General features: G+C 37.9%; 52 protein-coding genes, 1 pseudogene and 1 riboswitch (1 of these 54 running past the window's edge). Of the genes and pseudogenes, 22 read left to right on the plus strand and 31 right to left on the minus strand.

The features are described from left to right. Positions 1 to 385: pseudogene (locus H4J57_RS13360) on the minus strand (transposase); the annotation flags it as partial. Positions 386 to 701: 316 nt separating this feature from the next. Here H4J57_RS13360 and H4J57_RS20115 point away from each other — a divergent pair. Next, the gene (locus H4J57_RS20115; protein WP_259366864.1) at positions 702 to 1,307 is read left to right on the plus strand and encodes a PEP-CTERM sorting domain-containing protein; all 606 of its coding nucleotides are present in this window, start codon (positions 702 to 704) and stop codon (positions 1,305 to 1,307) included. A 586-nt stretch (positions 1,308 to 1,893) separates the two neighbouring features. Here the strand turns inward: H4J57_RS20115 and H4J57_RS13370 are convergent. Together H4J57_RS13370 and rep are read right to left on the minus strand one after the other, a co-directional pair. Continuing rightward, complete coding sequence (locus H4J57_RS13370) at positions 1,894 to 2,154, minus strand: hypothetical protein (protein ID WP_182243299.1); 261 nt, start codon at positions 2,152 to 2,154, stop codon at positions 1,894 to 1,896. Positions 2,155 to 2,491: 337 nt separating this feature from the next. Then, positions 2,492 to 4,513, minus strand: a complete 2,022-nt coding sequence (gene rep, locus H4J57_RS13375) for a DNA helicase Rep (RefSeq protein ID WP_182243301.1) — start codon at positions 4,511 to 4,513, stop codon at positions 2,492 to 2,494. Positions 4,514 to 4,699: 186 nt separating this feature from the next. Here rep and ubiK point away from each other — a divergent pair, with 186 nt between their 5' ends. Beyond that, positions 4,700 to 4,948 carry a ubiquinone biosynthesis accessory factor UbiK gene (gene ubiK / locus H4J57_RS13380; protein WP_070375387.1) on the plus strand — a complete coding sequence of 83 codons (249 nt, stop codon included), beginning with the start codon at positions 4,700 to 4,702 and terminating at the stop codon, positions 4,946 to 4,948. Positions 4,949 to 5,008: 60 nt separating this feature from the next. On the opposite strand, the gene H4J57_RS13385 is transcribed toward ubiK, so the two are convergent. The 8 genes from H4J57_RS13385 to ilvG form a co-directional block, all read right to left on the minus strand. Then, a complete protein-coding gene (locus H4J57_RS13385) occupies positions 5,009 to 5,731 on the minus strand; it encodes a helix-turn-helix domain-containing protein (protein WP_182243303.1) in 723 nt (240 codons plus the stop codon). 209 nt (positions 5,732 to 5,940) lie between these two features. Next, on the minus strand, positions 5,941 to 6,711 hold the full coding sequence (locus tag H4J57_RS13390; protein ID WP_070375385.1) for a response regulator: 771 nt from the start codon (positions 6,709 to 6,711) through the stop codon (positions 5,941 to 5,943). A 235-nt stretch (positions 6,712 to 6,946) separates the two neighbouring features. Further along, positions 6,947 to 8,380: a DUF418 domain-containing protein gene (locus H4J57_RS20120; RefSeq protein ID WP_259364914.1), complete on the minus strand. Its 1,434-nt coding sequence runs from the start codon at positions 8,378 to 8,380 to the stop codon at positions 6,947 to 6,949. Between the two features lie 137 nt (positions 8,381 to 8,517). Next, entirely contained in the window at positions 8,518 to 10,089 is a 1,572-nt protein-coding gene (gene ilvA / locus H4J57_RS13400) for a threonine ammonia-lyase, biosynthetic (protein ID WP_182230325.1), read from the minus strand. A 35-nt stretch (positions 10,090 to 10,124) separates the two neighbouring features. After that, a complete protein-coding gene (gene ilvD / locus H4J57_RS13405) occupies positions 10,125 to 11,987 on the minus strand; it encodes a dihydroxy-acid dehydratase (RefSeq protein WP_070375383.1) in 1,863 nt (620 codons plus the stop codon). 236 nt (positions 11,988 to 12,223) lie between these two features. Further along, positions 12,224 to 13,150, minus strand: a complete 927-nt coding sequence (locus H4J57_RS13410) for a branched-chain amino acid transaminase (RefSeq protein ID WP_070375382.1) — start codon at positions 13,148 to 13,150, stop codon at positions 12,224 to 12,226. Positions 13,151 to 13,265: 115 nt separating this feature from the next. After that, entirely contained in the window at positions 13,266 to 13,511 is a 246-nt protein-coding gene (gene ilvM / locus H4J57_RS13415; RefSeq protein WP_070375381.1) for an acetolactate synthase 2 small subunit, read from the minus strand. A 1-nt stretch (position 13,512) separates the two neighbouring features. Further along, a complete protein-coding gene (gene ilvG / locus H4J57_RS13420) occupies positions 13,513 to 15,177 on the minus strand; it encodes an acetolactate synthase 2 catalytic subunit (protein WP_070377107.1) in 1,665 nt (554 codons plus the stop codon). Between the two features lie 501 nt (positions 15,178 to 15,678). On the opposite strand from ilvG, the gene H4J57_RS13425 reads away from it, so the two are divergent. Beyond that, positions 15,679 to 17,202, plus strand: a complete 1,524-nt coding sequence (locus H4J57_RS13425; RefSeq protein ID WP_182214590.1) for a YifB family Mg chelatase-like AAA ATPase — start codon at positions 15,679 to 15,681, stop codon at positions 17,200 to 17,202. A gap of 123 nt (positions 17,203 to 17,325) precedes the next feature. Here the strand turns inward: H4J57_RS13425 and ilvY are convergent, their stop codons facing one another. Beyond that, positions 17,326 to 18,204, minus strand: coding sequence for an HTH-type transcriptional activator IlvY (gene ilvY / locus H4J57_RS13430; RefSeq protein ID WP_070375379.1), 879 nt, complete (start codon positions 18,202 to 18,204; stop codon positions 17,326 to 17,328). 199 nt (positions 18,205 to 18,403) lie between these two features. Between ilvY and ilvC the strand changes: the two genes are divergently transcribed. From ilvC to H4J57_RS13445, 3 genes are all read left to right on the plus strand, one after another. Next, a complete protein-coding gene (gene ilvC / locus H4J57_RS13435; RefSeq protein ID WP_182230324.1) occupies positions 18,404 to 19,888 on the plus strand; it encodes a ketol-acid reductoisomerase in 1,485 nt (494 codons plus the stop codon). A gap of 129 nt (positions 19,889 to 20,017) precedes the next feature. After that, positions 20,018 to 20,335, plus strand: coding sequence for a pyrimidine/purine nucleoside phosphorylase (locus H4J57_RS13440; RefSeq protein ID WP_182230323.1), 318 nt, complete (start codon positions 20,018 to 20,020; stop codon positions 20,333 to 20,335). Positions 20,336 to 20,620: 285 nt separating this feature from the next. Next, complete coding sequence (locus tag H4J57_RS13445; RefSeq protein ID WP_182214593.1) at positions 20,621 to 21,016, plus strand: Fis family transcriptional regulator; 396 nt, start codon at positions 20,621 to 20,623, stop codon at positions 21,014 to 21,016. Between the two features lie 30 nt (positions 21,017 to 21,046). Here the strand turns inward: H4J57_RS13445 and proB are convergent, their stop codons facing one another. After that, positions 21,047 to 22,144 carry a glutamate 5-kinase gene (gene proB, locus H4J57_RS13450; protein WP_182243305.1) on the minus strand — a complete coding sequence of 366 codons (1,098 nt, stop codon included), beginning with the start codon at positions 22,142 to 22,144 and terminating at the stop codon, positions 21,047 to 21,049. A 420-nt stretch (positions 22,145 to 22,564) separates the two neighbouring features. On the opposite strand from proB, the gene H4J57_RS13455 reads away from it, so the two are divergent. Continuing rightward, a complete protein-coding gene (locus H4J57_RS13455) occupies positions 22,565 to 23,467 on the plus strand; it encodes an acyltransferase (protein WP_182214597.1) in 903 nt (300 codons plus the stop codon). A 26-nt stretch (positions 23,468 to 23,493) separates the two neighbouring features. Further along, positions 23,494 to 24,747 carry a mechanosensitive ion channel family protein gene (locus tag H4J57_RS13460; protein ID WP_182221368.1) on the plus strand — a complete coding sequence of 418 codons (1,254 nt, stop codon included), beginning with the start codon at positions 23,494 to 23,496 and terminating at the stop codon, positions 24,745 to 24,747. On the opposite strand, the gene tesB is transcribed toward H4J57_RS13460, so the two are convergent. Further along, positions 24,744 to 25,601 carry an acyl-CoA thioesterase II gene (gene tesB / locus H4J57_RS13465; protein ID WP_182217117.1) on the minus strand — a complete coding sequence of 286 codons (858 nt, stop codon included), beginning with the start codon at positions 25,599 to 25,601 and terminating at the stop codon, positions 24,744 to 24,746. The two genes, H4J57_RS13460 and tesB, sit on opposite strands and share 4 nt — an antisense overlap. A 152-nt stretch (positions 25,602 to 25,753) precedes the next feature. Here tesB and H4J57_RS13470 point away from each other — a divergent pair, with 152 nt between their 5' ends. Next, positions 25,754 to 26,008 (plus strand): hypothetical protein, encoded by a 255-nt coding sequence (locus H4J57_RS13470; protein WP_070375371.1) that lies wholly within the window; start codon positions 25,754 to 25,756, stop codon positions 26,006 to 26,008. Between the two features lie 66 nt (positions 26,009 to 26,074). Here the strand turns inward: H4J57_RS13470 and H4J57_RS13475 are convergent, their stop codons facing one another. Together H4J57_RS13475 and H4J57_RS13480 are read right to left on the minus strand one after the other, a co-directional pair. Further along, a complete protein-coding gene (locus H4J57_RS13475) occupies positions 26,075 to 26,560 on the minus strand; it encodes a hypothetical protein (protein WP_182217119.1) in 486 nt (161 codons plus the stop codon). Positions 26,561 to 26,592: 32 nt separating this feature from the next. Further along, on the minus strand, positions 26,593 to 28,425 hold the full coding sequence (locus H4J57_RS13480; RefSeq protein ID WP_182217120.1) for a hypothetical protein: 1,833 nt from the start codon (positions 28,423 to 28,425) through the stop codon (positions 26,593 to 26,595). 159 nt (positions 28,426 to 28,584) lie between these two features. After that, a riboswitch (cyclic di-GMP riboswitch) is annotated at positions 28,585 to 28,667 on the plus strand. 230 nt (positions 28,668 to 28,897) lie between these two features. Here H4J57_RS13480 and H4J57_RS13485 point away from each other — a divergent pair. Then, positions 28,898 to 29,899, plus strand: coding sequence for a GGDEF domain-containing protein (locus tag H4J57_RS13485; protein ID WP_182243307.1), 1,002 nt, complete (start codon positions 28,898 to 28,900; stop codon positions 29,897 to 29,899). 250 nt (positions 29,900 to 30,149) lie between these two features. After that, the gene (locus H4J57_RS13490) at positions 30,150 to 30,449 is read left to right on the plus strand and encodes a cytochrome c (protein WP_182217124.1); all 300 of its coding nucleotides are present in this window, start codon (positions 30,150 to 30,152) and stop codon (positions 30,447 to 30,449) included. 70 nt (positions 30,450 to 30,519) lie between these two features. On the opposite strand, the gene recQ is transcribed toward H4J57_RS13490, so the two are convergent. Further along, positions 30,520 to 32,331 (minus strand): DNA helicase RecQ, encoded by a 1,812-nt coding sequence (gene recQ / locus H4J57_RS13495; RefSeq protein WP_182217126.1) that lies wholly within the window; start codon positions 32,329 to 32,331, stop codon positions 30,520 to 30,522. 165 nt (positions 32,332 to 32,496) lie between these two features. Between recQ and H4J57_RS13500 the strand changes: the two genes are divergently transcribed. Both H4J57_RS13500 and rarD read left to right on the plus strand, forming a co-directional pair. Then, positions 32,497 to 32,964 (plus strand): thioesterase family protein, encoded by a 468-nt coding sequence (locus H4J57_RS13500; RefSeq protein WP_070375365.1) that lies wholly within the window; start codon positions 32,497 to 32,499, stop codon positions 32,962 to 32,964. A gap of 253 nt (positions 32,965 to 33,217) precedes the next feature. Beyond that, positions 33,218 to 34,141: an EamA family transporter RarD gene (rarD, locus tag H4J57_RS13505; RefSeq protein WP_182243309.1), complete on the plus strand. Its 924-nt coding sequence runs from the start codon at positions 33,218 to 33,220 to the stop codon at positions 34,139 to 34,141. 328 nt (positions 34,142 to 34,469) lie between these two features. Here rarD and H4J57_RS13510 read toward each other — a convergent pair whose 3' ends face one another. The 8 genes from H4J57_RS13510 to lptM all read right to left on the minus strand — a co-directional run bounded on the left by H4J57_RS13510 (position 34,470) and on the right by lptM (position 43,851). After that, positions 34,470 to 36,380, minus strand: coding sequence for a YfiR/HmsC family protein (locus H4J57_RS13510; RefSeq protein WP_182243311.1), 1,911 nt, complete (start codon positions 36,378 to 36,380; stop codon positions 34,470 to 34,472). A gap of 116 nt (positions 36,381 to 36,496) precedes the next feature. After that, entirely contained in the window at positions 36,497 to 37,750 is a 1,254-nt protein-coding gene (locus tag H4J57_RS13515; protein WP_182217131.1) for a diguanylate cyclase, read from the minus strand. A 62-nt stretch (positions 37,751 to 37,812) separates the two neighbouring features. Next, positions 37,813 to 39,987: a DNA helicase II gene (gene uvrD, locus H4J57_RS13520; protein WP_182217132.1), complete on the minus strand. Its 2,175-nt coding sequence runs from the start codon at positions 39,985 to 39,987 to the stop codon at positions 37,813 to 37,815. Positions 39,988 to 40,033: 46 nt separating this feature from the next. Next, the gene (locus tag H4J57_RS13525) at positions 40,034 to 40,795 is read right to left on the minus strand and encodes an HAD-IA family hydrolase (RefSeq protein WP_182217134.1); all 762 of its coding nucleotides are present in this window, start codon (positions 40,793 to 40,795) and stop codon (positions 40,034 to 40,036) included. 8 nt (positions 40,796 to 40,803) lie between these two features. Further along, positions 40,804 to 41,487, minus strand: a complete 684-nt coding sequence (locus H4J57_RS13530) for a DUF484 family protein (RefSeq protein ID WP_259364684.1) — start codon at positions 41,485 to 41,487, stop codon at positions 40,804 to 40,806. 48 nt (positions 41,488 to 41,535) lie between these two features. Then, complete coding sequence (dapF, locus tag H4J57_RS13535; protein WP_070375358.1) at positions 41,536 to 42,366, minus strand: diaminopimelate epimerase; 831 nt, start codon at positions 42,364 to 42,366, stop codon at positions 41,536 to 41,538. A 25-nt stretch (positions 42,367 to 42,391) separates the two neighbouring features. Further along, positions 42,392 to 43,642 carry a diaminopimelate decarboxylase gene (gene lysA, locus H4J57_RS13540; RefSeq protein WP_182217135.1) on the minus strand — a complete coding sequence of 417 codons (1,251 nt, stop codon included), beginning with the start codon at positions 43,640 to 43,642 and terminating at the stop codon, positions 42,392 to 42,394. A 2-nt stretch (positions 43,643 to 43,644) separates the two neighbouring features. Continuing rightward, the gene (lptM, locus tag H4J57_RS13545) at positions 43,645 to 43,851 is read right to left on the minus strand and encodes an LPS translocon maturation chaperone LptM (RefSeq protein ID WP_182217137.1); all 207 of its coding nucleotides are present in this window, start codon (positions 43,849 to 43,851) and stop codon (positions 43,645 to 43,647) included. A gap of 81 nt (positions 43,852 to 43,932) precedes the next feature. Between lptM and cyaY the strand changes: the two genes are divergently transcribed. Genes cyaY through H4J57_RS13580 form a run of 7 tightly spaced genes read left to right on the plus strand, consistent with a single transcriptional unit; the run spans position 43,933 to position 49,716 of the window. Continuing rightward, positions 43,933 to 44,253 carry an iron donor protein CyaY gene (cyaY, locus tag H4J57_RS13550; RefSeq protein ID WP_070375355.1) on the plus strand — a complete coding sequence of 107 codons (321 nt, stop codon included), beginning with the start codon at positions 43,933 to 43,935 and terminating at the stop codon, positions 44,251 to 44,253. A gap of 4 nt (positions 44,254 to 44,257) precedes the next feature. Next, on the plus strand, positions 44,258 to 45,193 hold the full coding sequence (gene hemC / locus H4J57_RS13555) for a hydroxymethylbilane synthase (RefSeq protein WP_182217138.1): 936 nt from the start codon (positions 44,258 to 44,260) through the stop codon (positions 45,191 to 45,193). After that, entirely contained in the window at positions 45,180 to 45,938 is a 759-nt protein-coding gene (locus H4J57_RS13560; RefSeq protein WP_182217140.1) for a uroporphyrinogen-III synthase, read from the plus strand. Before hemC ends, H4J57_RS13560 begins: the two co-directional genes overlap by 14 nt. Then, positions 45,931 to 47,355 carry a uroporphyrinogen-III C-methyltransferase gene (locus H4J57_RS13565; RefSeq protein ID WP_182217142.1) on the plus strand — a complete coding sequence of 475 codons (1,425 nt, stop codon included), beginning with the start codon at positions 45,931 to 45,933 and terminating at the stop codon, positions 47,353 to 47,355. The genes H4J57_RS13560 and H4J57_RS13565 overlap by 8 nt, the downstream gene beginning before the upstream one ends. Continuing rightward, positions 47,355 to 48,599, plus strand: coding sequence for a heme biosynthesis HemY N-terminal domain-containing protein (locus tag H4J57_RS13570; protein ID WP_182243313.1), 1,245 nt, complete (start codon positions 47,355 to 47,357; stop codon positions 48,597 to 48,599). The genes H4J57_RS13565 and H4J57_RS13570 overlap by 1 nt, the downstream gene beginning before the upstream one ends. Beyond that, positions 48,596 to 49,234, plus strand: a complete 639-nt coding sequence (locus tag H4J57_RS13575) for a hypothetical protein (protein WP_182217145.1) — start codon at positions 48,596 to 48,598, stop codon at positions 49,232 to 49,234. The genes H4J57_RS13570 and H4J57_RS13575 overlap by 4 nt, the downstream gene beginning before the upstream one ends. A gap of 53 nt (positions 49,235 to 49,287) precedes the next feature. Then, positions 49,288 to 49,716: a hypothetical protein gene (locus H4J57_RS13580; protein WP_182217170.1), complete on the plus strand. Its 429-nt coding sequence runs from the start codon at positions 49,288 to 49,290 to the stop codon at positions 49,714 to 49,716. A 100-nt stretch (positions 49,717 to 49,816) separates the two neighbouring features. Here the strand turns inward: H4J57_RS13580 and arfA are convergent, their stop codons facing one another. The 5 genes from arfA to trxA all read right to left on the minus strand — a co-directional run bounded on the left by arfA (position 49,817) and on the right by trxA (position 54,287). Further along, on the minus strand, positions 49,817 to 50,020 hold the full coding sequence (arfA, locus tag H4J57_RS13585; RefSeq protein WP_182217147.1) for an alternative ribosome rescue factor ArfA: 204 nt from the start codon (positions 50,018 to 50,020) through the stop codon (positions 49,817 to 49,819). A 76-nt stretch (positions 50,021 to 50,096) separates the two neighbouring features. After that, a complete protein-coding gene (gene fre / locus H4J57_RS13590; protein WP_070375347.1) occupies positions 50,097 to 50,792 on the minus strand; it encodes an NAD(P)H-flavin reductase in 696 nt (231 codons plus the stop codon). A 53-nt stretch (positions 50,793 to 50,845) separates the two neighbouring features. Further along, complete coding sequence (gene ubiD / locus H4J57_RS13595; RefSeq protein WP_070375346.1) at positions 50,846 to 52,348, minus strand: 4-hydroxy-3-polyprenylbenzoate decarboxylase; 1,503 nt, start codon at positions 52,346 to 52,348, stop codon at positions 50,846 to 50,848. A 138-nt stretch (positions 52,349 to 52,486) separates the two neighbouring features. After that, positions 52,487 to 53,746: a transcription termination factor Rho gene (rho, locus tag H4J57_RS13600; protein ID WP_070375345.1), complete on the minus strand. Its 1,260-nt coding sequence runs from the start codon at positions 53,744 to 53,746 to the stop codon at positions 52,487 to 52,489. A gap of 214 nt (positions 53,747 to 53,960) precedes the next feature. Further along, positions 53,961 to 54,287, minus strand: a complete 327-nt coding sequence (gene trxA / locus H4J57_RS13605) for a thioredoxin TrxA (protein WP_070375344.1) — start codon at positions 54,285 to 54,287, stop codon at positions 53,961 to 53,963. 177 nt (positions 54,288 to 54,464) lie between these two features. On the opposite strand from trxA, the gene rhlB reads away from it, so the two are divergent. Together rhlB and H4J57_RS13615 are read left to right on the plus strand one after the other, a co-directional pair. Then, positions 54,465 to 55,727 carry an ATP-dependent RNA helicase RhlB gene (gene rhlB, locus H4J57_RS13610; protein ID WP_070375343.1) on the plus strand — a complete coding sequence of 421 codons (1,263 nt, stop codon included), beginning with the start codon at positions 54,465 to 54,467 and terminating at the stop codon, positions 55,725 to 55,727. A gap of 6 nt (positions 55,728 to 55,733) precedes the next feature. Further along, positions 55,734 to 57,272, plus strand: coding sequence for a guanosine-5'-triphosphate,3'-diphosphate pyrophosphatase (locus tag H4J57_RS13615; RefSeq protein ID WP_182243315.1), 1,539 nt, complete (start codon positions 55,734 to 55,736; stop codon positions 57,270 to 57,272). 72 nt (positions 57,273 to 57,344) lie between these two features. Here H4J57_RS13615 and H4J57_RS13620 read toward each other — a convergent pair whose 3' ends face one another. Next, on the minus strand, positions 57,345 to 57,671 hold the 3' end of the coding sequence (locus H4J57_RS13620) for a DMT family transporter (protein ID WP_182217150.1). It continues 525 nt past the right edge of the window; 327 of the gene's 852 nt are visible here — the last part of the coding sequence; its start codon lies off the right edge, out of view; the stop codon is at positions 57,345 to 57,347.

Consider the following 57,671-nt stretch of genomic DNA (forward strand, 5'->3'; position numbering starts at 1 on the left):
CTGTTTCTTCAACCATTTCCATTTCGAATGGAGTTAATGTAGCTAATGATTGCTCCTGTTGATATTGACGGGTCAACAGGGTGCCTTTAAACAACTTATGCCAACAGGACAGTACCTCTAGCGTCATCCAGTTGTTAGCTTGTTCACTATCAACATGAAGGACTAAATGTAAGTGATTATTCATGACAGCGTGAGCACAAATATCAATAGCAAACACCTGAGATAATTTAAACATACGTTGTGCAATCCAATGGCGCCTGTGCTCATAACTGACACCGGTTTCTTTATCAACACCACATAAAAAGGCTTTGCGAACGGTTTGACTGCAAATATGATAATACGGCGTATCAGATAAACTGATTTGTTGTGAACGAGGCTTGGGCATAACAATCACCACACTTATAAGAGGGTGAATTAAGTGTAGTTTATTGTTGAAAAAACAAACAAGTTATTATGGGTGGCTTAATTAGCAGCATTGTTAATGTTTTGTCTTGTCTGATCAGTGGTTTTGTGTCAAGTTTTTTTACAATGTTATCTTCTTACTATTTTAGAAACAACTATTATATTGAAATTGTTGTGTTTTTTACTTTGGTTCGATTCTTGCTCTTATAAAACACAAGATTCTTGCTCTTATAAAACACAAGATTCTTGCTCTTATAAAACACAAAATATTGCAAAAAAATATATAAGGTAATCACAAAATGAAATTAAAAGTATTCTTAGCAGGATTAATTATAGCTACTTGTAGCTTAACAAACGTTGCAAATGCACATCTTATTGCATTTGGTTGGGACGATTTAGATAACGGAACCATAGAGATGTATGGTCAGCATTGGCATGGAGATCAAAGTTCCGCCTTTTCTGATAATGGTGGAGTGCGTATTGGTCTTTGGGATAATGCTCTTTCAGCCAGTAACCAAAACACAGCGTCTTGGCAGCTCTTCCAGTGGACTAGCTTTATAAATAACATGGGCGGTAATACAGCACAAAATGACGCTCTAGTTTCGGCAGGCACGTTAGATGGTTATGCAATCGACGCAGGGAGTTGGAATAATAGCAGTAGTGATAACGATTGGTTCAAAACTAATCCGCTTGTTTTAGGTAACGGGAGTTGGGGTTTATTTACCGGGACTGCTTGCTGCGTCGACACGATGACTACGCCAATCCAAATTACATTGATGGGTATTTCGTCTGTTCAAAGTGGCACTGGTCCAGGTTCAGTTTCTGTACCAGAACCATCTACACTTGCTATTTTTGCATTAGGAATGATTGGTTTAGCATCACGTAGATTTAAGAAACAATCTTAATAATTTAAAATTGTTTTATTATAGAAAACATCAATTGTAATGATTGGTGTTTTTGTGTTTCTGGTGATTGGTAAATTAGGTTTTTAACTGTAAAGAGTTTTGACACGATTGATTTATTAATAGGGATTTTTATCAGTAAACCATTACCATAGGGTACTTAATCCTTTGCTAAGCCATATATGAAAAAGGCTTCAAATACTTTAAATTAATATTCAGCACTACTGGTGTCAGTTTTATAGTTTATTGACAATAAATAATCCATTCACAACCTATCCGTTTGACAGGTTATTTTCGAAATGGTCGCAGTTAGATAAGCAAAGGCTTATGTCCTCTTCGTATCAAAGTCATCGTTATGACGGATGATTTTTATTGGTAAATTTAGACCGCTTTGCCGCAAATTTAGTGTTCTGAGATGGAAGCCGACTGGCAGCAATGAACTTGAAGCAGACTTTGTAATTTGTGCGTTACTCGCTTTCATAAAGCGCATAAGTTATTTTTACAAACCCGAAGATAATGAATAGGAAAACTACCAGCAATAAATTATATCTGTTGGGCTGTTTTAATTTTAGATGACCTTATTGTATGTCTAACATTTCAACTTATATTCTGACCAATGCAAAGTATTACCTAACAAAACGACACTGCCAGAAACAATCAAGATTGCTGTACTCAAAATACCCGTCATAATGATACATTCCGCTATACCGCCATCGTCACAATCTCCTAGCTCCCCCATTTGAATGGATTTTAAGGTTAGTTTTTTTGTCACCATATCGCAGTCATAATAGTAAGGCTGGTCAGGTGAAGAAGAGGGAACGAACGCACATGAACTGATGGAAATTCCCATAAAAAAACTCAACAGTACTTTCTTTAAACTCATCAACTGCAATATCCATATAATTAATTTTTCATTAAAAGTGAGACCAATAAGAGATTTATCGCCTTTTATTGAGCTAAAGGTCGAACTTTGTGTAAATTAATTATAATAAAATACAAAACATTAACTGTTCAGTTTTTGTATTTCATTTGTTTAACTTTGTAAGATTATTTTAATTTTCATGGCAAATTTTTAATAAAAAATAACGCCTCCCTGAAGCAGAGAGGCGTTATTTTATTATCATTAATGGCGGGCTTAATTGAAGTTTTTCTATTTTAGCTACCTTTAGCCAAAACATAAAAAGTACTTATTTGTTTTTATTCTTGAGCATATCACGCAAATTCGCCACACCCATTTTAGTGGTTTTGTCTTTGTGCTCTTGGCTTTTTTTAGTTTCTGTTAGCTCCCAACTTAAATCGTCTTGCGGTAATTCGTGTAAAAATCGACTCGCTTCGGTGCGAGAAACTTCACCATATTGTCGGCGCTCTTTGGCATAAGTAAAAATCAATTCACGTTGCGCACGGGTAATTCCCACATAAGCCAATCGACGCTCTTCTTCAACATTACCTTCGTCCATACTTGTTTGGTGTGGCAATAAACCTTCTTCCATGCCAATCAAGAAGACATAAGGAAATTCTAGCCCCTTAGAAGCGTGTAGTGTCATTAATTGTACTTGGTCAGCATCGTCTTCATCTTCGCCACGTTCCATCATATCGCGCAAGGTTAAGCGGGTTACAATGGCCGGCAATAACATAGGCTCTTCTTCTTCATCCCCTTCAAGCATATTAGTTACCCAACTAAAAAGTTGCGTAACGTTTTTCATCCGCATTTCTGCCGCTTTTGGGCTAGGCGAAGTGTCGTACAGCCAATCTTCATAATTTATTTCACGGATCATCGCTCTAAGCACGGCAGGAGTATCACCTCGCTCCGCGTGATCGCCAGTTTCAACTAACCAACGAGTAAACCTTTGCACATGCACTAAACCACGACCGGTTAAATGCTGTTCAAGCCCCAACTCAAAACTAGCGGCGAACATACTTATTTGCCGCATATTGGCGTAATTACCCAGTTTTTCTAGTGTGGTGGGTCCAATCTCTCTACGTGGTACATTAACTATTCTTAGAAATGCATTGTCATCATCCGGGTTCACCAAAACACGTAAAAATGCCATCATGTCTTTAATTTCGCTTCGAGAGAAGAATGAAGTCCCGCCGCTGATCTTATATGGAATACGGTTAAGCATTAATGCTTTTTCTAATAAGCGTGATTGATGATTACCACGATACAAGATCGCATAATTTTTAAATTTACTTTTGTTTAAGAACTTATGACCAATTAACTCACCGACCACTCGCTCAATTTCATGCTCTTCATTTTTCGCTTGAATAACGCGCAGTTCAACGCCGTAAGCCAACTCACTAAACAACGCTTTGTCGTAAACATGAGGGTTGTTCGCGATTAAAGTATTGGCACACTTAAGAATACGACCACTTGAGCGGTAATTTTGTTCTAACTTAATCAACTTAAGTTGCGGAAAATCTTCTCCGAGTAAAACAAGATTTTGCGGTTTTGCACCACGCCATGAATATATAGATTGATCGTCATCGCCAACAACCGTTAACAAGGCCCGTTCACCCGCGATTAATTTTACTAACTCATATTGGCTGGCATTGGTATCTTGATATTCATCAACCAGTAAGTATTGAATTTTTTTCTGCCAGCGTGCTTTAACGTCAGGAAAGTTTTTTAACAACAAGGTAGGGATTAAGATTAAGTCATCAAAATCAAGCGCGTTATAGGCTTTCATATGTTTTTGATAGAGCTGGTAGAATTCAGCAAACATCGTGGTGTCTGCATCACCAGCCATTTTTATCGCGGTGTCGGGTAACATTAAGTCATTTTTCCAATTGGAAATCATGCTCTGTAATTTACTCAGTAAATCTTTATCACCATCAAGCTCATCATGTGTTAATTCTTTTAATAAAGACAACGTGTCTTGGTCATCAAATAAGGTAAAACCGGGTTTATAACCTAAGGTTTTAATTTCTTTACGAATAATATCAAGACCCAGCGAGTGAAAAGTCGAAACGGTGAGACCTCGCGTTAAACTTTTGTCCATCATCTTAATCACACGTTCTTTCATTTCTCGTGCGGCTTTATTGGTAAAGGTTACTGCCGCAATATTACGGGCTTTGTAATCACATTTTTCAATAAGATAAGCAATTTTCTTACAGATAACCCCTGTTTTACCACTACCCGCGCCGGCTAAGACTAAGCAGGGGCCAGTAACATATTTTACCGCTTCATTTTGTCCGGGGTTAAGTTTCATAGTGTTCAGTTTTTCAGATAATTAGATTTTCAGGGCGATGATTTTACCTTGTTTGCTCTATATCGTATATACCCTCGCACAGGTCAAACTCTACATTGTTAAATATCTTGGAGTTAATAAATTAGCCATTGGCAAAACCATTAAATACATTACAATGAGCTCATTGATGAACTAAGGATAATGATTATGTTTAACGCTAAAAAGATTGAAGAAATCGCCAAACAAGTTTCCGATGCAATTCCACCGAAATTCAAAGATATAGCTGCAGATATTGAAGAAAAAACCAAAGTGGTGTTACAACGAAAATTAACACAGCTTGACGTGGTTTCTCGTGAAGAGTTTGATGTTCAAACACAAGTATTATTAAAAACGCGTCAGAAACTGGCTGAGTTAGAAAATAAGCTCGCTGAAATCGAAACTAAGTTAGCTGAATAAAGTCACAAATAGCGATAAGTTATTATCGGTACAACTAACTTATCGCTTCGAAGAGTATGACTAAGTGACTATTTTATAGACACGCCGCTCTAAAATAAAGCCCATAATTCCCATGACAAACAAGAATACACCCGCTATTCGTAGCCATGCATTTATTGGCTGAGCAATCATTTTTTCACTATCGGCACGATAAAGCCGAAGCCCTTTTGGTAATGTTACGACATAGTTTTTCCCTAAGAATTTCTCAGACAATATGAATTTTTCATCCTTACGTTGTGTCATCTCCATCTTCTTTTTATAGTAAAGCTGGTTTTTTACATCTTCTCGCGGGATCATCTTCTCCCAATCATCAAATATATCTTTCGGCTCTCCCGCTAAAACAACGCCTTGAGAATAGTATCCAAACTGTACCTCTGGAAACAATATTTTACTTTGCCCGACATAGAATAAAGTGAGCGCAAGGACAATCAGTGCACTGCATATATAAAGATAACGCCTTTGATTTAACATTTGTGATTGCTGTTGCTGCTTTAACCAATGCTCTATATCAGGTATCTGCTTAAGCTGAGTCTCAGCGTAGCGTCTGTCGAATGCAGCTATAAAATCAGCTAAAGATAACTCATAAGCGGCTAATAACCTTCTAAAAATATCATTTGATGGCATTGACTTATCATTTTCTAACTTTGATAAATAAGATTGCTCTATTCCCGTTAAATCAGCTAAATCAGGCTGACTTAATGCTTTTTCATTTCTAAGTTTTTTTAACTGTTCACCAAGCGTCATTTGCTTTTCCTTTTTAGATTAAGTATTAAAATGCCGTCGACAGCAGACTTATTCTTGGTTATTCCTGCAATAATATAAAGGTGAATATTTAAGAATATTGTTGAATATAGAAATGTTGTTAGGGTTATTTGACATAAATGTTTATTGTCATTGCTTACCCATAAAAAAGCAGCCACCGGCTGCTTTTTTATTTTAAGGATAAACTTAATTTAATTGATATCTTTTAGTTTCTCAATATATTGTAGCTTCTCAATATTTAGCATAACGCGGCAATAGAATTCTTCGGGACAAAAAGGTTTTCGTAGAAAATCATCGGCACCATTTTTAATGAATCGTGCTGATTGAAAACTCTTTTCTGAACTCGCTACCGCTATAATGATTAACTCATTAATTGGGTGTTTGGCTCTAATTTTATGTACTAATTCTAAGCCACTCACCCCGGTTAAATCTTGCTCAAGGATCACAATTTTTATATCTGGTTGCTCCTCAAGCTTTTTAATTGCTTTGGTACCATCTTCAACATCATAAACTGTAAAGTTTCTTCGTTTAAGTAACTGACAAACATGATTTCTTGAGGCTAAAGAATCATCAACGACTAAAACACCAATTTTTGGGTTATGAAGTTGACCATGAAGGATTCGAAGTAAGTAATGATAAGCCTGAGCATTCGTTTTTGTAATGTAATCAATAATGGGTTGGTTAAGTAATTTCTTATGTGTAGCGTCATCAATTCGGCCCGTCATGATAATACTGGGAATATTGTGTTGAACAATATAGGGAACAACTTCACCATTAGGCGCATCAGGTAAACCATAATCAAGCGTCGCTAAGAAAAAACTATGCTCTTGGGCGAGCAACACTTTAACATGAGCAAAGGTGTGAGCGATGGTCACGGAATATCCTAAGGAAACAGCAATTTTTTCAATAACTAGCGCAATTGACTTACTGTCCTCAACAACGAGCAATCTTTTTTGGGTCATATAAAACTCACTCGCATTAGTAAAACTTAATTATAAATTACTATACCTGAGAGTTTCACTAAGTAAACTTATATTACCCGGTGGCTCTTCTTTGCTTAACTGCTTCTGCTAAACAAAGAGAATTGTCGTCATTAAAGTAAACAATAAAACAAGTTAATCTATCTTCTTTATGTAACAAGCAGCCAATGGCTGCTTGTTAACTTTTAAAGGTAAACTCGCTTAAATCTACCGCAGGTTACAACTTCATTGGCTGCATTTGTTTATAGGTTAGGCTACGCCATAACCATTCCATGGGACCAAAGCGGTAGCGGTTTAACCACCATTTAGATAATATTATTTGAGTCACTATAATGGCTATAACAATAAGCATTTGCGGTGCTCTTGATATCTCACCGTATTGCCCTCCCGCATAACCATAAAAGATACTCGTTAAAATAACTGAGTGCATTAAATAATTGGTTAATGCCATTTGCCCCATGGGTGAAAATGCGACAAAAAACTGCTGCCACTTTTGTTTGTTTAACGCACAAACAACGAGACCTAAATATCCTGCCGAAAGTAAATATTGGCCGATATAAAAAAGTGTTTGCCCAACACCTTGCAGCACGACTGAAATAGCTGCGGCAGGGTGTTGAATAATTAAGATGCTAGCAACATTTAATGGAATACCAACGCATAAACCGACTTTAGCCAAGAGACTAAAAAATTTATGATGCTCTTGGTGTTTGGTTATTTTTTCTGTCACCACCAGCCAAAAACCTAAGATAAATATTGGTATTAAAACGAACAACGACATAATAGGCGTGAACATCAACATAAATCCCAGAAAGCCAAGCCGGTATTCTGTAGCTTGCCAATAACTATTTTGCATAAAGGCACTATCTTCTTCAGCAATATCCGCCTGTAATGCTTTACGTTGCTCAATAGTTTCAGCAATAGTGATTTCTCTCAGTTCTTCATCGGTAAGTATAGCTTCTTCAGCACTAGACTCTTCACTATCAATAGCATCGTTCTTTTCTAATATAACATCAGTATTTGTCAGTAATTGCTGTTCAACTGCTGTATATATATCAAGGTCGTTTTGCCATATTTCTTGATACTTAGACTCGTTAAAAACCATGCCCAATATAGAACCCAAAAAACTCACCAGAAAAAGAGGGATCATTAGCCACATTAAGGCTAGTTTTAAATAAGCTTTTGGGTCTTCTGTTTTTTTATAGGTAACCCAAGCTAATAGGATTAAACCCGCGATAGCGTACTGGTGTAAAATATCACCGCCCCATAAAAAAATCATATGGGCTATACCGATGAGCAGCAATACCAACATACGACGAACAAACCAAGCACCAAAGGGTCGACCTGCATCTTTGGCACGTAACAACATAACAGCAAAGCCCATTCCAAAGATAAGGGCAAATAATTTATAAAATTTACCTTCAACAAAACAACGAATTAACCAACCAATTGCATGGTCAATACCAGTTAATGTTGTATCGTGTCCGCCTAAAGAAATAATTGCACGGTTAAACCATTCAATATTCATCAATAAAATACCAACGAGAGCTAGGCCGCGTAAAATATCTAAGGCATCAACACGTTTATGTTTATCCAAGGGTTTTAACTTAGAGGGGGGTATTACCGATTCATCTTCTTGGCTTACTTGCATCATGAATTGTCCATATAGTTTTTATGGATATAGAATAAACTAATTTTTCTGCAATTGAAAAGTATAAAATATAAGAAGCCACTTCAATTAAAGTGGCTTTAGTATATGATCAGTAAAGGTTATTTAAATAATCGCTCGATTTAATTTAAAAATGCTTGATAGGCTTTATTTTCGGTTTCTTCTTGCCACTCATAACCTAAATCTTTTAAATGATTAAAAAAGGCAAGCTGGTCATCATTATTCACTTCAAAGCCAGCTAATACTTGCCCGAAAGCCGCACCATGATTACGGTAATGAAATAAAGTAATATTCCAATGCTCACCTAAGGTATCTAAGAACTTTTCCAATGCACCTGGATATTCAGGAAACTGAAAACGAAAAATACGCTCTGGCGTTGGTGAAGAATTTTGGCCACCAATCATATAGCGGACATGAAGTTTAGCTAATTCGTTATCAGTAAGATCTGTTGCTCGATAATCTCTTTTAGTTAACTGTGACAGTAAGTGATTTCGATCATCTTCACCACTGGTTCTAACACCTACAAAAATATTAGCACTTTTATGGCTGCCATCGGCTTTTGTTGCATAACGGTAATTAAACTCAGTGATCACTCGTCCATCTAAGGCATGACAGAAGGTTCTAAAACTACCTTTCTTTTCTGGAATTTTTACTGCGAGCACCGCTTCTTTTTGCTCACCTAATTCACATCGCTCTGAAATATATCGTAACGTGTGAAAATTCATATTAGCGCCAGACAGAATAGCAACTAATGCTTCATCTCCAGCACTGGTTTTACAATACTTCTGTAAGCCCGCCAGTGACAATGCGCCAGCAGGTTCTGAAATCACGCGCGTCTGTTCAAAGATGTCTTTGATAGAAGTACAAATTTCATCGGTTGTTACCGTGATCACGTCATCGCAATAATGTTTAATGACATTGAAGGTATTTTCACCAATCCTCTTTACGGCAACCCCATCAGCAAACAGTCCCACTTGTTCTAAGTCGACCGGTTTACCGGCTTCCATAGCGGCTTTCAAGCAAGCAGAGTCTTCTGCTTCAACACCGATAACTTTTATATTGGGTCGTAGTTGCTTTAAATAAACCGACATACCTGCTAGTAAACCGCCACCACCGACTGGAACAAAAACAACGTCAATTTTTGGGTGCTGCTGTAAAAGTTCTTTGGCAACCGTGCCTTGTCCAGCGATAATATCGATATCATCAAAAGGAGGAACTATTGTTTTATTTTCATCTCGGGCAAAATCTAATGAAGCAACTTGCGCTTCATTGAAACTTTTACCGACTAAGCGCACTTCGGCGCCAAAACGACGTACATTATCAACTTTTATATCAGGTGTTGTTATTGGCATAACAATCGTGGCTTTAATACCGAGCTTATTTGCTGCAAGTGCCAAGCCCTGAGCATGATTACCGGCAGAAGCGGCAATCACCCCATGAATACACTGCTCTTCAGTTAAATTAACAAGCTTATTATAAGCACCACGGATCTTAAAAGAATGAACCGGTTGCTGGTCTTCACGTTTAAGGAAAATTTGATTGCCTAAACGTGATGACAACTTAGTTAATGATGTTAATTCACTTTCTATAGCAACATCATAAACGGGTGCCAATAGAATTCTTCGTAAATAGTCGAGCCCTTGTTCTTGAGTTTCTTTCGCAAGCACTAAAGCTTGCTGTTCAGCTTCAGTCATTATATTTATTCCAAAAGGTCATCAAGAAATTCACCTTACGCCCCAACTAAACCGTCAAGTAAATCACGGTTACGTACTGCACCTTTGTCAGCACTTGTTGCTAACATCGCGTAATTTTTCAAGGCATAGCTAATTGGGCGTACACGGTTAAGTGGTTTCCAAGCATCCTTGCCTTTTGCTTCCATGTTAGTGCGACGTTCAGCTAAAACTGCTTCGCTGACGTTTAATGTAATATCGCGATTAGGAATATCGATATGAATAATGTCACCTTGTTCAACTAAGGCAATCATACCGCCACTGCCAGCTTCAGGAGAAACATGGCCAATAGATAAACCAGAAGTGCCACCAGAGAAACGGCCATCGGTTAATAAGGCACATTCTTTACCTAACCCCATAGATTTTAAGTAAGTGGTTGGGTAAAGCATTTCTTGCATACCAGGACCCCCTTTAGGGCCTTCGTAACGAATAACAACCACTTCGCCAGCAACAACCTTGCCCGCTAAAATACCTGAAACCGCATCATCTTGGCTTTCAAAAACATGAGCTGGACCGGTAAAGACTAAATTATCATCTGATACACCCGCCGTTTTAACAACACAACCATCAGGGGCAATATTACCGGCTAATACCGCTAAGCCACCCTCTAATGAATACGCGTGTTCAAGTGAACGTATACAGCCGTTTTCACGATCGTCATCAACAGTATCCCAACGACAGTCTTGACTAAAAGCTTTAGTGGTACGAATACCTGCGGGGCCTGCACGGAAAAAGTCGATCACGCTTTGGTCTTTAGTTAACGTTATATCATATTTTTCTAGCATTTCATCAAGTGTTAAACCCAGTACGTTTTTGATGTCCATGGTTAATAAATTAGCGCGAGCTAATTCACCTAAAATTGCAATGACACCACCAGCGCGATGTACGTCTTCCATATGGTATTTAGGTGTAGAAGGAGCAACTTTACATAACTGCGGGACAACTCTTGATAAGCGATCCATATCTTTCATGGTGAAATCAATATCAGCTTCTTGCGCAGCGGCGATTAAATGCAACACGGTATTTGTTGAACCACCCATAGCAATATCTAAACAAGTGGCATTTTCGAACGCCGCTTTGTTAGCAATATTACGTGGCAACGCCGACTCGTCATTTTCTTGATAGTAGCGCTTAGTTAATTTAACAATTTCTTTACCCGCGTTTAAGAACAGTTGTTCACGGTCAGCATGGGTTGCAAGCATTGAACCGTTACCCGGTTGTGCTAAACCTAACGCTTCTGCTAAACAGTTCATTGAATTAGCAGTAAACATGCCCGAACAAGAACCACAAGTAGGACAAGCCGAACGTTCAACTTGGTCACTTTGCGCGTCAGAGACTTTTGGGTCAGCACCTTGGATCATCGCATCAACAAGGTCAAGTTTGATAATTTGGTTAGAAAGCTTAGTTTTACCAGCTTCCATTGGGCCACCGGAAACAAAAATCACTGGAATATTTAAGCGCATAGCCGCCATTAACATACCCGGCGTGATTTTGTCACAGTTTGAAATACAGACCATAGCATCGGCACAATGCGCATTAACCATATATTCAACCGAGTCGGCAATTAAATCACGCGAAGGTAAACTGTAAAGCATACCGCTGTGACCCATGGCAATACCATCATCAACCGCAATGGTATTAAATTCTTTAGCGACACCACCCGCTTTTTCAATAGCGCCGGCAACAAGCTGTCCCATATCTTTTAAATGCACATGACCGGGTACAAACTGAGTAAAGGAGTTAACAACCGCAATAATTGGTTTGCCAAAATCATTATCCGTCATTCCTGTTGCGCGCCATAAAGCACGAGCCCCAGCCATATTACGGCCTTGAGTAGAAGTTGCAGATCTTAATTTAGGCATGATATTTACATTCCAATTGATAATGTGAATTAATATTGTGAAAAATTTTATTTTGAAAGCTACTGTTCCAAGAAGCTCTTAAAATAAAACCTTATCGGTTTTATTTATAGTTTACGGTGATAGCAACTCTTCAACATTTGCCACTTTAGCAAAGAAGGCGTAACGGGCTTATCGCCAGAAGCGAGTATTGCCGATGCCGGTAAAGTGGTAATGACAACGAGTTGCTTTTATTACCGTTATTTAACGGGATCTAACCAATTATCTGGAACAGTAGTCGTTCCGTTGAAAATACCAAAAAATGCTTCTTGAATAGCTTTAGTGATCGGTCCACGGGTACCATTACCGACAAGCATTCCGTCCACTGATTTTACTGGTACAACTTCCGTTGCTGTGCCACACATAAAGAACTCATCAACTAAGTACAATGACTCACGAGAAATTGGCTCTTCACGTACTTCATAACCCAATTGTTCTGCAAGAAAAAATACAGTATCGCGGGTTAAACCTTGTAAAATCGAAGCCGTTCCAGGAGGGGTATAAAGAATACCTTTGCGGATCAAAAATAAGTTTTGACCGGCTCCTTCACTAACCATATTATTGATATCAAGTGCGACACCTTCAGCATAACCATGACGAGCAGCTTCAGCTGAAATCAGTTGTGATGAAAGGTAATTACCACCGGCTTTTGCTGCTGTTGGCATAGTGTTAGGTGCTAATCGATTCCAACTTGACACTCCAACTTCTACACCATTCTCAATAGCATCAGCGCCTAGGTAAGCTTCCCAACTAAATGCAGCAATCATTACATCAGCTTTTGCATCAATAGGTGGACGTAACCCCATACCGATATCACCCAAAAAAGCCAACGGACGTAAGTAAGCAGAAGCTAAACCATTTTCAGCAACGGCATCTTTACAGGCTTGAACAATTTCTTCTTGGGTAAAAGGGATATTCATTCGATAGATTTTTGCTGAATCAAATAAACGTTTAATATGTTCTTCTAAACGAAAAATACACGTACCTTTATGAGTATCATAAGCACGGATACCTTCAAATACCGAGGAACCATAATGCAAAGCGTGACTCATTACATGCACGGTAGCATTTTTCCAAGGCATGAGTTCACCATTAAACCAAATTAGTTCTGCATTTACTTTAGCCATTTTTCTTCCTAATTTATAATATTTTTAACGAGTTAGCTGTAGTTTAATTACCCAACCAACTCTGAATTTTTATGGGTGCTTGTTGCGCAATTATTATAACTGGTTATGAGCGACATTACTTCGTGGTATTTTTGTCTACCTTGACGTCTTTGATATCAATCAGTTTATTAATTTGATCAACTAAAAGTGAAATAGGTCGCTCACTTCGCACCATTAATTCTATAGTGCCGATATTTGTACCGGTATTAACTCGCGCCTTAATGCCTTCGATTAGGAAGCCTCGGTAGCGGGTGACTTGTAAAATACGCTCTAACACCACTTGCTTATCATCAGCCTTTATACGTAATTGATAATGATTCATCTTAAGTACTCTCCATCATTTTATCATTGGCTGTATTGGGTGGAACTAGTGGCCAAACATTATCTGCGGCATCTATTTTAACTTGTAAAAGATAAGGCCCGTTATGCGCTAACATCTCTTCAATCGCCTCAGAAACCTCTGCCTTAGAGCTTATCTGTTTAGCTTTAATGTCAAATGCATTTGCAAGCATGACAAAATCAGGGTTATCAGAAAGATCTGTTTCACTTAAACGTCCATCAAAAAATAAATCTTGCCATTGGCGGACCATACCTAATTTGGCATTATCAATGAGGACAATTTTTACCGGTAGCTGAAAACGCTTTATTGTTGAGAGTTCTTGCACATTCATCATGATAGAGCCATCGCCTGAAACAGTAATAATACAATCTGTTGGTCGGCTAACTTGTGCACCGATCGCGGCCGGCAAGCCAAAGCCCATGGTGCCCATTCCAGCACTGGTTAAAAAGTTACTAGGGTGATCAAATGACATATGCTGTGCCGCCCACATTTGATGTTGACCAACATCAGTGGTAACACAACTGTTTAGCGGCATTTTATCGCTCAACTCTTTAAGTACCGCTGGTGCAAAAATAGTGCTGCCAGGATGATTATAATCCCAAGAAAAATCAGCTTTCATTTGCTGACATTTTTGTTGCCAACTTTTGATTTCTAAAGGAATCGATAAGGCAGGTAAATTAGTTTTTAAATCACCTAAGATCGCTGAATCAGCGGCTCGGCGTTTATTAATCTCGGCTGTATCTATATCAAAATGAATAACTTTCGCATGGGGCGCAAACTCAGTTAATTTCCCAGTAACTCGGTCATCAAAACGTGCACCAACAACAACCAATAAATCACTTTCTTGTACCGCTAAGTTTGCCGCTTTAGTGCCGTGCATGCCTAACATGCCAAGATAGTTTTCATTATTAGGCGAAATAGCACCTAAACCTTTTAATGTTGAAACACTCGGTATATGGGTAATATCAATAAAATCGCGTAATTCATCGACCGCGTTTGCCATACCTACACCGCCACCCACATACAAAACAGGCTGTTTTGCATGACAAAGCATAGCGATTGCAGAACCAACATTAGCCGGTGGTAAATTAACTTTATTTTTCAAGGTTGAAACTACACTGCCTTGGCTAACCACATGCGCAATTTGAATGTCTTTTGGGATATCGACAAGAACAGGACCTTGTCTCCCTTCCAATGCTATAGCAAAGGCTTGATGTAAAACTTTTTCAAGATCATTAATATCTGTTACCTGAAAAGAATGCTTAGTACAGGCGAGTGATAAACCAAAAATATCGATTTCCTGAAAAGCATCAGAGCCCATCACCGAAGTAGCAACTTGTCCAGTTATGGCAACAATAGGAATTGAATCGGCAAGGGCGTCAGCAAGGCCAGTAATTAAATTAGTTGCCCCCGGTCCAGAAGTCGCAAAACAAACCCCTACTTTACCGGATGCTCTTGCATAACCTACTGCTGAAAATGCCGCACCTTGCTCATGACGACACAAGAAGTGTTGGATGTCACTGTCGGTAAGTGCATCATAAATTGGCATTATAGCGCCACCAGGATAACCAAAAACATGCTCAACACCGTGCTGCTGAAGTACGTCAAAAAGTAATGAACCGCCTGTTTGTTTCTTTTCACTTGTCATCTTTTTTTTAACCCACCCAACTGAATACATTTTGCATAACCGTTAGTTTGAGCTTTCTCCTTTGCGCTGAGTTGGTATGATTTATTGATATAAAATATTGATATTAAAACTGACCATCATTATTTTCATCTTTATCTATAAAAAAACCCCCGTTCCTTTCGGAGCGAGGGTTTGTTTTTTGCTTTAGTTTTTCTTAGCTCAACAAACAACCTCGCGATGATTTAATAATCACCACGACGAGAATGTTAATAATCACTGAACTAAATTTTTGCATGTTTATTCAATTACCTTGATTCTTTATAAAAACAAAATGAAAAACTTTTAAATTTGTTGGCTATTGCACTGCCTATTTAAATTAGTACCATAGCTCTAATATTAAGTGCAAGTTTTTTTACTAGCGTTTTTTAATTGAAATAAATAATTTAGTTATATGATGCGTTAGCACTTTAGATAAATCCTGCCTAAACTTAACTTACAGGATGCTAACTAAATGGATTTGTTATGAGCTTAGCTTGTATTTATAGCAGAGCCCGGGTTGGGCTTGAATCTCCCCTTGTCACTGTCGAAGTGCATTTAGCCAATGGACTGCCGGTATTTAATATTGTCGGTTTACCAGAAACCTCGGTACGTGAATCAAAAGATCGGGTGCGCAGCGCTATCATCAATTGTGGTTATCAGTTCCCCGCAAAGCGAATTACCATAAATCTAGCCCCTGCTGATTTACCTAAAGAAGGAGGTCGCTTCGACTTACCGATAGCGCTTGGTATTTTGGTTGCCAGTAAGCAACTGCCTAATACAGATTTAAGCCAATATGAGTTTGCTGGCGAACTTGCGCTTTCCGGTGAATTGCGTGAAATTATTGGTGAAATTCCAATGGCAATTGCTTGCGCTAACGCTAAAAGAACCTTAGTTATTCCTAAACAAAATGCTGAACAAGCGAGTTGGGTTAAGCAGGCCAATATTTTATCAATAGAACATTTAAGTCAATTATACCCACACTTTTTAAAGCAACGCTCGCTACCTTTGGTGTCTGCAAAAGCAGTAGAGCATTATCAAGTGCCTACCAGTAAAGACATTGCTGATGTTATTGGCCAACCACTGGCAAAAAGAGCTCTAGAAATCTCCGCTTGTGGCGCGCACAATCTACTTTTTATTGGGCCACCCGGTACGGGCAAAACCATGCTAGCGAGCCGTTTACCTGGAATATTACCACCAATGAGCGAAAGTGAAGCGTTAGAGGCTGCAGCTATCGCTTCGATTAGCCATCAAAAAATCAATCATAAATCTTGGTTAACTCGCCCCTTTCGCGCTCCCCATCATACGGCTTCTTCTGCGGCACTGGTTGGTGGTGGCAGCCAACCACAAGCGGGAGAGATTTCATTGGCGCATAATGGCGTATTATTTCTGGATGAATTACCAGAATTTGCTCGTAAAGTGCTCGATGTTTTACGTGAACCCATGGAATCAGCCGAAGTTACCATTTCTAGAGCAATGTACAAACAAACCTTTCCAGCAAAATTTCAATTAGTAGCTGCGATGAATCCTAGCCCAACCGGATTTTACAATGATAACCGCAGCACACCTGAACAAGTGCTACGCTATTTAAATCGCCTATCGGGGCCTTTTCTTGACCGAATTGACATTCAAATTGAGGTGACCCGTTTACCCAAGGGTATGTGGGCAAAGGATGATCATAACAATGAAAGTTCTGCGCAAATACAGAAAAGGGTTGCGCTGTGTAGAGAATTACAATTACAGCGGCAAGGGAAAGCAAATGCTCACTTAGGGAGTGCTGAAACACGGATATTTTGCAAACTGAGTACTGATGAGCATGAGTTTTTAGAGCTTGCCGTTGAAAAACTTGGTTTGTCTACCCGTGCCCACCATAAAATATTAAAGATAGCGCGCACCTTGGCAGACATGAATAGTATTGAAGATATTCAACATGAACATATCATTGAAGCGCTGTCTTATCGCGCAATGGACCGATTACTGAGACACCTAACCGATGCTGTTTCTTTTTAACCGGACATCACAATTAATAAGATTAAAGTCGTCATATTGAATATATCTGGCATTAGCATCTTATCAAAAAGCCTTCTAGCCAATAACAATGGCTATTCTCTAGCGATAAAGCGGTTGCTGAGACTATTTAATTGCCTCAAAGAAGGCTTTGACTAAGGTTTGTTCTCGACTTTGGTTTAAACAACAAATGCCGAGGTCGAACGGCTCAATGTCGCCAACATTTTGTAAATATTGCACCCGGTCTTTTACCGGGCTATTTTCAACAACAACTTTTGGGGCCATGCCGACACCACAACCTAAAGCAACCATGCTAACAAGCGCTTCATGACCCGAAACTGTTGCATAAATATTGGGTTTACCTTGTTGCTTTTTACGATACCAAAGTTCAAAACGCTTACGCGCCGCACCATGCTCAGCTAAAATAATCGGTACTTCAGACCAAATAATTGTTTCGTCTTGTAATTGTTGCTGAACTCGACAAGCCATCGTTGGTGCAATAACGGCCAACGGCACAGTAGCAATATGCTGAAAATAAAACATTCTTGATAAGCTTTCAGGTTTTACACCAAAAGCAAAATCTACCAACTTTTGCTGTACTTGGTCAAAGGCATCAGCAGCATCACCGGTCGTTAATACAATTTCAACTAGCGGGTGTTGTTGGCGAAAGCGTTCCAATAGCGGTGGTAAATGACTATAAGCGGCAGTAACAGAACAATAAATGTGAAGTTTACCCTGTAGTTCAGCCTGCTTTTGGTCGAGCGACAATTGCAATAATTGCCATTGCTCAAGTTGCTGTTCGGCATATTTATAAAATAACATGCCTGCCTCAGTTAGCACGACTGAACGATTATCACGATGTAATAGCAAACAACCTAACTGATCTTCCAGCCTTTGAATAATTCGACTTAAGGTAGAAGTACTGACATGGTGCGCTTCAGCGGTTTTCCCAAAATGAAGACTGTGGGTTAAATGCACAAACATTTTTAACGATTTAAGATCCATTATTTACTCTTACCATTCATTGACAACATTTTACCCACCAATCGTTGCACTTTATGCAACACCACCTTGCGAATATATCATTTTAAGCAACATTAATCTTGCGCTATGATAACTCCATCGTCGGAAAGACCGATAAAGCCATTAAATAATCACATCGCCAGCATTACGTTGAGTCGATTTGAGACAAAAGGATAACCCAATGAGCAATTATTTTAACACCTTAAGTTTACGTGAAAAATTAGGTCAGTTAGGCAAATGTCGTTTTATGCAGCGTGAAGAATTCAGCGATGGCTGTAATTTTATTAAAGACTGGAATATTGTCATTGTCGGTTGTGGCGCGCAAGGGCTAAACCAAGGTTTGAACATGCGTGATTCGGGTTTAAATATCTCTTACGCATTACGCGAAGCTGCCATTTCATCAAAACGTCAATCTTGGCAATGGGCGACAGAGAACGGTTTTACCGTAGGTACATACGCAGAATTAATACCACAAGCTGACTTAGTGCTTAATTTAACACCAGACAAGCAACATACATCTGCTGTTACTGCTGTTATGCCTCATATGAAACATGGTTCAACTTTAGCCTACTCACACGGTTTTAATATCGTTGAAGAAGGTATGAAAATTCGTGAAGATATTACTGTAGTCATGGTTGCCCCTAAATGTCCGGGTACTGAAGTACGTGAAGAATACAAACGTGGTTTTGGTGTACCTACTTTAATTGCTGTTCACCCTGAGAATGATCCACAAGGTAACGGCTTAGCAATAGCTAAGGCTTACGCATCAGCTACTGGTGGCGATCGTGCCGGCGTACTTGAATCATCATTTATTGCTGAAGTGAAGTCTGACTTAATGGGCGAGCAAACTATTTTATGTGGCATGTTGCAAACCGCAGCAGTACTTGGCCATAAGCAGTTAGTTGCGCAAGGTATGGATGCTGCGTATGCACGTAAGCTATTACAATACGGCATTGAAACAACAACGGAAGGCTTAAAGCATGGCGGTATTACCAATATGATGGACCGTTTATCAAACCCTGCTAAAGTTAAAGCGTTTGATATGTCTGAAGCATTAAAAGTCATCTTACGTCCGTTATTTGAAAAACATATGGACGATATTATCGAAGGTCGCTTCTCTGCCACTATGATGGAAGATTGGGCAAATGATGATGTGAACTTATTAAAATGGCGTGAAGAAACAGCTGAGTCTTCTTTTGAAAAAGCAGCTGATTGCGACATTGAAATTACCGAACAAGAATACTACGACAAAGGCATCTTTGTGGTAGCTATGGTAAAAGCCGGTGTTGAACTAGCCTTTGAAGCTATGGTTGCTGCGGGTATCATTGAGGAGTCAGCGTATTATGAGTCATTACACGAAACACCGTTAATTGCTAACTGTATTGCCCGTAACAAATTGTACGAAATGAACGTAGTCATTTCAGATACCGCTGAATACGGTAACTATTTATTTACCCATGCTGCACAACCTTTACTTAGTGATTTCGTCAGCAAATTGTCACTTGAAGAATTAGGTGAAGGCTTAAAGGAAAGCTCAAATGGCGTTGATAACGTACGCTTGATTGAAGTTAACGAAGCAATTCGCAGCCATGGTGTCGAAAGCGTAGGTAAAAAATTACGTGGCTACATGACAGATATGAAACGCATTGTAGAGTCGAATCAATAAAATAAAATAAAACGAGCGTTGTAGGTCACTAAAGGTAAACACTTAGGCCAGAGAGTCTAATGGTATTATTTTCTGGCCAGCAAGTGCTACACTGCAGCGCTTTATTTTATATCAAAGAGGAAAATTATCATGACAGAATTAAAGAATGTAACACTGACCAAGGCCGCTAATGTTTATTTTGACGGCAACGTAACTAGCAGAAAAGTAACGCTAGCAGATGGTTCAGTAGTAACCTTAGGCATTATGATGCCTGGTGAGTATACCTTTGCTACGGCAGAAAAAGAATTGATGGAAATTATCGCTGGTGAGGTTGAAATATTATTACCTAACGAGACGCAATGGCAAAGCATTTCTGCAGGTGGACACTTTTATGTCGACGCCGATGCTAAATTTGATATCAAAGTAAAAGCGTTAGCTGATTATTGCTGTTCTTATATAGCAGCATAAAGCCACATCTATTGGCTTTAACAGTACCTCCGAAGATAATGGAGGTGCTTATCATTAGCTTAAGTCACCCTTATCGACAAAAACTCACTGATACCTTAAAAGTGACACCTTCTTAAAACGGACTTCGACATTTAACGTTAAGTTATCATTATAATTTAACTCGCTCTTGCCGATAACCGCTAAACCTTATTTAACACCTCGCCACTAAAAACATTGCTGATTTACTATCAATAATACTCATTTAATGAAAAAATCATCTTTAATAGCCATTGCTGAATATAAATAATGAAACTCAATAAAACCACGCAAAAAATCGATAATAATGTTTGTAAAGCACTTAAATTAGCCTGCGAAGACTTCACTAACGAAGTTGATGGTTTCTGTTGGCTAACCCACCGCGCTAATTACACTAATTTTCCCGCAAGTTTAGTGGTGACCTGTATTTTCGATATCGATGCAGAAGTGATTGCAGCGAAAGAACAAAAAGTTGATGATCACTTGCGTGATGTCATTCAAAAGCAGTTACTCAAAGTGGGTATTGTCTTAAAAAACGTTCGCCACAATGTCCATTTAGATAGTGAAGAGTCTTGCTTACGTGACCATAGTGGTCAATGGCCTGAACGTCTAAAATTAAGAGTGACTAAGCAAAAGCCAACACAAAGTAAACAGTTTGGCCGCTAGAGCCTCAGTTAATTACCCCGTTACCTAGCCTTATAAAACAACCATATCATCACGATGAATAATCACTTTACTGGGACAACAGCCTAATAAAGTGATTATCTGTTCACTATTACACCCCATAATACGCAATAAATCTCGTTGACTGTATTGGCAAATACCTTTAGCAATCAAATTTTTAGAATGCGCGTCAATAATATCAACAGACTCTCCAGCGACAAAATCACCGTCAACTTGACTGACACCTGAGGGTAATAGCGAAGCTCCTTCATTAACCACAGCATGCACTGCACCGGCATCAAGATGTACTTTTCCGCTGCTTTTTAAGGTATGTTTTAACCAGTGTTTGCGTGCTTTGGTCGCCGCTTGTTTGGCACTAAAATGTGTACCTGGGTTTTCACCTTTTAATATCTGTTGAAAAACTTCACTACGACTACCATTTAAAATATAAGTATCTATGCCATTTTCAACCGCTTTTTCGGCGGCCTGAATTTTTGTTTTCATACCACCGGTGGCAATAACGTTATTTGTTGTTCCAGCCATGGCATGAATTTCAGCGGTAATTTCGTGAATTTCAGGGAGTAACCTTGCCTTAGGGTTTTCACGCGGGTCTTGATCATAAACACCGTCGATATCGCTTAAGATGAATAAGCAGTCAGCTTCACTCACTAAAGCGACTAAGGCGGCTAAATTATCGTTATCACCGACTTTCAATTCATCAGTCGCGACCGTGTCATTTTCATTAACAATAGGGATAACACCATTTTCCAATAAAATGCGTAGGGTGTTTTTAATATTGATGTAGCGCTGGCGATCTTTTAAATCTCCATGGGTAATGAGTAACTGGCTACAAGGAACATCAAAAAATCGCTGCCAATTCGCCATCATTTTCATTTGCCCAACAGATGCCATCGCTTGTTTAGTGGGAATAGAGGGTACGGGAGAGCCGTGCTTAATTAATTGTCGTCCTGCAGCAACACTGCCAGATGAAACGATAATAATTTCTTTACCTGCCTGTTGGCATTCGGTAATAAAACGAGCAATAGCAAGAATATACTTACCACTACAGCCCTTATTGTCTGGTGCAACTAAAGCACTGCCTACTTTAATTACCGCACGATTAAAATTCATTGTTGTTCCCCTATGATCCAGCCCCTAGCATGCCTCGATATGCAGGTAATTTGCAATCAACTTTTTGCCATAATATAGATGAGTTTATCCTTTTTAGGCTGTTGACTTGTTATATCGAATTAATTCGGTATTTATATCCATTAAAACTTAAGAAATGGCGAGTTACTTAACTTGAAATAACAAGATGGTGTTTTTTACCTCATTCTAAAATATCAATAATAGACGCCTAAAACGCCTTTCTCTGCTAATTATTAACATTAAGCCTCGTTAACTTTCACTCATTTCAACAACTTGATGAATAATTGTTTTCAAACGGTTGTTAATCGTGATTAATTTATTTCACTGTTTTTGCTGAAAATTACTTCAAATCAGATTATGATCGGACATCTATTTATTTTTGTTATATTGAGCAAGTATTCCATGTTGAATTTTTTACCTCCGCTACTTATTCATATTATTTCGCTAACAATTTATACCGTTAATACGCTTTTCTGGTTAATACCTATTATTATATTTTCATTTTGTAAGGCTATTATTCCATTAACCTTTGCTAAAAAAATATTCAGCTATTTATTAGATCAAATGGCAAGCAATTGGGTGGGTGTTAACACCTTTATTCAAAAGCTTTTTAATAAAACAGAAATTAAGGTAACCGGCTTAGATCAACTAACCATGAAAGAATGGTATTTGGTAGTCTGTAATCACCAAAGCTGGGTTGATATTGTTATCTTGCAGCGAGTCATGCATCGCAAAATTCCTTTTTTGAAATTCTTCTTAAAAAAAGAACTTATTTTTGTGCCTTTTTTAGGCTTGGCTTGGTGGGCCCTCGACTTTCCATTTATGAAGCGTTATAGCCAATCTTTCATTAAAAAGAACCCTCATTTAAAAGGCAAAGACGTTGAAACCACACGTAAAGCTTGTGCTAAATTCAAGCATAAACCCGTCAGTATAATGAACTTTATAGAAGGAACACGCTTCACTAACGAAAAGCACGATAAGCAAAATTCCACGTTTAAACATCTACTTAAACCTAAAGCTGGTGGCATAGGTTTTGTGCTAGAAGCCATGGGTGGCAACTTGCATAAAATAGTCAATGTTACCATTCATTACCCAGAAGGGATCCCTACTTTTAGTGATTTTTTAGCGGGAAAAATTAAACAGGTAAATGTCGATGTAGAGGTTTCAAACATTGGCGATGATCTTGTTGGCGACTATGTGCGCGATCGACATTTTAAAATAAAATTTCAAAAATGGGTTAATCAATTATGGCTTGATAAAGACCAAAAACTTATCGAGTTTAATAATGATAATACCGCTAAATAACATTGAAATTGAAAAAGGAAACTTAAATGAGTGAACTCATTAGCACATGGTTAACTAACCAAGGTATCGCCGAAGCGTATTTAGCGATGACCACCATTTTTGTTGGTTGCATGCTCATTTTTGTCATTTCAGCATTGGGTTACTACCTCGCAAAATATCAGGTATTAGCTTTTGTTAACAAAATGGTCAGCAGAACAAAAAATACTTGGGATGATGTTTTATTAGAGCATAATGTTTTTTCTCGCTTCGCTTTTTTAATTCCGTTATTCGTACTACTGTTTTTAACGCCTATTTTACTGCCCGAACAAGCATTACTTGGCGCCGTTTTAGTGGTTTTTGTAAAAATAGCTCTCAGCTTTCAAATTGCACGTTCTATTAGTGCTATTTTAAACGTCATTAGAAGTCTTTATCAAAATACTGCGCGTGACCGCTACTTACCCTTAAGCTCAACGATACAAGTGATAAAACTGGTTATTTATTTGGTTGCTACGATTCTATCTATTTCATTTATTTTAGATAAGTCACCTATTTATTTACTCAGTGGTTTAGGTGCATTAACTGCTGTTTTATTATTAGTATTTCAGGACACGATTAAAGGTTTAGTCGCTAGTATTCAAATATCAGCAAACAAAATGGTCGCGCCTGGTGACTGGATTGAAATTCCTAATTATGGTGCTGATGGCGATGTTATTGAGATTGGTTTAAATACGGTTAAAGTAAAAAACTTTGATAATACAGTGACAACTGTTCCTACGTACGCCTTAATAAACGGCTCATTTAAGAATTGGCGAGGCATGCTCAATTCAGGTGGTCGACGCATTAAGCGTAGCATTATTATTGATATCAACAGTATTTCATTTTATCAAAGTGCTGAGATTGAAAAACTTAAAGAAATTAGTTTATTAAAAGATTATTTACAGCAAAAATCTGATGAAATCACCACGAGTTTAAAAACGGCTAATTTATCTAACGATAATGTTAATAGCCGGCAGTTAACCAATGTCGGAACTTTTCGCGCTTATATTACCGCTTACTTAGCTAAACATGAAAAAATACATGATGAGATGACCTGTATGGTCAGGCAATTAGCGGCAACCGACTCAGGCTTACCGCTGGAGATATATTGTTTCAGTAATGACCAAAACTGGAAGAATTATGAGGGTATACAAGCCGATATTTTTGACCATTTATTCGCTATGGCGCCGGTATTCAGTTTACGTGTTTTTCAGCATCCTACCGGCTATGACTGGCAAAAAAGTCGCTCGAGTCGACAACTTTAACGTTGACGAACTACGCCTTCTTGCATCGTTGAGGCAACAAGCTGTCCTTGACGATTAAAAATTTGCCCTTTAACTAAGCCTCGACCGCCACTTGCTGACGGACTATCCATAACGTAAAGCAGCCAATCATCAAAACGAAATGGGCGATGAAACCACATGGCATGGTCAATCGTGGCAATCTGTAAATTGGGTTGCCAATGACTCAAGCCGTGTGGAAATAAAGCCGTTGGTAAAAACAAGAAGTCAGAAGTATAAGCCAGCATATAGGTATGAATACGTAAATCATCAGATAAGGTGCCGTTTGCTTTTATCCACATCTGAGACTTAGGTGCTGTCTTTTCGGGTTGCAGCCAATTATAAGGTTTAACAGGACGCATTTCGATGGGCTTTTCAGCTAAAAATTTACCTCTAATTTCTTCAGGTATTTTATCTTGGTTGTCGAAAATGAAATCTGTGTAAGACGCTAAATCTTCAGGTGCGGGTACATCGGGCATAAGATCTTGATGCTCAATGCCTTTTTCATATTGTTGAAAAGAGGCCGTCATATAGAATATATCTTTACCGTTTTGAATTGCTTTAACACGCCGGGTGCTAAAACTTTTACCATCACGGATATTTTCGACTTCATAAACAACCGGCTTACTGGCATCACCTGGACGTAGAAAATAAGAATGAAGCGAGTGAACATTACGTGCTGAATCAACTGTTTCTTGAGCGGCAGAAACAGCTTGTCCCATTACTTGACCACCAAACAGCGCACGAAAGCCTAAATCTTGGCTTTGACCACGATAAATTCCTTGTTCGATTACCTCTAATTCTAATAATGAAGATAAATCATCCAACACTTGACTCATAATATTTAGCACTCACTGATATAAAATTTTGACTATAGCATATTTATAATTTATATCTTTAGCGACATTTTAAAATTGTTGAAAATTCATACGCTGCAAGGTAGTATCTAGGGAATAAGAAAATTATTGACTAAAAATACGAAGAGATCTCAATGGAAGCGCTATTAGAAAGAGAAGTATTGTTAGAAAGAAGGCAAGGTAGTAATGAGGAACAGTCGCTATGGGACAGGCTTTCTCTTGCACAAAAATTTGCCGCCAGTAGCATGACTCAGTTTGGTTACGACTTATCTTTTATTAGAAATAGCAATAACGGCAGCTTAGCCATATTACAATGCAATGGTAAAACAGCAACCATTAACGGTGAAGGTGAAGTAGACTCAACACCAAGTATAATTATTCGTCCTTAGTTATTCATCCTTGATTAAAGGCATATACCTAGCCTACTTTCAGAGATACATGAAAAGATGCCCCTATTAGGCATCTTTTTTAGTTTTAGTCAGTAATAAAGCTTCAATTAAAGAAATATACCCCGCTAAATTATTACTTGACCACATACGTCTTACGCTGGAATCTTGCTTAGCAACATGCGCCACGAACCTTTTAAAAGCGTCATCGTCAAAATTTCCATAACACTTTTTAGTGATTGACTGCAGTTTGCCTTTTCCTTTTAAACACTCAATAAAAATCGCGGCATAGTTATTAACCAGTGGTGAAATAATTTCAATCGTCTCAGGTTCTAATGCCTGGCAATTTTTAATTATTTGTAATCGATTTTTAACAAAATCTTCGTGTCGCTTGGCAATTATTGCCATAGAGTCTATATAAAACTTATTTTCTTTCTGACTACTACTGAGCTCTTTTTTCACACTAAATAATTCGCGTTGTAGAACTTCCGCTCGAAAATAAAAATAAATACTCAAAGCTACAAAAATAGCAGCAATGGACAATACAAAAATCATATTAAACCTATTAAAATAAAAAGTAATATTGACTACGCTTTAGTGGTTTCACTTAAACGCGATAAAAATATGTAAGGGTCTATATCTTGTGCTGTGGGTGATCCATAGGCGTAGCCAATTTTAAGTGAATAATCACCTAAATTGGCGAAGAATCTCAGTTTAATTGCGTTAGCTAAACTATTTAACTTAATCGCTATTTCAGCTTGAGTTTGGTGAGGACCTATCAGTAAATATTCACCATCGTTAATAGTACCCGCTTCATCAAATTCACCTTTTGACTCATTAAGTAAGATCGCTAATGTTTTTGAAACTTCGAGCATAATTTTATCATTAAAGTGAAAGGTAAGCTCTTGCCAGTTAACAACTGATAAGTAGCCAATCGCTAAGGGATAGTCGTATTTCCTCGCCATTTTATAATTCACTTGATAATTTCTTTTCGTTTGGGAGGGCGTTACCAAATAAGATAATGGCTGTTCCACTTCATCGTATACTTGATTTAAGCGCAACGTTCTTTGTCTTAATCCAAAAAAAACCAACGTAATGACTAATAGAATAACGATCACAATCAATAAATATATAACCTCTTTTTGCGCGATAAATTTTGCACTGAATTGAGTTTGTAACTTACTCTGTTCAGCGAGATTCAGGATTAAATTTCGACTTTTATCATTTGCACTTAACATTTGACTGGAGTCAATAATTAATGAGGGCTCAGCCTTTTTCTGAAACTGTTGAAGTAATTCAAGATAATTTTTATGGGCCATTAACGCATTTTTATAATCACCGTTTTGCTGATACATATGACTTAATAAAAGTAATAATTTAGCCTGCTTTTTTGATAGCTTTATGTGTTTAGCAGTTAATTCAGCTAATTGAAGGTAATGTTGATATACAGCTTTATTGTTTAATAGACTTGAGGTCTCTGCTAATAGAATTAACGAGGTTAAATAAGGCTTATTTAAGCTCTTTTCATTAAATGTAGCACTGGCTGATAATAGCCAATTATGTGAGTCACTAAATTCTCCCTGCTTTAATAACACCTCTGCCAATCCTAATTCAGCATAGGCAGCACTAATTGGAGCATTTTTATTTTTGCCGTGTTTTTGTGCTTCCCAAAAAGCATTGTAAGCATCATCAAATAAATTTAACTGAAAATAAGCACGGCCTAAGTGTAAATAAGTTTGGTCAATATTAGCCAGTTTGTCTAAATCAAATTTTAACGTTAATAGCTTATTTTGCATGGTTAGCGATGTTTGATAATCGCCTAAATAATAATATGCCGTTGCTAAAATTTCTAAAAGACAAAGGTGATCCTCATACTGAGGATTTACCGAAATCAGCACCTTAACTTGATTAAGATCATTCATCGATAAATCGTTTTTATTTTGCAACGCATAGGTAACAGCTCGATAACTCAAAGCAATTAAACGATATTTTAGCACTTGTGGAGAATCTGCCATTAAAATGACATTGGTTGCTATATTTTGAGTTTGCTCATACTTCTCCTGTAAAAAATAGCCATCTGCAACTTTCAGTAATAAATTAAACTTTATGGCTGGTTCGAGTCCTTGCAGAGAAATTCCATCTTGCGCAAAATGAAATGCTTCGCTATTTTCACCTTTATTATTGGCAACATCAGCAAGAAGGATGAAGGTTTTCCCACGAATTTGGACGGTATAATTTTCTTGAGACCCCAAAATTTTTTTTGAAAGTGTAATGATCTCTTCGTAGGGAAGGTTTTCAGCGTCTTGTAAAAAATAGCGTTCAACATCTTTAATGTTTTGCTCAACGTTTAAAGCATCATTGGCAAAACAAAATAAAGGGGCTATAAAAAAACAAAGGATCAACAACAGTTTACAGGGCATTATTAACTAAAATCCTTTATCTAATGATCAGTAGAGTGATCAGCCATAACCTATAAATTTATCTATTACTTATAGGCTTTCGTTACGGTTCAACAAATTATTCATAATAAAGGTTTACAAGCATAGTTCAACGCTTATAATGAATTTAGAGTTTCTAAAACTCGAAAAGGGCAAATCTAGTGAAAGCTAGAGACGCAAAGTTACCGGTCTAAGGGGAAACCTAGGATAGCGGAACTGCCAAGTATAGATATAGTGGGGGCTTGTCTTTATTTTGAACAGTTTGCTTTCGGTATACTTTGCGGTCCTTCCCTTCTTTTTAATTATTTTCTGTCATATATTACCTTCATTTAAAATACTATATAACTAAATATATGTTTTTTATAGACAAAAAATATATGTGGTACTTTACTTGTTTATACTAGAAAATGGTCTATTGATATTGTTAATTGGGTGTAAAAATTGAGATGGAACAATGAAGTATCATGATTCCATAAAACAAGCTGAACTAAAAATGAGCATGGCCGTAAAACAATTACAGCGATGGTTTTTACCTGTCAGCCCAATTAATTATTCAGTTAGCTACGAATATATTAATAAAAAAAACATTCTTCTTAATACTGCCATTGAAAATAAACTTGCCACGGGTAAAAAGCTTGATGATTTTTTCATTGAAGAAAACTATCGTCAATTCATTTTAGGCCAAAGTAAATTCAGAGATGAACTCATTGACGACCTTGATGACGTTGTCACCCATGTTGAAAAAAACAGCCAAAAATCATCGCAGAGTATTAATAAACTTATTACCACGCTAGACAGCAATATTTCTGATCTACAATCTGCCGATAAAGAAAAAATAGTCGTTGCGGTAAATAGTATTCGCCAGGCATCTAAAGCCTTTAAACTACACCAACAAAAATTTGCTGAACATATTTCTTTTACCCGTAAAAAGACCCAGGCGTTAAAAGTTGAATTAAAAGAAGTACGTGAAGAAATTTACATGGATCCACTTACCGGTCTTTATAATCGTAAAGCTATGTCTAAGCATTTAGATTTATGGCTAACAGAAGATCCAAGTCGGCAAGTTGCCGCAATTGTCGTCTGTGTTGATCAAATTTCAGAAGTTAATCTGCAATTCGGTCATTTAATAAGTGATGTTCTCTTATCAAAAATAGCCAGTAAAGTGAGTAGTTATGTTGATGGCAGCGGTCTACCAATACGTTCAGGTGGCGATGAATTTTTAATTCTGTTACCTGATATTGACAAAGAAAGTGCTCGAGAAATTGCCAGTAAAATAACACATGGCGTTGAAAAGCTTCGCTTTGTTAGTAGTAAGTCTGGTATTAGATTACCTCAAATGACATTGTCTACTGGTGTAGACACCTTTAATATTGCTGAAAATGCCAGCAGTATCTTAAAAAAATCACGTCTGTTACTACCCGATTTATACAAAAAAAATAATACATTAAGTTCTTAATCGCTCAACAAGATTCTTTTTGCTTGATGACATTTTTCTCTCGCTGATATTTTCATTTCAATAAATAATATCAGTGATAGTATGCCCAACTTTACTCAATATAATCGGTAATAATCTTAATATACTCGGTGGTAAATCAAAGAAGATTACATTGCGAGTGCTTAGCTAAAAATAGTCGACGACAGCCTCCTTGTTTTCTCATATACTGAATGCAGTGTAAAATTCCTAACGACTAAGAGAGAAATAATTTATGAAAAAAATTACTTTAGCTGTTGCTGCTACTTTAATGATGGCGTCTCCTGTTTTTGCTGGTGATGCTGCTGCTGGTAAAGCAAAAACTGGTATGTGTGCTGCTTGTCATGGTGCTGCTGGTATCTCTGCGGTACCTATGTACCCAAACCTTGCTGGTCAAAAAGAAGCTTATCTTGCTAAACAGTTGAAAGACTTTAAAGCGGGTAAACGTAAAGATCCTGTTATGGGACCTATGGCTATGGGTTTAAGTGATGAAGATATCGCAAATATTTCGGCTTATTACGCTAGTTTAAAATAAACTCAGTAGTTATTGTTGAACCTGGTTCATCAAAAATAATATTAAAAAACGCTCAATTGAGCGTTTTTTTTTAAGCATTATGCTGTTGAATAACTTGCAAAAAGTCATGTCCATAACGGGCAAGTTTTGTATCACCAATACCATTAATATTTAGCATTTGTTGTGATGTTTTTGGCTTTATACGCGCAAGCTCTGACAACGTTGCATCATTGAAAACAATGAATGGCGCAATATCCTCTGCATCTGCAATCGTTTTACGCAAACTTCTTAATTTAACAAATAAGACACGGTCATAACGTTTATCGGTTTTATCTTGTTGCCAATAACTCGCTTTTTGCAACCTTGGTGAAGCTAACATTAAGGGTTCATCCCCTTTCAACACCGAGCGCGATGCTTGTGTTAAAAATAACGCAGATTGTTGAGAAATATCTTGCTGTAAAAATCCCAAATGAATCAATTGTCTAATAATAGCAAACCAATATCCCGGAGTTTTACTTTTACCGATAGCGAAAGTTGACACTTTTTCATGCTGCAGTTGCCTAACTTTTTCGGTTAACTCCCCTCTGAGCACTTGCACAACATGTTCAATATCACCTTGTTGCTGGATACGAAACACACAAGATAAGACTTTTTGTGCCGCTTCAGTAGCGTCAAATTGAGTGGGTGGATCTAAACAAATATCACAGTTACCACATTTTTTAGTGGTAAATTCTGCAAAATAATTAAGTACAACTTGTCGACGGCAGGTTTGAGCTTCAATAAAACCTTTTAACGCTTGAAAACGCTGTTGTTCAACGTTCACCCTTTCTTCATTATCACCATCAGCTATATACTTGGTAATGCGTTCTACATCTTTTTCATCATACAAAAATAACGCTTCTGCCGCTAAACCGTCTCGGCCAGCACGGCCAATCTCTTGATAATATGACTCGAGTGTTCTTGGAGGTTCAAAATGAATCACAAAGCGGATATTTGATTTATTGATGCCCAATCCAAAAGCTACGGTGGCAATAACCACTTGAATATTATCTTTGGCAAAACCGTCTTGGACAATATTGCGCATCTCTGTTTCCATGCCAGCATGATAGGCAGAACAATTTATACCCGCACTTGCTAACATTTTAGATAATTTCTCAACTTGCCAGCGGCTACTACAGTAAACAATGCCGCAATCATCACCACGCTTTTTAATGTAGCGTAACACCTGGTGATCGCCCTTATATTTATCCGCTAAGGTAAAACGAATATTAGGCCGGTCAAAGCTATCAAGATGAATATAAGGATCAGTCAATGCGAGTTGAAGAAGAATATCTCTTCGGGTTGTAACATCGGCAGTTGCTGTTAACGCCATAACCGGTACCGATGGAAATCGTTGTTTAATTGTATGAAGTTGTGTGTATGCCGGCCGAAAATCATGTCCCCATTGTGAAATACAATGTGCTTCGTCAATAGCAAATAAACTTATCTGTATGCTTGCCAAGCGTTGCATAAAATAATAATTTTTTAAGCGCTCTGGAGCTATGTATAACAACTTAAGCTCACTACGAGATAAACGCTCAAAAATATCATTGATTGTTTCTTGATCTAAACTCGAATTAACAAAAGCCGCTGAAATACCTTGTCGAGTCAAACCATCAACTTGATCTTTCATTAAAGCTATTAAGGGTGAAACAACGATGGTTATTCCTGGTAATAATACGGCAGGCAGTTGATAACACATCGATTTACCACCACCCGTTGGCATAAGTACTAAACTGTCTCGACCTTGAAATAATTGCTGAATAATTTCTAATTGTCCACTTCGAAAAGTTTGATAACCAAAATGATGCTTTAACGCATCTTCAAGCTGAGCTTGTGAGACTGTGGGGGGGGCTTTTAGCAACGGAGTAAACTTTATTAAACGACAATTATTGTTATTTTACCCCAGCCACAAAAAAAGTCGAGAGCACTATTTTAGTATTTATTGAATGCTTAGAAAGATAAGTGCTAAGCTACAATGAAGACATTAGACCAGTTAGAAAAATCTGCTGGTTAAATTGGAAGGATTATGACAAATAATTTAGATGAAAAACAAATGATTGAGCAACTTACTCATTTTTGGTCACACAACCTTCCCTTTAATAAATTACTGGGCCTAACCGTTAGTAAATTTGATTGTAATACCTCTGAAGTACGTTTTTTATGGCAAGATAAGTTAATGGGCAACCCATTACAGAAAACGCTACATGGTGGTGTCACTGCATCAGCTCTTGATTTTGCCGGTGGTGTTGTTGTGGCAGCGAATATGATTGAACAACTTGAGCACAAAACACCAACAACAATTCAACAAAGTTTGAGCTGCCTAGGAACGATAGATCTGCGTACCGATTATTTACGACCAGGTCGTGGTGAGGAGTTTATCGCTACAGCTCATATTATTCGTAGTGGCAATAAAGTCGCGGTTGCTCGCATGGAATTACATAACGAAAAAGGTGACCACATTGCTTTTGGCACCGGTACTTATCTAGTTGGTTAATATTCACCCGTTAATTTTTAAAGTGCTGGCTTTGTGTTCATACGATAGCTAGATTCAGGTCTATTTAAAAACGTACAACAGATATTCATTGTAAATGAGTAGTTATTAGCTAATTAAAGTGAATAACGTTAGCAAAAGTATTATCAATATACAGCCGACAGTTTGCGGTTATCGAACAAGTAAAGCGCTGAAATTAAAATCATTGTGCTATAATTCGGCTCTTTATTTTTACTGCTAAAGTTTACTGAAAATCATGACTGTAACTGATAACAAAGACCGTAATGGCGTAATTAACGCGATTAGTGCTTATCTGCTTTGGGGTTTAGCGCCCATTTATTTCAAATTAATTTCTTCTATCAGCCCTGATGAAATTATGGTGCATCGTATTATTTGGTCGAGCCTACTGTTATTTTTAATCGTTATCATCAGTAAAAGATCTCGCGTATTAATCGATACACTCAAACAACCTAGGTTATTGGCTAAACTTGCCTTATCCGCTACTTTTCTATTAGTAAATTGGTTTTTATTCATCTGGGCGATAAACAATGATCATCTGCTAGACGCGAGCTTAGGTTATTTTATCAATCCTTTATTTAGTGTCGCACTCGGTGTTATTTTTTTAGGTGAGCGTTTGCGAAAAATGCAGAAGTTCGCCGTTGCGCTCGCATTATGTGGGGTATTAATTCAACTGGTTGCATTAGGTTCATTACCGGTAATTTCATTAGCACTTGCTGGAACGTTCGGTATTTATGGCTTGTTACGTAAAAAAATGCACCTTGATTCTTTTGTTGGTTTATTAATTGAATCAAGCATGATGCTACCGCTCGCGATTGTTTATTGGTTGTTATTTGTTAATACTAATACCGCTAACATGTTTGAAAACAGCTCAAATTTAAACCTGCTATTGATCGCTGCAGGCGTAGTTACTACAGCGCCACTGTTATGTTTTACTGCTGCGGCAAAGAGGTTAACATTATCAACACTAGGTTTTTTTCAATACATTGGACCCAGTATTATGTTTTTTTTAGCAACCTTCTATTATCAAGAAACATTGCAGCCCGCTAAATTAGTCACTTTTGCTGCTATTTGGTTAGCTTTGGTTATTTATAGCGTAGACTCACTAAAAGCCAGAAATGAAAAACGTAAATTAGCATTAAATGAACGATTAAGTCGTTAATTTTATTGCCGAAATCATATCTAAGGTTGATTAAGTACTGGCCTTAAGCCTTTTTGGCTGAATAATATGAAAACTAGACCCTAGTGCTAGCTTACTTTTAATTTTGATCTTACTCTGTAGTTTTTAACTGTTAATAATGCTGTAGACACTATTTAAAAAGACGATGTCATTTAGTTAAGTTAAGTATTGGCTTTAAGCTTTATTGGCAGGGTAATATGAAAACTAGAGCCTAGTGTTAGCTTACTTTTAATTTTGATCTTACTCTGTAGTTTTTAACTGTTAATAATGCTGTAGACACTATTTAAAAAGACGATGTAATTTAGTTAAGTTAAGTATTGGCTTTAAGCTTTATTGGCAGGGTAATATGAAAACTAGAGCCTAGTGTTAGCTTACTTTTAATTTTGATATTGCCTTTTAGTTTTTGACATATAATATTATAAACAATATTCATTCCTAAGCCAGTACCGCCAGAATTTCTTTTGGTGGTGAAGAAAGGTTCAAAAATATTATCTAGCACATGTTGAGTCATGCCATGGCCATCATCTTTAAAGACGATAACAACATGACCGTCTTGGGTTTTCGTTAAGTTGATAGCAATATTGCCCTGTGCTTTATTTTCAAAAGCGTGCTTTAACGCATTCGTGACTAAATTTGTTAGCACCTGCGCTAACGCTCCTGGAATGGTGGTTATTTTCAATTCACTTTCACCGCTATATTGATAACTCACTCTAAAGCGCTTCATTTCTGCCGATAACGTAGACATGACCTCTTCAATATAACTGACTAAATCAATTTCTCGCTCTTCTCCCACCATTTGATCGGCTGCGACTTGCTTGAAGTTATTCAACAACTCAATAACACGCTCTAAAGCGTTAGTATTCAAGTTAGAAGCCTTCTCCATACCACTAAAGTAATGTTGCATTGCCGTGCGGGTTAAGTTGCCTGTTTCAAAGTTTTTACGAATCTTGAGAGTACTTTCTAAAGCTGTACTTGTTGATGTTACTGCAATACCAAGCGGGGTATTAATTTCATGGGCAACCCCTGCAGTTAAGGTGCCTAACGACGCCATTTTTTCAGATTGAATTAATTGTTTTTGCATCTTTTGTAAATTTTCCAGCGTACGAGTTAATGTTCGTGTTGTCTGCCTATTTTTAACAAAAAGTACAACCACTAATCCTGAAATCAACACTAACAGGGTAAGAAAAGAAGCCATTACAATCAAATAAAGTCGCTGTTTATCAATGCGTTCTTCGCGATTTTCTAACTCTTCATTTTTTTTATTTAATTGCATGCCTTGAAAACTTATTTGTTGCTGTTGCCGTTGCAAAATATCTTTATTAGTCAATATTTTTTCAGCCATAGCCCTATTTTCTTGTTCTTTATTGACAACCGAGCTTTGTTGGTTCTCTAAGTTTTTTTTTGCTACTTTTAACTGGGTTGCTACTTGCTGTAATTGCAGCTCTTTGGTTTTTATCGAGCGTTGCTGTTGTTCAGTATCTATTTTTAGGATATTTAGCTCTTGCTGACGCTTACCCGCCATTTTTTCTTGCTGTGTTAAATTCTTATTTAAGGTATTAAGCTTTTCTTTTGCTGAGGATATTTGATTTTCTTGATCGGTTAACTTTTGGTTCAACCTTGCTTCACGCGCCCTAATGACTTGTAATGCCAACTCTGTTTCTCTATACAAGGTAGCCACCTGAAGTTCAGTCCCACCTGACAATAATAATTCAGCAGACATCACCAAACCCTCAAAGACAATATTTGATTTATTCACTTCAAAATCTATCGCAGAATTTTCAACATCGTTAACTAGGTTGATCATCACATTATGCTTATCAATACTGTTATCAGTAATCAAAAGTGTGCTGCTACTGCGAAGAATGGCAGCAATATCGGCTATTTCAGTATTGGTATTGGCCGCAGTAAAAAACAAGTCAGTTTGTTTACCCGCTTCGATATTTTTTATGACAATAACTTTGATTGGCTTGTTTCTAATGACACGCTTAGCCAAAGTTTTATTAAGCAAGGCAGCAAAGATATCATCACCATAAACACCAACAACAAATTGCTGTTTGTTATTTTCATTTTGCCAGCTAACATGTTTAATAAAATTGTAAATATAAGCGGCTTTAACTTGCTCACTATCAATTTGCTGTGCAAAAATTGAGTTTGAGGTGCTAATAAAAAAACAAAACAACATCAGCAAATGTTTGCTCATGAGCATTATTTTTTTCTTCATTTAGTGCACCCTGTTGTTAAAATAGTTTAACCACTTTACTTTTTTTTATAAAAAAAAGCACCTTTAAGTTAATTCAAGCTCGGCATCACTTTAACATCTACATTTTAACTAAAGCGTTAATCATCGACGCCAAAAAGACTCAATTGATTGCGGCCATTTTCTTTAGCATTATAAAGCGCACTTTCCGCTTGATTCAGTTGTTTAGCAAACGTCTCTGTACTATTACAAACCAAGCCTATACTGATGTTAAAGGCAATATGGTGCTCTTCAAAAGTTAGCTGAGAAACAGAAATGTCTCGACGAAGATCGTCTAATTTAGTGTAAAGTTGATCCTCATCAGTACCGTACATTAAGATGGCAAACTCCTCACCACCTAAGCGGGCTAGCAAACCTGATCCTAGATGTTTACGCATATATAATGCCAGTACTTTTAAGACATGATCGCCGGCATCATTTCCGTAGTTATCATTGATTTTTTTGAAAAAATCAATGTCGAGCATAGCAACACAATAAGGCATGTCTCTTTTAATATATTGAGGCACCAGCTGCTCTGCTTTAGAGAAAAAAGCCCGTCTGTTAGGTAAGTCGGTTAAATAGTCTACGTTTGCTGCTTTTTGTATTTGTTCAATATTGTTTAAATTCTCAATATTTTGGGTAATTCGACAATAAAACTCTTCTGGGCAAAAAGGTTTACGTAAAAAGTCATCCGCACCATTTTTAATAAAGCGTGCCGAATGCATACCGTTGTCTGCTCCAGATATACCAATAATAGCGAGTTGATCACGACTATAAATTTTACGGATTTCATTAGTTAATTCGATACCGTCCATGATGGGCATTTCCAGATCGGTGATCACCAATTTAATGTCTTTGTGCTGCTTTAAGCGTTCTAGCGCTTGCACACCGTCATTGGCTAAATAAACATTAAAGTTGCGGCGTTTTAATAGCTGAGAAACATAATTTCGTGCCGCTAAAGAATCATCAACAACAAGAATACCTGTACTGCTGTTGGTTATTTGCCAATGTAAAATACGTTTTAAATAAAGGAAAGCTTGGCTATTCTCTTTAGGGATATAGTCAACAACGGGCTGAGCAAGTATTTGCTGTCGAGTCGTTTCATCCATTTTACCTGTCATAACGACACTTGGAATACCATGAGAGAGCACACAAGCTATTGCTTCGCCATTGGGAGCATCTGGTAAGGCATAATCTATAGTGGCAGCAAAAAAGTCATTTTTGCCCTGTAAAATTTCTTCTACTTCAGCAAGTGTGGTAGCAATAGTTACCTGATAATTTAATGCCTCGCCAATTTGCTTAATAACACGAGCAATAGGCTTACTGTCTTCTACTACGAGTAACTGCATTGACATATAATTTCATACCTTTTTTTATAATGGCATCACATGAAAGAACTAATTATTTTTATGTAATATTAAACGTTGGCTTGTAAATTAGCATAGGCGACCACCAGCCATTTACTACCTACACCAGCAAAATTAACTTGAATACGACTTTGAGCTCCTGAACCTTCATAATTTAAAACAACGCCTTCGCCAAATTTAGCATGAACGACTGACTGTCCTAAGCTAAAACCGCTGTTCTCAAAAGTTTCCAGTGTAAAAGTCGAAGAAAACTTACCTTTAGTTGATGGACGAGTCACTTGATTTTGTAATCTTATTTCTTCGGTACATTCAGGAGGTAATTCACGTAAAAAGCGACTGGCTTTATGAAATTTTTCTTGTCCATATAGTCGACGGCTTTCTGCATGACACAAGTATAGCTTACTCATAGCACGTGTCATGCCGACGTAACATAAACGCCTTTCCTCTTCTAAACGTCCTATTTCTTCTACTGATTTTTGTGAGGGAAACATTCCCTCCTCTAAGCCGGCAATAAACACTAATGGAAACTCTAAACCTTTCGCAGAGTGCATAGTCATTAACTGCACAGCAGGTTCATAATCATCGGCTTGTGACTCGCCAGCTTCAAGGGCAGCATGTGTTAAAAATGAGGTGAGTTTTGTTTGTTCTTCTATTAACTCTGGGTCCGCTTCGAAGGTTTGACAAGCGGTAACAAGCTCATTTAAGTTTTCTATTCTTGCCTCGGCACGTTCACCTTTTTCAGCTTGATACATGGCTTTTAAACCACTGTGTTGAATAACATAGTTGGCCTGTTGGTCGAGGTCGAGGTGGCTAGAGTCATCTTCGAGAGTGTCGATAATATTAATAAAATTTTGAATGACTTTCGCACTTCGTCCTTTCAATTCATCATTTTTTAGCATGAATTGACAGGCTTGCCATAATGTCATTTCTAAACTGCGCGCAGCGTCACGTATTAACGATAGGCTGGTATTACCAATGCCACGTGTTGGGGTATTAATAATACGTTCAAAAGCCGCATCATCATCGCGATTATTTAATAAGCGTAAGTAAGCAAGTGCATCCTTAATTTCTAAACGTTCAAAGAAGCGTTGACCACCGTAAATACGATAAGGTAAGCGACTCTGCAAGAGCGCTTCTTCGAGTAAACGAGATTGCGCATTACTGCGATATAAAATAGCGACATCATCTAAGCTGCCTTCTTTACGCCAATCCGTAATTCGACCCGCAATAAAGCGAGCTTCATCTATTTCGTTGAATGCCGTATAAATAGATATTTTTTCACCCGCTTCATCTTCGGTCCATAACTTTTTACCTAAGCGGTTATTATTATTGGCGATAAGTTTATTAGCCGCATTAAGAATATTGGCTGTGGAGCGATAATTCTGCTCTAAACGTATCGTTTTTGTGTCGTCGAACTCATTAAGAAAACGCTGAATATTTTCAATTTTTGCGCCACGCCAGCCATAAATTGATTGGTCGTCATCACCAACAATCATCACCTTACTCGATGCGTTACCCAGAATGTTTAACCAGGCGTATTGAATGGCATTGGTGTCTTGAAATTCGTCGACTAAAATATGCTTAAAGCGTTGCTGATAATGGGCAAGCAAAACGGGGTTGTTCAACCAAAGTTCATGGGCACGCAATAATAACTCGGCAAAATCGACTAAACCGGCTCGATCACAAGCTTCTTGATATCCTTGATAAACTTTAACAAACGTTTGCTCAGTGGGATCATCGTAAACTTCTATGTGCTGTGGACGAATACCTTCATCTTTTTTTCCATTGATATACCACTGCATCTGCTTGGGTGGCCAACGTTTTTCGTCAATACCTAATGAACGTACAATGCGCTTAACTAAGCGCAGTTGATCATCTGAATCAAGTACTTGAAAATTTTGTGGTAATTTAGCTTCTTGAAAATGCATACGAAGTAAGCGATGGGCTAAACCATGGAAAGTACCGACCCACATACCATGAACATTACCCTCAACTGTTTTTTCAACACGCACTCGCATTTCTGCTGCTGCTTTATTGGTAAAAGTAACGGCTAAAATACTATGAGAAGAGGCGTTTTCAACTTGCATTAACCAGGCAATACGTTGCACTAACACACGAGTTTTACCACTTCCTGCGCCAGCTAATACCAACATATTTTGTAGTGGAGCGGCGACAACATCTCGTTGTTTTTCATTGAGTGACTCAAGTAGTTCAGAAACGTCCATAACGGAAAAATAACCTTAGAAAAGTAGAAAGTAAGTATAGATAAAATTATAACAAGTGACACAATTCGCTAATATCTGCTAGCTCAATATTAGGTAAAACAGTTAGTGGTTTGCCAACATCATAGCAGGAAATCCATGCGGTTTGGCAGCCAGCATCGATAGCACCTAGAATATCAGAGCGACCACAATCACCAACATGTAATAGTTGTGACGGTTTTATTATTAATTTTTTGCAAGCTTCAACAAACATATCTGCTGCGGGCTTTTGTCGTAGTCGTTGATTTTTATTTAAAGCTGTCGTTGATAAATCACCGGCATGAAATCGATAGCTAAAGTAAGCTGAAATACCTATTTTATCAGTATCAACATTGCCGTTACTGATGGCCACCAAGGGATATTTTTTTTGTAAGCTTTGCAATAATTGATGCACAGCTTCTGGCACAACAAAATCACTGCGTTGTTGAACAAAATAATCTAACGCTTTATGTGCTTGGTCATTCGCAATGTCATCAGCTAAACCCAATGCTTTCATGCCTAGAGTGTAAGTGGCTAAACGTATATCACCCACATGATGTATTAATTGTGGATTCGCTGCTATAGCTTGCTCGCGAAAAGGTGACCAAAACCGGTAATCAAAAAGAGTATTTTTTGTCGCATGAGTGGCGATTATCTGTAATGAGAAAAGTGCCGAAAAATAAGCAACCATTTTGGCATCTGTTGCCATCATTACCGGATAATTACTATACAGGGTATCATCAAGGTCAAAACTAATGGCTTGAAAGGGGGCTAAGCGACGATAAAATTTCATTGTCTGTGTTATTTATACAGTTGTTGAAAAAGTAATTTTGCCACCAGCTTTCTAAATTGACTAAGCAATAAAGTATCCATGCGTGGATCAAAGTGGTCGGCGTCGGCACTGCTTATCGCCATAAAACCAATGTCATCATTAATATGATTTAGCTTAATTAAGACCACAGAGCCTTCTTGATGTTGCGAAAAAATAAGTTCTTGCTCGCTTTTTTGTAAGCGTCCAAAATAATAATCATCTTTGGATAAACGATTATTCATCACCCCTGCACAATCGTTTTTAACGATGCTAGCATGGTCAACCTCAGTATGCTCTTTTAACCAGACTTTCAAACCCGATAATGACAATAATTCTGTGGTTGCTTGATACAAACAATCAAGCAACTCAGGCGCGGAGCTGCAATCTAATAAGCGTAAATACAAGTCGCTATACAAAGCAAAAAGCTGTTCATTATGGTTAGCTATCGCCATAAGTTGAGTAATTTCTTCTTCTAGACCATGAATTTTTTGACGTTGCTGGCTTTGTTGTCTTTGCACTAACGAGACGGTGCCACGATTAACATCGGATAAACGTAGACTAGTGATCAGCTCAGGATTACGATTAAAAAATTCTGGGTTATCATGTAAGTAATCAACAATGAGATCATCCGTTAAACTTACTTCATCTAATTGCATTGGGGTTGAGTCGTTCAAATTAATTCTCTATATCTTGAATAGTTAAATAAGCTAACTTTATGCTGATTATAAATTTAATTGCCCGTCAAATACATGTACGGCTGGGCCGGTCATTTTGACTGAATTACCCGGTCCTTTCCAATAAACCTTTAACTTACCGCCCGGTAATTCCACCGTAACATCTCGACCTAATTTATTTTGTATCTGGCCAATAACTACTGCTGCACAAGCACCACTACCACAGGCTAACGTTTCAGCTGAACCACGTTCATAAACACGAAGTTTAATATAGTCAGGAGCAACAATTTCCATAAAGCCAACATTCACTTGCTGGGGAAAGCGTTCGTGATGTGACAAAGCTTTACCTAACGTCTCAACAGGAGCCTCATCAACCGAGTCAACTGTCAGCACACAATGCGGATTACCTAAAGAAACCACGCCACACAATACGGTGTCTTCATCACTGCGAAGAATGTAAGTACCTTCTACTTTTTGGGCAGTAAATGGAATTTGGCTTGGTTCAAACTTAGGTGTTGGCATATTCACTGAAACGTTACCATCGCGCTCAACAAATAAGGTCATCTTGCCTGACTGTGTCGACACCTTAATTTTATTTTTATTCGTTAAGCCTTTTAAACGCACAAATTTAGCAAAACAACGAGCTCCATTGCCACACTGACCAACTTCACTACCGTCGGCATTAAAGATGCGATAATGAAAATCTAAATCGGGATCGTACGGTGGCTCAACCACTAACACTTGATCAAAACCGACACCGAAATTACGATCGGATAACTGCTTTATTTGCTCATTAGACAAATAAACATTCTGGGTAACATTGTCTAGTACTAGGAAGTCGTTACCTAAACCGTGCATTTTTGAAAAATTAACTAACATTTACTTCCCATATTCAATTTAATACTTATTTTGGTAACAAAGACTCGCCTTGCCATAATTGCTCAAGTGTTTCCCGAGCACGGATCAAATGATTTTCTTCACCATCGACCATAATTTCAGCCGCTTTTGGGCGACTATTATAATTTGAACTCATCGAAAAACCATAGGCACCCGATGAACGGATCGCTAAGAGATCACCGGCCACGATACTTAGTTCTCGAGCTTTACCCAGAAAATCACCCGTTTCACAAATAGGACCAACAATGTCGTAAGTTTTTTTACTGGTGAGTTCATTTTTTTCAACTTCGATAATCGCTTGCCATGCTTGATAAAGCGACGGACGAATTAAATCATTCATCGCGGCGTCAACAATCGCAAAATGTCTATCTTGATTCGTTTTTAGTAATTCAACTTCGGTCACTAAAATTCCGGCATTAGCCATAATGGCACGACCGGGCTCATAAATCAGCGTAATATCACGATCAGCTAACTTATCCGCAATCGCTTTCGCGTATTCGTTAGGATGAGGTGGTGTTTCGTCGTTATAACATACGCCTAAACCACCGCCAACATCGATATGCGATAAGGCAATATTTACCTCTGCGAGGCGGTCAACAAGTGCGAGTACTCGGTCAAGTGCGTCTAAAAAGGGTTGAACTTCAGTTAACTGCGAACCAATATGGCAATCGATGCCCTTTACCGCAATATTTGATAAACTATTGGCGTGTTGGTAAAGCTCAAAGGCATCATCAATGCTAATACCAAATTTATTTTCTTTTAAGCCTGTCGATATATAAGGATGCGTACCAGCATCTACATCAGGGTTTACTCTTAAAGAGACTGGTGCAGTCATTTTCATGCGCTCGGCTACCTGCTGAATACGCGTTAGCTCTGCTGCTGATTCAACATTGAAGCAGTAAATCCCCTTTTCTAAGGCAAAAGCAATTTCATCTGACTTTTTGCCAACGCCCGAAAACACCACTTTACGGGCATCGCCGCCGGCTTGTAATACACGAGCAAGTTCACCTTTTGAAACGATATCAAAACCACTACCTAAACGTGCCATCACATTGAGTACGGCAATGTTACTGTTGGCTTTCACCGCATAACACACTAAATGTGGTTTATCACCAGCCGCTTGGTCAAACGCATGCCAGTGGCGCTCAATAGTCGCTCGTGAATATATATATAACGGCGTACCATGTTGCTTAACAAGTTGAGTAACGCCACAATCTTCAGCATACAGAGAAGTGTTTTTGTAATTGAAAAAATCCACGATTAATTTTCCTGCGATTTTGGTGCTGGTGAGTTTTGTTTTGGCTGTGTATTAGCGTGTTCAGTTTGCTGCTGTACTTTTACTTGCACAGATTTTTGCGATAGTGGACCTTTAATTCCACATCCACTTAAAAGCACTGATATAATAAAAAACGCTAAAATAATTGAATTTTGTTTACGCATACTTGATTTATTCGATTTTTTTCTCATGATAGACGTTTTATAATCTCATGACCAACAAATAGCTAGCAAAGATGAATAAATTTCATTGCGCTAGAAAAGGAAGCATTAATGAACGACAGCCAATACAATTTACTTGCCGATGAAATTATTCTTCAAATAGAAGAAGCCATTGAAGATTGTGGTACCGACATTGATTATGAGGGTGTGGGTGGCATGTTAACACTGACCTTTAAAAGTGGCAGCAAAGTCATCATTAATAAACAAGCACCCTTGCAGGAAATATGGGTAGCAACTAAATTTAATGGTCATCATTTTCAGTGTGAAGATGGCCAATGGACAGACAAACGTGGTGGTGGCGAACTTTGGCAATTCTTATCAAAAGCGATCAGTATTCAGGCCGACACCGAAATAACTATTAGCGCAGGATAATTTAATGAGCACAACAACCGTACGCATTGCCACACGTAAAAGTGCACTCGCTTTATGGCAAGCCGAATATGTAAAAGCACAATTAGAGCATTTCCACGCTGGCATTATTGTTGAACTTGTTCCCATGACCACCAAAGGCGATATTATTTTAGATACACCTTTAGCTAAAGTCGGTGGTAAAGGTTTATTTGTTAAAGAACTCGAAGTTGCCATGTTAGAAGACCGTGCTGATATCGCAGTTCATTCAATGAAAGATGTCCCCGTAGAATTTCCTGAAGGGCTAGGCTTAGAAGTGATTTGTCCTCGTGAAGACCCTCGTGATGCCTTTGTTTCTAATACCATTAACAGTTTAGCCGAACTGCCACAGGGTGCTGTTGTCGGTACCTCAAGTTTACGTCGTCAATGCCAAATTAAAGCCATACGCCCAGATTTAGACATTCGTGATTTGCGCGGTAACGTAAATACCCGTTTAAAAAAATTAGATAATGGCGAATATGATGCCATTATACTTGCCGCAGCGGGATTAATACGTTTGGCAATGCCTGAGCGAATTCAAGAGTTTATTGAACCTGAGGTCATGTTGCCAGCAAACGGACAAGGTGCTGTCGGAATTGAATGTAGAACGAACGATGAAACCCTTAAAGCTTTACTTGCGCCATTAGGTTGTGAAACTACCCGTATTCGAGTGTTAGCAGAACGAGCGATGAACCGCGCTTTAGAAGGTGGTTGCCAGGTCCCTATTGGAAGCTACGCTGTTATTCAAAACAATGGTCAAGTTTTTTTACGTGGTTTAGTGGGCGCAACTGACGGTAGTGAAATACTGACCAGTGAAATAACTGGTGATAGTAAAAATGCTGAACAACTAGGTAATACACTGGCTGATCAACTCCTTGAAAAAGGCGCTGATAGAATATTGCGTCAGGTTTATGCACAACAGTAACACACACGTTTTAATCACACGTCCTGAAAAAGTAGGACGTGCTTTAGCGCAACAGTTAAAAAGTATCGGCATTGACAGTCACTGCCAACCGTTCTTTGACTATCAATCATTTGCTTGTAAAATCACCACTAAAAAGCTCATCAAACAATATCCGCAAGCCATTGTTATTTTTGTCAGTGTCGCTGCGGTTGAGTTTGCTCATTGCGCTGTTGATTTTTCTCAATGGCAACAAAAACGCATTATTGCTATCGGTAGCGCAACACTAAACGCTTTAAAAGCAAAAGGGCTTAGTGCTGTTTCCCCTGAACTTCATACCAGCGAAGGTTTATTAACACTTAATATACTCGATGAAAAAACAATCAGTGGCGAAACCATTATTATTGTTCGTGGTGACGGTGGTCGAGAGCATATTGCCCAGCAACTCACCTTGCGAGGCGCCAAAGTTCACTATTTAGAAAGCTATAAAAAAGTCTGGCTTACCGTCACGCAAAAACAGGTTCAACAATGGCGAAATCAGCGAATAAATTGTATTGTCATAACCAGTAACGCTTTGCTAGAAAGCATAGTACACTTAATAAAGCATTCAGAGAGTTATTGGCAAACCACTTGTTTATGGATTGTTGCTAGTGAGCGCATTGCCGAACAAGCGAAACAACTAGGATTACTCAATATCATTAATGCTAACGGTGCTAATGATCAAGCCATGCTTAGTGCAATCACTTCATATGGAAAAAATAATGACTGATAAAAAGCTAAACGAGTCAAATACTTCAGAAAAAAAATCGACTGACGAAAAGTCAGAGCAAGGTTTTTCAACTTCTATTTCACTAGCGTCAGCGACAACAGCATCCTCGAGTGAAGAACAGAAGTCCCCAGAAAAAAATAAAGCCTCAGGTGTGGTTAACGAGAAAAAACCAGCCATTAAAACCTCGGAAAAAAAAGCTAAATCACCGGTGGCGAATGATACAAAGATGAATAAACAAAAATTATCTAAGACTGCCGTAGTTTCCTTAATCATAGCTTTAGCAGCAAGTGTTGGTGTCGGCGGTTTATATTACTGGGATATACAGCAACAAGCACAGAGCAAAGCAGAGTTTTTACAAAAAACTCAGCAAATTTTAGCCACTAGTGAGCAAAAAACCCAACAAAGTTTGGCCAGTAGTGAGCAAAAAGTTAAGCAGTTATTTGCTCAGCAACAAACCATGTTTTCACAGCGCTTAAACCGTGAGATTGCAACAATAACAACAGACAGCCAAGTTAAAATCGCTAAACTTGAAAAGACTGTTGAACGATTATCACAAAATCAACCCAGTGATTGGTTATTGCACGAAGCAGAGTACCTTATTCGTATTGCCACTCGCACGATGTGGCTAGAGCAAGATACAAGAGCAGCAATTGGCTTGTTACAAGATGCGGATATGCGTCTCAAAGAACTTAAAGATCCGCAGTTTTTACCTATTCGTCAATTAATTCGTCAAGACATCGCACAGTTAACATTAATACCTGTTGTAGACAACGAAGAAACCGTTATGACCTTAATGGCGATGAGTCATCAACTGGCAAACTTACCCTTGGCTATGGTTAAAATTCCAGATAATGACAACAAGAGCAGTGATTTCACATTATCTGAAAGCACCAATGATTGGCGAGAAAACCTCGCTAAAACATGGCAAAAAATTCTTGCAGATTTTATTACTGTCCGCAGAAGTAGTGGTAATGTAAAACCATTAATGTCGCCACAACATCAACAAAACCTTATTGAGAACCTTAGCTTAAAGTTACAATTAGCTCAGTGGGCAGTGACAGAGAAAAAACAGAAAATTTATAATCAAACCTTAAATGACATTCAACTATGGTTAACAGAATACTTTGATATGCAAAAAGTTGAAAATCAAAACTTTTATCAAGCTATTCAAAAACTAAAAAGTAAGATAATCACTTATGATTACCCCAGTACGCTTTTATCGCTAAAAGCGATGAGTAAAGTGCTAGCAGAAACGCCTTTAAAACCAACACTTGAACAATTAACGCCTCAAGTAATGCCTGATAAATTACCCGAGGGCAAAGAAAAAGCACTTAATGGCTCATCTCAAACACTACCTGAAGAAGTTGCACCACAAGAGTCAAAAGTGCAGCCTAACAGCACGAATGAGGCCTTATAATGAAAAAATTAATACTGTGGATATTAATATTTTTTGCTGCGGTTGCTATTAGCCCACTACTAATAAATGAAAAAGGTTATATCTTAATTGCGATGGGCGATTTAACCATAGAATCAACCGTAGTAATGGCATGTATTATGTTAACGCTATTATTTATCGCCTTAGGGTTATCGATGACACTTGTGCGTGGCAGTCTACGTTTGGGTTTTGGCGGCTGGAACAAAATTGCTTTTGCTAATCGCCGTCGAGGTTTAAGAGACTTTAATCGCGGCATTGCTGCTTTTATTCTTGAAGACAACCAACAAGCAGAGCATTTGTTTGCTAAAGCGGCTGAACCCTCAAGATTTACTCATACGTCTTATCTATTGGCTGCTGCTGCATCGTCGAAACAATCGCTGCGATCAAACACTAATCACTACTTAGCTTTATTAGCACAAGAAGACAATGGCGTTAAAGGCTCTGGTTTAGAATCAGTACTCGTGACGATTAAATTATTAATCTCTCAGGAAGACTTTGCACAGGCACGGAGTATTATTGATAAACATCACAAACAAATTGGTCATGATGCAAGGTTATTAAGCTTAGAGATCATCTTAAGCTTGCAAGAAAAACGTTTTGATTATGTAATAGAGCAACTTGTTTCAGCCCGTAAACAAAAAGCCATTACGAATGAAAAAATAGCACTATGGGAAGCAAGCGCTTTCTATGGTGCTTTTAATGAAACAATACGCAAAGAAAATAACGATTCATTGGCACAGCGGTGGCACAAACTTACTCGGAAATTAAAACATAATGAAGTTATTCTCTGGGCTTATTGTCAAGTATTAGCCGAGCACAAGATCACTGAACCACTCAATAAAATATTATTACCCGTGATTAAAAAAGGCGCAGACGATACTTTTTTAAAGAATATTCGCCAGCTACCTATTTCGGCGACTGATGAATTAATCAGTGCTGTTCAAAAACAGTTACATAATGATCCTCACAGCGGAAAATGGTTAAGTTGTTTAGCTAATTTAGCCGCAAAATCTCAACAACTGCCGATGGCAGAAAAAGCCTTTAATAGCCTGATTAATTTAGCAGGTACACAATATGATGTTATTGATCTACTGAACTTTTCTCAAGTATTAGAGCAGCAAGGCGAATATAAAAAAGCCAATCAAGTATTAAATAAAGCTTTAGGTCAAATTGGCAGCTTTAACAATAATACCTTAGTTATAAATAACGGAAACGAACAAAAATGAATTTAACAGTCGACTTTAAAAAACCTGAAATTGCCGGTGCTTTTGATTGGCAATTATGTCAAGAAATCAATGTAAAAAACGAGCAAGGCGATATTATTGCTAAAGCTGAAATTGAGCTAATCACCCTCAATAAACACCGTGATGCTGTTGGCTCTTATACTTTATTAGCCAACGAAGATACTGACTGGGAAATTCCACTTAACCTTTATTTTAAAGGCCAAAACCTTGAACAAGGCTTATGTGAACAATTAAGCATTACTGCTGAGACCAAAAAAGCTAAAACACATATTTTACTTGAAGCGATCAGTGTTCTGCCACAATATCGTAAACAAGCGATTGGGCAATACCTGCTTAAAGAAATTGTTAAACATCATCAAAAGGCTCAATCTATTACGGTCTTAAGCATGCCAATGCATCTCTTTGTTGATGCCGATGAATGTGAGGATGAAGGTATTAAAGCTTATTATCAAGCGGCTGATTTGCAAACTGAAAAAGTGGCGATAGATGATCTCACTCACTTTTTTACTAAAAGTGGCTTCGTTGAGTTTACCGTCGACGAAAGTTTACTGGCTGAGCCTTTACCCTATCAAATATTTGTTGCTAGCCCACAAAGTATATTAAAAGACTCAATCTAAAAATATTTTCAGCTTAAGCACATTATATCAAAAGCAAATAAAAGAGGCCTATTATGTTTAGCATTCACGGAGAATGGAAAATTGAAGTTCGTGGCAATGTTGTTGTGCAATGGTTTTCTGGCACTTGGAACGAAGAAGCTATTATTGCTTATGTTAAAGAGTTTCGTGCTAAAGCGAGCCCGCTTAAAGGTAGTCCTTGGGCTATTGTTTCTTCTTTTGAGGATTGGGAGTTAGGTGTTCCTGCAATTGATAAACATATTGAAGAACATTGCCAGTGGTTCAAGGACAATGGTTGCAGCAAAGATTGTCATATTTACACAAAGAGCGCAGCCAAAGAAATGCAATTAGAAAGGCTAATACCCCATACTGATGCGTCTTATGAACGGCAAGTGTTTACCAATGCTAAAGATGCATCAACTTGGTTAGCGAGTCATGGCTTTTTAATTGATGGTTTAAGTATCAATCGAATCGCGAATAAATAGCCACTTAATCTAGTCATTCATTATAAAAAATAAAATAGTCATCGGCACCTACGCCATGATGACTATCTTCACAAAGCCCTATTTAATAAATACTAACGTACTAAGCATTTATTAAATAAGGTTCTCTACCTTGATGTTTGTTGTTACGTTTGAATGAACCTTTACCTTTTTTAGCCTGCACAACTTGCAGTTTATAAACTTTCGATGTGACAAGAGCCGCGAAAAAATTATCTTTTATTTTCCCTCGTCCTAAGTCTGTTGCTAAAGTATTTTGCAATACTTGACCCTGTTTATTTTTACTCATTAATTTTACTCTTCAATAATAAAAGCCATCGGTATGATGGCTTTATCGGTCATTCATTTAAAAACTTTATCTAATATTAAATATAGGCAAAAGCATCAGCAAACATATGTTCAACTAAGGCTCCTTGCGCTAAAAAGTCGGTGCGAACTGCGCCTACCATATCAAAACGTCCGGCCAAATAAATATCATAATCGGCTAAATTTTTAATATCTTTCATCACAACGTGGTGAACCATGCCAACTTGACCTTGCCAATTGTCATCAGGGTTCTCTACCACCGGGTGAAAAGTACCATTTTCTAGACCTGCAATAATTTTAGCTGTTTTTTCTAGTTCATAACAAGCACTTTGATCACGCAACCCCCAATAAACAGTAATCTTTCGCGATGACCTTTGTGACGCTAACAATTCATACATAGATTTTATATAAGAAAACCCTGTACCACCCGCCAAAAGTAAAAGCGGACGTTCGCTTTCACTGCGCAGCTGCGCATTGCCTAGTGGCATTTCTACAGTAACTGTATTATTGGCTTTAATATGTTCAATAACTTGCATTGGGTAACTGTCAGCACCTGAAGCACCAATTTGTAGTTCAATTAATTCAGCATTGGGTGCACTGGCAATAGAGAAAGGACGTTTATCATCCTCACTCATCACAAAATTTAAGTATTGGCCGGCTTGAAAATCGATTTGCTCACTTGGCTTTAATAGCACTTTATAAACAAACTCTGTCAGAGATGTTAATGATTCTACCTGACACTTAATTTTATTCATTTATTTAAACCTTTCATTATTCAGATCCTAAAACATGTTCAGGATAACAGTTACTAATTCTTTTTATCAGTTGTTGGAAATATATTAAGTTCATCCCAAATATTATCAACATCTGTTTTAACTTCTTCGGTCATCACAATAGGTTCACCCCATTCGCGATTTGTTTCACCTGGCCATTTATTTGTTGCATCCATACCCATTTTTGAACCTAAACCAGACACAGGAGATGCAAAGTCTAAATAATCAATCGGTGTGTTTTCAATTAATACTGTATCTCGACTTGGATCCATCCGCGTGGTCATTGCCCAAATTACATCTTTCCAATCACGAGCATTAATATCATCATCACAAACAATAACGAACTTAGTATACATAAATTGACGTAGGAAAGACCAAACACCCATCATTACGCGTTTTGCATGTCCGGCATATTGCTTTTTAATAGTAACAATCGCCAAACGATATGAACATCCTTCGGGTGGTAAATAGAAATCCTGAATTTCAGGAAATTGTTTCTGTAAAATAGGCACAAACACTTCATTTAATGCCACACCTAAAATGGCGGGTTCATCCGGTGGACGGCCAGTATAAGTACTGTGATAAATGGGGTCTTTACGATGAGTAATATGGGTTACCGTCATCACAGGGAAGTTATCAACTTCATTATAGTAACCGGTGTGATCGCCGTATGGCCCTTCTGGAGCTACTTCAGCTGGGTCTAGATAACCTTCTAAAATAATCTCAGCCGTCGCCGGTACTTCTAAATCGTTACTAATACATTTTGCCACTTCTGTTTTAGCACCACGTAATAAGCCAGCAAAAGCGTACTCTGATAAAGTATCAGGAACAGGCGTTACCGCGCCTAAAATAGTGGCAGGATCTGCACCTAAAGCAACAGAAATAGGGTATTTTTCACCTGGATTGGTTTGCTTAAATTCTTGAAAATCTAATGCGCCACCACGATGTGATAACCAACGCATAATAATTTTATTTTTACTGATTAATTGCTGTCGATAAATACCTAAATTTTGACGTTCTTTATGGGGACCTCGTGTAACCGTTAACCCCCAAGTAATTAAAGGAGCAACATCACCTGGCCAACATTTTTGAATAGGTAGTTTATTTAAATCTACATCGGCACCCTCAATAATAACTTGCTGACACAACGGCTTTTTAATCATTTTTACCGGCATATTTAAGACTTGCTTATAAACCGGGATTTTACTTATCGCGTCACGAAAACCTTTAGGAGGTTCAGGCTCTTTTAACATGGCAAGTAATTTACCAACATCACGTAAAGCACGCACATCAGGTTGTCCCATAGCCAAGGCAACACGATCAGGCGTACCAAATAAATTAGTTAGTACTGGCATGCCATGTGGTACACCATTTTTGTCGACGGGGTTTTCAAATAATAACGCTGGCCCCTCAGCACGTAGCGTACGGTCACTGATTTCGGTCATCGTTAAATCTGTAGAAATAGGCTGGGAAATACGCTTGAGCTGGCCTATTTTTTCCAACTGTTTTATAAAGTCTCTTAAGTCACTATATTTCATAAATTTAAATCACTCATCCGCTTAATAGTTTGACAGTGTTTTAAGCAAAAACGCCAGCTGTTATTGCTAACACTGGCGTTTATGTACGGGATGTACGGTATGTCGCAATCACACGGATGTGAATAAGCGACCAATAAACTATTTACGTTTCATAGAATCAAAAAATTCGTTATTCGTTTTAGTCATTGCTAGTTTGTCGATGAGGAATTCAATTGCACCAACTTCGTCCATTTCATGAACAATTTTACGTAAAATCCACATTTTCTGTAATTCTGCAGGTTTAGTGATCAATTCTTCACGACGAGTACCACTACGATTAATATTAATCGCTGGGAAAACACGCTTTTCAGACACTTTACGAGAAAGGTGTAATTCCATGTTACCGGTACCTTTAAACTCTTCGTAAATAACTTCGTCCATTTTAGAGCCGGTTTCTACTAGAGCTGTCGCGATAATCGTTAAACTACCACCGTGCTCAATATTACGCGCGGCACCAAAAAAGCGTTTTGGACGGTGTAAAGCATTGGCGTCAACACCACCGGTAAGAATTTTACCTGATGATGGAATAACCGTATTATAAGCTCGAGCTAAACGTGTAATTGAATCAAGTAGAATAACAACATCTTTTTTATGTTCAACTAAACGCTTAGCCTTTTCAATAACCATTTCAGCTACTTGTACATGGCGGTTTGCTGGTTCATCGAACGTTGATGCAATGACTTCGCCTTTTACCAAGCGCTGCATCTCTGTCACTTCTTCCGGACGTTCATCGATAAGCAATACCATTAACTCGGCATCAGGATGGTTATGAGCAATACTTTGCGCAATGTTTTGTAGTAATAATGTTTTACCCGCTTTTGGTGGAGCAACAATTAAACCACGTTGCCCTTTACCAATTGGAGAAGCCAAATCTAAAACACGTGCGGTAATATCTTCAGTTGAACCATTACCACGTTCCATGATTAAACGTTCATCAGGATGGATTGGGGTTAAATTTTCAAAGAGTATTTTGTTGCGAACATTTTCTGGCTTGTCGAAATTAACTTCTGCTACTTTTAATAACGCGAAATAACGTTCACCTTTTTTAGGTGGACGAATTTTTCCGTGAATAGTATCACCCGTTCGCATACTGAAACGGCGAATTTGACTCGGTGAAACATAAATATCATCAGGTCCTGCTAAATATGAGGAATCTGAAGAACGCAAAAAACCAAAGCCGTCTTGTAAAATTTCTAGAACACCGCCACCAAAAATATCATTATCGTTTTCGGCATGGGCATTTAATATAGCAAAAATTATGTCTTGTTTACGATTGCGGCCTAAATTATCAAGCTTCATAGATGCGGCAAGCTCGACAAGTTCGCTTATTGGTTTTTCTTTAAGTTCGATCAGGTTCATAGTGGGGTTCTTTAACTATTTATATTGAAGTGAGTTTGCCTGTTGGCATCATTGAAATTGGAGTTTGGTTTGAAATGTGGTTCATTAGAAAGCTAAATTTAGCACTAAAATTTAATCAGGTAAAGGATCAAAATTTGATCTATGGCTTTCTTCTTTAATTAATAAGCTAATATATACAAAAAAGGCTCGTAAATACGAACCTTTTTTTGAAAACTTATAAATTATTATCAATAAACTCTTTTAATTGAGTTTTAGATAAAGCGCCAACCTTAGTATCAGCGACTGCGCCATCTTTAAATAACAATAACGTAGGAATACCACGAATACCGTATTTAGGTGGAGTAATTGAGTTTTGATCGATATTTAATTTACCAACAGTTACTTGACCTGCATATTCTTCTGCAATGTCATTTAATAAAGGTGCGATCATTTTACAAGGACCACACCATTCAGCCCAAAAATCGACTAATATAAGGCCTGAGGCGGTAATTACGTCAGTATCAAAACTGTCGTCTGTTAACTGAACAATTCTATCGCTCATTTCTATCTCCGTTAAATGGTGGCATTTTGCCAATTGGTGGGGATTATAACGCCATCATTATGAATTACCAACTTTGATCTTATAACTGTTGGCTATTTCTAACATTAATTGAGTATTTATGAATACATTTACTCGATACCGTTTTTTATTAACTATATAACCTGTTAAGCTGTGCGCATGAATAAAACACACTTAACTGAAACTAAGTTCTCAGAACTTAACCTCGACACTAAAGTTGTCGCAGGTCTTGACGCTATGGGCTTTGAGTATTGCACTTCAATTCAAGAGCAATCTTTACCCATTTTATTGAAAGGTACTGATATTGCAGGCCAAGCACAAACAGGCGAAGGTAAAACAATCGCCTTTTTAGCTGCAACCTTTCATCACTTATTACAAAAACCAGATCCAAAGCATAATCAACCTCGTGCCTTAATCATGGCACCAACACGTGAATTAGCCGTACAAATTCACCGTGATGCTAAAGAAATGGCAAAAAGCACTGGCTTACGCTTAGGCGTAGTTTATGGTGGTGAAGGCTATGAAAGCCAACGCTTAGAGCTTGAAGCTGGTGTAGATATTCTTATTGGTACCTGTGGTCGTTTGCTCGATTATATGAAACAAGGTATTTATAACCTAAACAATATCGAAGTTGTTGTGCTTGATGAAGCCGATCGTATGTTTGATCTAGGCTTCATTAAAGATATCAGATATATGTTTAATCGTATGCCTGCCGCCACAGCACGTTTAAGCATGTTATTTTCAGCAACCTTATCTTTTCGTGTAAAAGAACTTGCATTTGAACACATGAATGAGCCAGAAAGTGTTGAAATCGCGCCAGAACAAAAAACAAACACTCGAATTTCTGAAGAATTATTTTATCCTTCTAACGAAGATAAAATGGCTTTGTTACAAACATTAATTGAAGAAGAATGGCCTGAAAAAGCGATCATCTTTGCCAATACTAAGCATGTTTGTGAAAAAGTTTATTCACATTTAGAAATTGATAACATCCGCGTTGGTTTATTAACTGGCGATGTACCTCAGAAGAAACGTTTAAAGATTCTTGAGCAATTTAGTGCCGGTGAACTAGATATCTTAGTTGCCACTGATGTAGCCGCACGCGGTTTACATATTCCTAGCGTAAGTCATGTATTTAATTATGATTTACCAGATGATTGTGAAGATTATGTACATCGTATAGGCCGTACTGGCCGTGCTGGTGCAACAGGTCATGCAATTAGTTTCGCATGTGAAGGCTATGTTTTTAACTTACCTCCTATCGAAACCTATATTGAACATGCCTTACCGGTAAGTAAATATAATCAAGATGCATTATTAACTGATTTTCCTACTCCTAAGCCTCGTCCTCGTCGCCATAAGCCTCAAAATGGTGGACAAAATCGTGGCAGAACGGGTGGCAACAACCAGCGCCGCCACTAAACGACTATGATGATCACCCATACTGAGATTTCCACACCTCTTTATGCGGTGATCGATTTAGGTTCAAACAGCTTTCATATGTTGATCACCCGACAGCTAGCTAATAGCGTTCAGGTGGTTGATAAAGTTAAACGTAAAGTTCGTTTAGCCTCTGGTTTAAATTCAGACAACCAACTAAGCCAAGCCGCGATTGCTCGAGGCCTTGAATGTTTAAGCTTTTTCGCTGAACGGCTGCAAGATATTCCTCAAAAAAACGTCCGTATTGTCGCGACAGCAACCCTGCGTCTTGCTAAAAATCGTGAAGAGTTTTTAACACAAGCTAATAAAATTTTGGGACAAAAAATAAAGCTACTCAGTGGTAAACAAGAAGCCAAAAATATTTATTTAGGGGTAGCACATACCAGTTGTGGTGCTAAACAACGCTTTGTTATTGATATTGGCGGCGCAAGTACTGAGCTTATTTTAGGTGATGGTTTTGTAACTAAGCAAGTCGAAAGCTTAGATATTGGCTGTGTCACTTTTAATAGCCGTTATTTCTCGGATAATAAATTAACGGCTGAAAATTTTGCTCTTGCTATAGCTGCAGCAAAAAAAGTAATATTTCCTTTGGTTGAGCGTTTTAAAGAAACGGGTTGGAAGTTAGTGTTAAGTGGCTCTGGCACCATGCAAGCCCTGACCGAAATGCAACAATTTAACCATAAGAGTACTGGTGTTAATCTGCTTTTCTTACAGACTATTCAACAACAGTTAATACAATGTAAAACGATCAGTGAAATTAAGATTGCTGGGCTTAGCCAGGAAAGATCGCCCGTTATAGCCAGTGGCGTCGCTATTTTAATTGCCATCATTGAAAGCTTCAACATTGAGAACATTCAGTTATCAAGTGGTGCTTTACGTGAAGGTTTACTTTACAGCATGCTGCCTAAAAGGGTAGATATGAGTATCCGTCAGAGTACGATTAATTCTCTCACTGAAAAATTTCATATTGATAATCAACATTCCGCACGAATTCAAAGACAAGCGACAAGTTTATTTCACACCTATAAGGAAACTTGGTCATTAGATGAAGAAAACAGCTTAGCATTATTGAATGCTGCCTGTGAATTACATGAAATTGGTTTGTTATTAGAATTTAAGCAGCATCAGCAGCATGGTGCCTACATATTGCAAAATGCTGATTTACCTGGCTTTAATCAAATTGAACGACAATTACTAGTCACCTTAGTCCGGTTACACAAAGGTAATATTGATGTCGATTTACTAGAAAAACAAACGGCAGTAAATTTTCAGCAAGCAAGCTACCTGTTAGTTATTTTACGTTTAGCCATCATTTTATGTCGACGCCGTAAAGATGATGCTTTGCCCGATTATCAAACCGCTATTATTAAAAGTATGGGTGATGATATTATCAATTTATGTTTACCAACGACTTGGCTTGCTGCACACCCACTTATCGCTGACGAACTGCTCCAAGAAAGTGCCCATTTAACACCGCTTCATTTATCACTTAACATCCTTTGTGAGACTCAAGAAGCCCTTAAATAACCATTCATTTATCGTTTGACATCTACTCTAGAAAACTCAATAACACACTTAAACATCAATATTTAATGATCATTAGCTATTGGTTTTAGACGCCCAAAGATTGGTAAAAATAACAATACTGCCACCAATCACCATCATGAGCGTTATTTGTTCACCTAAAAGAAAATACGCGGCTATAGAACCGTAGATAGGCTCTAAACTTACCGCGATACTTGCTGTTTGCGCTTTAACCACCTTTAGAGAATGATTAAATAATGTATGAGCAACTGCCGTGAAAAGAACACCTAAAATAATTAATACCGACAACTGTTGGTAAGATATGGTGATCGGATATAAAAACATTAAGGGTAATAAACATACCGTGGCACAAGCGTTTTGATAGAAGGCCACTTTTTTAGC

Origin of the sequence: Colwellia sp. BRX8-7, from assembly GCF_014077275.1 — a bacterium.
Taxonomy (GTDB): domain Bacteria; phylum Pseudomonadota; class Gammaproteobacteria; order Enterobacterales; family Alteromonadaceae; genus Colwellia_A.

Bases quoted from the DNA above. Each gene is read 5' to 3' on its own strand.
- H4J57_RS13485 (WP_182243307.1), top strand. From the start codon at position 28,898: ATGAAGTATCATGATTCCATAAAACAAGCTGAACTAAAAATGAGCATG.
- proB (WP_182243305.1), bottom strand. From the start codon at position 22,144: ATGAATTTTAATCGTGCGGTAATTAAAGTAGGCAGTGCTTTAGTTGCA.
- rho (WP_070375345.1), bottom strand. From the start codon at position 53,746: ATGAACCTGATCGAACTTAAAGAAAAACCAATAAGCGAACTTGTCGAG.
- fre (WP_070375347.1), bottom strand. From the start codon at position 50,792: ATGAATAAAATTAAGTGTCAGGTAGAATCATTAACATCTCTGACAGAG.
- rhlB (WP_070375343.1), top strand. From the start codon at position 54,465: ATGAATAAAACACACTTAACTGAAACTAAGTTCTCAGAACTTAACCTC.
- ubiD (WP_070375346.1), bottom strand. From the start codon at position 52,348: ATGAAATATAGTGACTTAAGAGACTTTATAAAACAGTTGGAAAAAATA.
- H4J57_RS13385 (WP_182243303.1), bottom strand. From the start codon at position 5,731: ATGACGCTTGGTGAACAGTTAAAAAAACTTAGAAATGAAAAAGCATTA.
- ilvA (WP_182230325.1), bottom strand. From the start codon at position 10,089: ATGACTGAAGCTGAACAGCAAGCTTTAGTGCTTGCGAAAGAAACTCAA.
- tesB (WP_182217117.1), bottom strand. From the start codon at position 25,601: ATGAGTCAAGTGTTGGATGATTTATCTTCATTATTAGAATTAGAGGTA.
- H4J57_RS20120 (WP_259364914.1), bottom strand. From the start codon at position 8,380: ATGATGCAAGTAAGCCAAGAAGATGAATCGGTAATACCCCCCTCTAAG.
- H4J57_RS20115 (WP_259366864.1), top strand. From the start codon at position 702: ATGAAATTAAAAGTATTCTTAGCAGGATTAATTATAGCTACTTGTAGC.
- H4J57_RS13560 (WP_182217140.1), top strand. From the start codon at position 45,180: ATGCACAACAGTAACACACACGTTTTAATCACACGTCCTGAAAAAGTA.
- dapF (WP_070375358.1), bottom strand. From the start codon at position 42,366: ATGTTAGTTAATTTTTCAAAAATGCACGGTTTAGGTAACGACTTCCTA.
- ilvC (WP_182230324.1), top strand. From the start codon at position 18,404: ATGAGCAATTATTTTAACACCTTAAGTTTACGTGAAAAATTAGGTCAG.
- H4J57_RS13575 (WP_182217145.1), top strand. From the start codon at position 48,596: ATGAATTTAACAGTCGACTTTAAAAAACCTGAAATTGCCGGTGCTTTT.
- ilvG (WP_070377107.1), bottom strand. From the start codon at position 15,177: ATGACAAGTGAAAAGAAACAAACAGGCGGTTCATTACTTTTTGACGTA.
- H4J57_RS13510 (WP_182243311.1), bottom strand. From the start codon at position 36,380: ATGAAGAAAAAAATAATGCTCATGAGCAAACATTTGCTGATGTTGTTT.
- H4J57_RS13615 (WP_182243315.1), top strand. From the start codon at position 55,734: ATGATGATCACCCATACTGAGATTTCCACACCTCTTTATGCGGTGATC.
- hemC (WP_182217138.1), top strand. From the start codon at position 44,258: ATGAGCACAACAACCGTACGCATTGCCACACGTAAAAGTGCACTCGCT.
- H4J57_RS13460 (WP_182221368.1), top strand. From the start codon at position 23,494: ATGAGTGAACTCATTAGCACATGGTTAACTAACCAAGGTATCGCCGAA.
- ilvY (WP_070375379.1), bottom strand. From the start codon at position 18,204: ATGGATCTTAAATCGTTAAAAATGTTTGTGCATTTAACCCACAGTCTT.
- trxA (WP_070375344.1), bottom strand. From the start codon at position 54,287: ATGAGCGATAGAATTGTTCAGTTAACAGACGACAGTTTTGATACTGAC.
- cyaY (WP_070375355.1), top strand. From the start codon at position 43,933: ATGAACGACAGCCAATACAATTTACTTGCCGATGAAATTATTCTTCAA.
- ubiK (WP_070375387.1), top strand. From the start codon at position 4,700: ATGTTTAACGCTAAAAAGATTGAAGAAATCGCCAAACAAGTTTCCGAT.
- H4J57_RS13515 (WP_182217131.1), bottom strand. From the start codon at position 37,750: ATGTCAATGCAGTTACTCGTAGTAGAAGACAGTAAGCCTATTGCTCGT.
- rep (WP_182243301.1), bottom strand. From the start codon at position 4,513: ATGAAACTTAACCCCGGACAAAATGAAGCGGTAAAATATGTTACTGGC.
- H4J57_RS13440 (WP_182230323.1), top strand. From the start codon at position 20,018: ATGACAGAATTAAAGAATGTAACACTGACCAAGGCCGCTAATGTTTAT.
- H4J57_RS13410 (WP_070375382.1), bottom strand. From the start codon at position 13,150: ATGGCTAAAGTAAATGCAGAACTAATTTGGTTTAATGGTGAACTCATG.
- H4J57_RS13580 (WP_182217170.1), top strand. From the start codon at position 49,288: ATGTTTAGCATTCACGGAGAATGGAAAATTGAAGTTCGTGGCAATGTT.
- H4J57_RS13425 (WP_182214590.1), top strand. From the start codon at position 15,679: ATGAGCTTAGCTTGTATTTATAGCAGAGCCCGGGTTGGGCTTGAATCT.
- H4J57_RS13565 (WP_182217142.1), top strand. From the start codon at position 45,931: ATGACTGATAAAAAGCTAAACGAGTCAAATACTTCAGAAAAAAAATCG.
- rarD (WP_182243309.1), top strand. From the start codon at position 33,218: ATGACTGTAACTGATAACAAAGACCGTAATGGCGTAATTAACGCGATT.
- ilvM (WP_070375381.1), bottom strand. From the start codon at position 13,511: ATGAATCATTATCAATTACGTATAAAGGCTGATGATAAGCAAGTGGTG.
- H4J57_RS13470 (WP_070375371.1), top strand. From the start codon at position 25,754: ATGGAAGCGCTATTAGAAAGAGAAGTATTGTTAGAAAGAAGGCAAGGT.
- H4J57_RS13370 (WP_182243299.1), bottom strand. From the start codon at position 2,154: ATGGGAATTTCCATCAGTTCATGTGCGTTCGTTCCCTCTTCTTCACCT.
- uvrD (WP_182217132.1), bottom strand. From the start codon at position 39,987: ATGGACGTTTCTGAACTACTTGAGTCACTCAATGAAAAACAACGAGAT.
- arfA (WP_182217147.1), bottom strand. From the start codon at position 50,020: ATGAGTAAAAATAAACAGGGTCAAGTATTGCAAAATACTTTAGCAACA.
- lptM (WP_182217137.1), bottom strand. From the start codon at position 43,851: ATGAGAAAAAAATCGAATAAATCAAGTATGCGTAAACAAAATTCAATT.
- ilvD (WP_070375383.1), bottom strand. From the start codon at position 11,987: ATGCCTAAATTAAGATCTGCAACTTCTACTCAAGGCCGTAATATGGCT.
- H4J57_RS13475 (WP_182217119.1), bottom strand. From the start codon at position 26,560: ATGATTTTTGTATTGTCCATTGCTGCTATTTTTGTAGCTTTGAGTATT.
- H4J57_RS13445 (WP_182214593.1), top strand. From the start codon at position 20,621: ATGAAACTCAATAAAACCACGCAAAAAATCGATAATAATGTTTGTAAA.
- H4J57_RS13480 (WP_182217120.1), bottom strand. From the start codon at position 28,425: ATGCCCTGTAAACTGTTGTTGATCCTTTGTTTTTTTATAGCCCCTTTA.
- H4J57_RS13490 (WP_182217124.1), top strand. From the start codon at position 30,150: ATGAAAAAAATTACTTTAGCTGTTGCTGCTACTTTAATGATGGCGTCT.
- H4J57_RS13525 (WP_182217134.1), bottom strand. From the start codon at position 40,795: ATGAAATTTTATCGTCGCTTAGCCCCCTTTCAAGCCATTAGTTTTGAC.
- H4J57_RS13390 (WP_070375385.1), bottom strand. From the start codon at position 6,711: ATGACCCAAAAAAGATTGCTCGTTGTTGAGGACAGTAAGTCAATTGCG.
- H4J57_RS13570 (WP_182243313.1), top strand. From the start codon at position 47,355: ATGAAAAAATTAATACTGTGGATATTAATATTTTTTGCTGCGGTTGCT.
- H4J57_RS13455 (WP_182214597.1), top strand. From the start codon at position 22,565: ATGTTGAATTTTTTACCTCCGCTACTTATTCATATTATTTCGCTAACA.
- H4J57_RS13500 (WP_070375365.1), top strand. From the start codon at position 32,497: ATGACAAATAATTTAGATGAAAAACAAATGATTGAGCAACTTACTCAT.